This is a genomic window from Leclercia sp. Colony189 (assembly GCF_009740165.1).
Taxonomy (GTDB): Bacteria; Pseudomonadota; Gammaproteobacteria; order Enterobacterales; family Enterobacteriaceae; genus Enterobacter.
The window spans coordinates 1,206,368-1,263,435 of record NZ_CP046557.1 but is presented as its reverse complement, the minus strand read 5'-3'; the positions used below and the strand labels follow the sequence as shown (position 1 = coordinate 1,263,435).

The following is a 57,068-nucleotide window of genomic DNA, read 5'->3' as shown; positions in this document are numbered from 1 at the left end:
CATGACCTCTTTTCGCCACCACAAACAGCACTGCTGCGCCAGCCGCCGCTATCGCACTGACCGGGATCCCCAGCGGCTCCAGAACAAAGAAACCGACAAGCAGCAATAACAGGACAATCCAGCCCGCCCTGAAGGTTGCCGGATCCTTGATCGCACTGACAGGCGTCTTCAGCAGCGAAACGTCATACGTTGCCGGAATATCCCTGCGGAAGAAGAGATGCAGCATGACCAGCGTGGCCGCAATCGCTGCCGCATCCACGGGGATCATAACGGAGGCGTACTGCGTAAAGCCCAGACCGAAGAAGTCCGCCGAGACGATATTAACCAGGTTAGACACAATGAGTGGCAGGCTGGCCGTATCTGCAATAAATCCTGCGGCCATGACAAAGGCCAGTGTCGTGCCCTGGCTGAACCCCAGTGCGAGCAGCATCGCAATCACAATCGGCGTCAGGATCAGCGCGGCGCCGTCATTGGCAAACAACGCAGCAACAGCAGCACCGAGCAAGACTATCCAGGTGAAAAGCAGGCGGCCACGTCCGTTACCCCAGCGGGAGACGTGCAGTGCGGCCCATTCAAAGAAGCCGGACTCATCGAGCAGCAGGCTGATGATGATGACCGCAATAAATGCCGCTGTCGCGTTCCAGACGATATTCCAGACAACGGGAATATCAGCGATATGGATGACACCGGTTCCCAGCGCCAGCACAGCCCCGATACTCGCGCTCCAGCCAATACTCAGGCCTCTGGGTTGCCAGATCACCAGTACCAGCGTCAGTAAAAACAGACTCCCTGCCAAAAGCATCTCAGACTCCGTTATATATGATTATGTAAATGTGTTTTCCTTTCTCAGCAGGTGGTGCAGGCTGATTTATCCAGCCATTCACGCACATCCTCCCGCATACACTGCCAGGTCGTCGTGATTGTCTCTGCTGCCCATGCCGGTATGTGGGGTGACAGACGATAGTGGATCCATTTGCCTTCCCGACGGTCAAGTACCAGCCCGGCCTCGCGCAGAATAGCCATATGTCGCGATATTTTGGGCTGCGATTCGGAGGTGACCGCACAGATATCGCAGACGCACAGTTCTCCGGACTCCCGGAGAAGCATCACGATGGCGAGCCGGGTTTCATCCGACAGGATTTTGAAAAGCTGAACAGGTTGTAGCATTTTTCACTCCGTTCCCATTAGAATACACATATGTTAAATCATATGTATTTATTTTGAAATCACCTGTTCTCTCCGGTGGAGAAAAATGGAACAATTTCCTGCCCTGAATACTGAATACTGAATACTGAATGCTTTGATCAACACATTGCCGAACGCCTGCACCTGCAGGAGCCGCCACGGATTCTGATCCTGTATGGCTCAGTAAGGGAGCGCTCCTACAGCCGTTTTGCCGCGGAGGAAGCCGGTCGCCTGCTGACGGCGATGGGCGCGGATGTGAAACTCTTTAACCCCTCCGATTTACCCCTGCCGGATGATGCGCCGGACACGCACCCTAAAGTTACCGAGCTGCGCGGTCTTGTCAGATGGTGTGACGGGATGGTGTGGAGTTCACCGGAGCGGCATGGCGCAATGAGCGCAGTTATGAAGGCACAAGTCGACTGGATACCCTTAAGTGAAGGCGCAGTGCGTCCTTCACAGGGTAAAACGCTTGCGGTAATGCAGGTTTGCGGCGGTTCGCAGTCCTTCAATGCCGTGAATCAGATGCGCATTCTGGGTCGCTGGATGCGGATGTTTACGATCCCCAACCAGTCCTCCGTAGCCAAGGCATGGCAAGAGTTCGACGAAAACGGCCGAATGAAACCTTCGTCATGGTATGACCGCATCGTCGATGTAGCCGAGGAGCTGTTTAAAATCACACTGCTGCTTAAGGGACAAACCGGTTATCTTGCGGATCGTTACAGCGAGCGAAAAGAGAGCCATCAGGAGCTTTCATCCCGTGTCAATCAGGACAAAATATAACGTCTGTTCTTCGTGAATCCATACTGCATGAGCTTAACAACGTCCGCTTCTGGCACAAAGCGGACATTTCAACAATAGTCCGCCACCTACCCCTGCATATCAAACCCAGCCTTTTGAAAATCCCTATACACCTCCGGATTACTAAACGTCGGGAACTTCGCTTTTTGGGCCGCCAGTTTCACCGCCTCACAATACTCTTTGTTGCCCTTGCTGGTTGATACCTTTAAAGCCGTACCATCCTGCGCAAATTCCATATGCAGTCGGCATTTTTTGCCCTTCCAGCGTTGTGGCTCAGCAATTTTATCTTCTATCGCCGCCCTAATCCCCCGCGCCTGCGCGCCCCACGCATCCTGATCGTCCCAGCGGCCAGAACTGCAACTCCCCATCGCGGTGGTTTTGTGGCATCCAGAAGGCTGTAACGGCGCACAACCCGCCGCAAGGCTGACCACAACGGCAAGCGTAAACATCTTCCCTACTCTTTCATGCGATCTCACGCCTTAAACTCCTGTGCTCATATATCCGTTAAAATTAATTTCGGTTTACCACTTTACGAAAATCAGAACTAATAAAAAACACAGGCACAGGTCCGGTAAGGCGTAAGCCGCCACTGGATATTTCATAGAGGTACACGCAGTCAGCAACCCGGTTTTAATATTGTGCTCGCACTTGCCGGGCGGCGGCTGACGCCTTGCACGGCCTACAAAACCCACGCTATCAATAAACGTAGGCCCGGTAAGGCGCTAGCCGCCACCGGGCATTTCCAGAGAGGTACCTTCGTGATTACGCGCTACAACTCCTCAAACCCCAGCACCCCATCCCGGTCCAGAAGACTTTCATAAACCTTCTCAACCGCCGCCTTCACCTTCTCCGTCATCGGATAATAAAACCCCACAATATCCGGTTGAATCCCCAAAAACACCACCTCCCCCACATCCCCCTTCAGCTGATCCACCAGGTAGTTGAGCGGCATATTGTGGGTGGTCATCATAAACATCTCGGCGATGTCGTCCGGATCGATACGGCGGATCTCACCGGGGTTTAACCCCATATCCGTCGCATCGACAATCAGCAGGCGCGCCGGGCGCAGCTCGCGGATCGCAACCACGTCGTTTTCCGGGGCGCTGCCGCCATCAAACACCACCCAGTCGCCGCGCGGGGCTTCCCGGCACATCTCAGCCAGCAGCGGACCGGCGCCGTCGTCGCCCATCATGCTGTTGCCGACGCAGAGTAATACATCAGTCACGTTGCCTCCTCACCATCAGGTAGATGGCGTTCTCCTGGTGAATGGCGTGGAGCATCACGAGCAGTGCCTCGCTCCACTCCTGCTGCTGCGCCGTCTGCCGCGCTATCGCGGCGTCAAAGGCGCTGGCGAGCATCACAATATGGTTACTGTCGATGACAATCTCCCCGTAGCGCGGCACGCCCTCCATTTTGCGCCGCGCCTCGCTCCCCGCCTCCAGGGTGCCGATCCACGCCAGGTAGTCCTCCCACGGACAGGTGAGCGCCGCCTCCAGGCAGTCGATCACCCCCAGGTGGTGGCCGATGGCCAGCCCGTAGTAGATCACCTGCTGGGCATCAGCAGGCGTGTTGTCATTCTGGTCAATGAACTTGCGGCTGAGCTGGCTGAATACCACCGTCTCACTCATCACACACGCTCCTGCCCGACCACCTCAAGGAGGTTACCCACGATCTCGTTCAGGCGCGGATCGTTCTCGTTTGCCAGCCAGCGGGCCACGCTCTCGTCGCCCTCGATCAGATGGCGCATAAAGTCGTCGGCGATCTGGCGGCCATAGCGGTAGCCCGCCAGGCGGCGGGCGGCGCGGTCGATGCGTACCCGCAGGGGCTGGACCATCTCCGGATGCAGCAGTTCGGCGGGCTGGTTGTCCTGGCTGCCTGGCTCGCGGGCGTGGATTTTTTGCTCCAGCAGCCCCAGCGCCATGGCAAAGCCGTAGAGCGTGGCAGCAGGCGACGGCGGGCAGCCGGGAATGTAGACATCCACCGGCACGATTTTGTCGGTGCCGCCCCAGACGCAGTACAGGTCGTGGAAGATGCCGCCGGAGTTGCCGCAGGCGCCGTAGGAGATGCAGATCTTCGGATCGGGGGCAGACTCCCACGCCCGCAGCGCCGGGGAGCGCATGGCGCGGGTCACCGCCCCGGTGAACAGCAGAATGTCGGCGTGGCGCGGAGACGGCACCACCTTGATGCCGAAGCGCTCGGTGTCGAAGATGGGCGACAGGGTGGCGAAGATCTCAATCTCGCAGCCGTTGCAGCCGCCGCAGTCCACGCGGTAGACGTAGGCGGAGCGTTTGATTTTTTTCAGCAGCGAGGCCTTCATGCTGGCGATGGACTCGTCCACCGTGACCGGGACCGGGATCCCCTGCTCGTTACGTGGCCCTAACAGTTCGCTCATCGTGTCGCTTCCTCCATTTCCCGGGTCAGCTGGATCTTGTCCGCCGGGGTCAGCCCCTGCAGGCGCTTGCAGTCCGGGCAGGTCTCAAAACTCTCGCGATGCGATTCGGCGCGCTGGTCGCCGTTGTGGCGCAGCAGGGCGATCGCGTAATCAATCTCTTTCTGCACCGCATAGGGGCGCTTGCAGACCCGGCAGTGGCAGATGTCAAAGCGCGACTGTTGCAGGAAATCCGCTTTGCTCCACACCGCCAGCTCATACTCCTGGGAGAGTTTAATGGCGGTGGTCGGGCAGACCTCCTCGCAACGGCCGCAGAAGATGCAGCGCCCCAGGTTGAACTGCCAGGCCAGCTGGCCGAACTGCAGATCCGTCTCCACCGTCAGGGCATTCGACGGGCAGGCGTTCACGCAGGCCGCGCAGCCGATACACTGCTGAGGATCGTGCTCCGGCTTGCCGCGCATATTTTTGTCGACCGCAATCGGCGCCAGGGGATAGGACTCCGTCACCGTGCCGGTTTTGATCACTTTTTTGATAAAGGTAAACATGGCAAGTCCTTATTTCAGCGGCGAATTTTTGCGTTCAATGCTGTAGCGCTCCAGCTCTTTGTACGGCACCACCTGGCTTTTCTTCTTGCGCACATCCACCACCGTCATGCGGTCGGTGCAGGAGTAGCAAGGATCGAGGCTGCCGATAATCAGCGGCGCGTCGGAGACGGTGTTGCCGCGCAGCATGTAGCGCAGGGTCGGCCAGTTGGCGTAGGTGGCCGCCCGGCAGCGCCAGCGCCAGAGCTTCTGGTTGTCGCCGGTCATGCTCCAGTGGATATCATCCCCGCGCGGCGCTTCGCTGAAGCCCAGCGCAAAGCGGTTCGGGATGTAGGTGAAGCCCTCCACCATCAGCGCGCCGCCCGGCAGGTTATCCAGGCCGTAATCGATCATATTCAGGGCAGTGAAGACCTCGTTTATACGCACCTTCAGGCGGGAGATGACGTCGCAGCCCTGCTCGCTGTGCACTTCCATCGGCAGCAGGCCGTAACCGACAAACGGGTGATCGGCGCGGGTGTCGCGGGCGTGGCCGCTGGCGCGCACCATCGGGCCGACGTTGCTGAAGTCGCGGGCGATCTGCGGGTCGAGGCGGCCAATGCCCACGGTGCGCTGTTCGATGTTCGGCGTGCTGAGCAGAATATCCACCAGATCCTGCACCTCACGGCGCATCTGCTGGGCCAGTTGGCGGGTGGCGATCATGTCCTCTTTCAGCAGATCGCGACGGATACCGCCGATCAGGTTCAGGCCGTAGGTTTTACGCGCCCCGGTGAGGATCTCCGCCATCTTCATGGAGGTCTCGCGCACGCGGAAGAACTGCATAAAGCTGGAGTCAAAACCGACGAAGTGGCAGGCCAGGCCGAGGTTGAGCAGGTGCGAGTGCAGACGCTCCACCTCTAGCAGAATGGCGCGGATCATCTGGGCGCGTTCCGGCACCACGATCCCCATCGCGTTCTCCACCGAGGTGGTGTAGGCGGTGCTGTGGGCAAAGCCGCAGATACCGCAGACGCGATCTGACAGGAAGGTCACTTCGTTGTAGCCCATCCGGGTTTCGGCCAGCTTCTCCATGCCGCGGTGGACGTAGAACAGGCGGTAGTCGGCGTCGATGATGTTCTCGCCGTCAACGAACAGGCGGAAGTGGCCCGGCTCGTCGGAGGTGACGTGCAGCGGGCCAATCGGCACCACGTTATTTTTCTTGTCGCCGAGCTCGTTAATGAACGCGTAGGTCTCTTTGTCGGTGGTCGGGGCCGGACGCTGGCGGTAATCCATGCTGTCTTTACGCAGCGGATAGAGTTCGTCCGGCCAGTCGTCCGGCAGCACCAGGCGGCGCTCGTCTGGCAGCCCGACCGGGATCAGGCCGTACATGTCGCGCACTTCGCGCTCGCCCCAGACGGCGGCAGGTACGCGCGGGGTGACGGACGGAAATTCCGGTTTATCGGCATCCACCTCCACGCGCACGGTGAGCCAGCAGCGGGTGCCCTGCTCCATCGACAGCACGTAGTAGACGGCATAGCTGCCGCAGAGCTGGCGCTCATCGTTGCCAAAGAGCACCGACAGCCAGCCGCCCTGTTTGTAATAGAGGAACTCGACCACTTCCGGCAGGTAGTTAATTTTCACCGTGACGGTGATTTGATCTTTGGTCTGCCAGGCTTCATCCAGCACCACGCCAGGAAAGGCCTGATGCAGTGCGGCGAGATAGTGTTGACCAATTTTTTCTTCAGACATGGGTATTCTCTACAGTCACGCCGCCATCAAGGAGACGAAAGCTAAAAATGCCAGACCAAAACCGGCCCAGGTAATTCGTGAGGTGGCGTTAAAGCGCAGGCGCGCCATGCTGTTCTCAAACAGGGCGATCACCAGTACGCCCACGACCAGCTTGACCACGGCGATGACGACGGCCAACGCCAGGCCGCCTGCGGAGAAGTGGCTCATCTGGCCCCAGGGGATAAACACCCCGACGAACATCTGCAACACCACCAGCTGTTTCAGGCTGATGCCCCACTTGAGCAGGGCAAAGCCCGCGCCGCTGTACTCCGACAATGGCCCTTCCTGCAGCTCCTGCTCCGCTTCGGCAAGGTCAAACGGCAGCTTGCCCATCTCGATAAAGGTGGCGAAGGCGCAGGCGCACAGAGCAAGGAATAGCGTCACGGTGTGCGCCGCCGGCCAGTGGTAGATGGTGGCGGTTACCGCGCTGATGTGGGTGGTGCCTGCCACCTGAGCGGCAACCCACAGGCCGAGCAGCAGGATGGGCTCCACCAGCACGCCGAGCATCGCTTCGCGGCTGGCGCCAATCCCGGTGAACGGGCTGCCGGTATCGAGCCCGGCAATGGCAAAGAAGAAGCGCGCGATGGCGAAGAGGTAGATCAGGGTGATGAGATCCCCCAGCGTGGGCAGCGGCGAGGCGAGCGTGATCACCGGCAGCGCGCTGGCGATGGCGAACATTACCCCCACCATCACCAACGGCATCAGGCGGAAGACCCAGCCGGAGGCGGCCGGGGCCACGCTCTGGCGGCCCAGCAGCTTGATGAGATCGCGGTACTCCTGGAAGATATCCGGCCCGCGACGGGTATGCAGGCGGGCGCGGGCCACGCGGGTGATGCCCGCCAGCAGCGGCGCTGCGGCAAAGAGCACCAGCGCCTGAATCAGTGCGTAGATCAAAGTCATGTTCAGGCTCCTCGGGAGATAACGACAACCACCAGCACCGCCAGCTCAATCAGGGCGATACGGTGGAACAACACGGCGGTGCAGTCGCATTGCCAGCCGGGGATAAAGCGCACCGGGTTGAGCCATTTGCGCAGCTTCAGCACCGGCGCGAAGGACTCCTTAACCGGCATGGCAAAGCCGTGGGCGGTGATGACCATCGACTGCTCGTGGTCGTAGCCGCACACCCAGGCAAAGCCGCGGGCGCGGTTCGCCAGGCGGTTGCCTTTGAAGAGCACCAGAACGATAAAGGGCAGCAGCAGCCCCGCCAGCAGCAGGAGAGTGATCATCGGCTGGGAGACAGTGTTCACCGCCCCGCCGTTCACCGGGAACAGGCGGCCAATCACCGGCAGAAGCCACGGCGCGGCCACGCCGCCCGCCACGCAGCAGAGCGCCGCCAGCACGGTACTGGCGGTCATCAGCCACGGGGCGCAGCAGGCGTTTTCCGCCTCCGGGGTACGCGGTGCGCCGAGGAAGGTGACGCCGTAGACTTTCGCCATACACATCACCGCCAGCGCGCCGGTGATCGCCAGGCCGGTCGCCAGCAGTGGCCCCAGCAGGCGGGCAACAAAGGCATCGTGGGTGCCGAGGTTAAAGAAGGACTGGTAGATCACCCACTCCCCGGCAAACCCGTTCAGCGGCGGCAGCGCCGCCATCGCCATCAGCCCCACCAGCATCGCAAGGGAGATGAGCGGCATTTTTTTGCCGATGCCGCCCAGCTTCTCGATATCGCGATGGCCGGTGCGATACCACACCGCACCCGCGCCGAGGAAGAGCGTGGTTTTAAACAGGCCGTGGTTCACCAGGTGATAGAGCCCGCCGGTAAAGCCCAGCGCCACCAGCAGCGGGCTTTGCAGCGCGATGCCGCTCACCCCTGCCCCCAGGCCGAGCAGGATAATGCCGATGTTCTCCAGGGTGTGGTACGCCAGCAGGCGCTGGATGTTGTGCTCCATCAGGGCATAGAGTCCGCCGACAAAGGCGGTGATCATGCCCATCACCAGCAGCAGCACCCCGAGCCACAGCGGCGGCAGCGCCCCGCAAAGCGCGACGGTCAGCATGCCGTAGAGGCCCACCTTCATCACCACCGTGGAGAAGAGCGCCGCGGCAGGCGCGCTGGCGTTTGCATGCGCCTGGGGTGCCCAGCCGTGCAGCGGGATCACCCCCGCCAGCAGGCCAAAGCCCGCCAGACCCGGCAGCCAGATGCTGGCTCCCGGCGCCTGGTCAGAGGCCATCGCCCCCATTACCGCAAAGTCCAGGGTGCCGTAGTAGCGCCACGCCTGCCAGCAGGCGAAGGCCAGCAGCAGCGTCCCCAGACGCCCCAGCACAAACCAGAGCTTGCCGGACTGAGCGCAGCCGGTAAGAAACGCGCCGCACAGGGCCATGATCTCCGCCATCACCACCAGCCAGCCGAGGTTATCAACCATGATCGCGGCGACGGCGGCGGCCATCAGCAGGTTGGTCAGCAGGCCGTTACTTTTAGCCTGCGGGTGGCGATGCCAGGCGACGGTAAAGAGGCTGATGAGCAGCGCCGGCAGACCGATGGCGATAAGCCACACCGCCCGGATGCCGCTCATCTGGATGTTGACGTGAAGCCAGGCGATCTCCCCCGGCAGGGAGATGTGCGGCGCGGCCAGCAGCGCAATTCCCCCCGCGGTTACCGCCAGGGCGCTGGCAATCGCCCCGCCAAAGCCGGTGATGGCGCCGCTGAGCGTGCGGTTGGCGCTGAACACCAGCGCCAGCACGGCGCTGACGAGGTACCAGCCCAGCGCCTGGTTAATTAACGAAAAGGCATTCATCAGCGCTCTCCTTGTTGCGACTGGAACAACGACAGATCGCCCAGATCCGTATTGATAGTGAGCTCGCGTTTGCGCTTGCTGGCGCGGGCGATATCCTGGTTATTCACCAGACGCAGGGATTTGGTCGGACAGGTGCGTACGCACGCCGGGCCGTCCGGGTCGAAGTGGCACAGGTCGCACTTCACCGCGATGGCGCGCACGCCCGGCACCCAGTCGAGGAACGGGCTGACGCGGGCCGGGGCCGGGGGCGCCATCGGCGCTTTGCTGGTGTTGCTGTTGGCGGGGATCGCCAGCGGGCGGCTGCCGGCAAACTCGATGGCGCCGAACGGACAGGCGATGCCGCACAGCTTGCAGCTGACGCACAGGCTTTCATTGAGCTGGATAGCGCCGTCAACGCGGGTGATGGCGTTGACCGGGCAGACCTGGGCGCAGGGGGCGTCTTCGCAGTGATGACAGAGCTGCGGCGCGGAGTCTTTACTGTTACGCATCACTTTCAGCCGCGGCTGGCTTTGCAGGCCATGCTGGCGATGGTTTTCTGAACAGGCCGCCTCACAGGTGTGGCAGCCGATACAGAGCGAGGGATCAGCAATTACAAAACGATTCACCTGGTTTCCTCTGGTGATAGTCATTTTTGACGAAAAACGGGCGGAAGTGTCGTTTTCGACACCTGTCGACACCCGGCTCAGACCGCAGCGTGGTGCTGCGCGAGGACGGCGAGGGTCAGGGATTCGCCGCGTTGCGTTGCCTGCCAGATCGCGGCGTAAACCCCGCTGATTTTGTTCAGGAAATGGTTCAGCACCGCCTCACGCTGGTCGACGTTGATCTCGCCATCCAGCATGCCATCGTCCCCGAGACGGGCGTGGCCAATCAGCACGCTTTCGGGGTTATCGCGCTCTTCAACGGTGTAACTGAAGATATGGCCGTTGAACGCCTGCTCCGGCGTGACGCGGATAAGGAAGTGGTCGAACAGCCAGAAGCCGAGCCCGCTGTCGGTGTTGCAGCCCACGGTAAGGTGCAGGCTGGCTTTAGAGAGGGTGATGGCCTGAATCAACGAATTGCCGTAGTGGTTCCAGTGGGATCGCAGCACCCGCTGCTGTCCAGCAATGATGGTGGCCTTCTCACTTAATTCGGAAAGTGTCATGTGACGTACCTGATGCGTAATGTGTAAAGAGTTCGCTCCCTTAAGCACGTTTCGTGCCATTTTTTAATTTGTTGAATTTGAAGGTGAATTATTTTTAAAGCCGAAAAGATCACACAAAATGACATGTCATTTCGTCATCTTTGACCGGGCAGCGTGTCCGCTCTCGCCACCCTGCTGCTAAAAGATGGCATCAATATTGCTTAATCCGGCCAGACTTTACCGGGAACAGCACAATGCACGAAATCACCCTCTGCCAGCAGGCGCTGGAATTGATCGAAAAACAGGCTCACCAGCATCAGGCGAAACGCGTGACGGGCGTCTGGCTGCGCGTCGGCGCCTTCTCCTGTGTGGAGAGCAGCGCCCTGCAGTTTTGCTTTGAGCTGGTGTGCCGCGAGACGGTCGCCGAAGGCTGCGCCCTGCATCTCGAAGAACAGCAGGCGGAATGCTGGTGTCAGGATTGCAAAGCCTACGTCGAGCTGGTGACCCACCGCGTACGCCGCTGCCCGCAGTGCGGCGGGGCGAACCTGAATATCGTCGCTGACGACGGGCTGCATATCACGCGTCTGGAAATTGAACAGGAGTAAACCATGTGTACCACCTGCGGTTGCGATCAGGGCAACCTCTATATTGAAGGCGATGAGCATAATCCGCACTCCGCTTTTCGCAGCGCCCCCTTTGCGCCGGCACACCGTCCGGCGCTGCGCATCACCCGCGTGGACGCTCAGGCTTTTACCCCGACAGAGCCCCTGGCAGGCCAGCTGGATTACGGCCACGGCGAGGCGGGCACCCATGCGCCCGGCCTCAGCCAGCGCAAAATGGTGGAGATCGAGATGGACGTGCTGGGCAAAAATAATGCGCTCGCCCGGCGCAACCGCGCGCTATTCAGCGCCCGCAACCAGCTGGCGCTGAACCTGGTCTCCAGCCCCGGCTCCGGTAAAACCACCCTGCTGACCGAGACCTTAAAACGTTTGCAGCAGCGCGTACCCTGCGCGGTGATCGAGGGCGATCAGCAGACGGTGAACGACGCCGAGCGGATCCGCGCCACCGGCACCCCCGCCATCCAGGTCAACACCGGCAAGGGCTGCCATCTCGACGCGCAGATGATCGCGGATGCGATGACGCGCCTGCCGCTGGAGGATGGCGGCATTATGTTTATTGAGAATGTCGGCAACCTGGTCTGCCCGGCGAGCTTCGATCTTGGCGAACGCCATAAGGTGGCGGTGCTCTCCGTTACCGAAGGCGAGGATAAGCCGCTGAAGTACCCGCACATGTTCGCCGCCGCCTCGCTGATGCTGCTGAACAAGGTCGACCTGCTGCCCTATCTGAATTTTGACGTGGAGAAATGCCTCGCCGCCGCCCGGGAAGTGAACCCGGAGATTGCGATTCTGCTGGTCTCCGCCACCCGCGGCGACGGGATGGACGCCTGGCTCGACTGGCTGGGGGCGCAGCGATGTGCATAGGCATTCCTGGAAAGATCAGCGCCATCCATGATGGCATGCAGGCCAGCGTGGAGGTGTGCGGCGTACTGCGCGATGTGGATCTGACCCTTGTTGGCGATTGCGACGAAAAGGGCCAGAGCCGTCTCGGGCAGTGGGTGCTGGTGCATGTCGGCTTTGCCATGAGCGTGATTAACGAAGAGGAGGCGCTGGATACCCTCGCCGCCCTACAGAACATGTTTGAGGTGGAGCCGGACGTTGGCCCGCTGCTGTTTGGCGAGGAGCCCCGCTGATGCGCTTTGTTGATGAATACCGCGACCCGCAAAAGGTGATGCAGCTGATCGAGGCCCTGAAGGCCCGGGCCGGGCTGCTGGCCTATACCGCTGCCCGTCCGCTGCGCATTATGGAGGTGTGCGGCGGTCACACCCACGCCATCTTTAAGTTCGGACTGGATCAGCTGTTACCCGACAACATCGAGTTTATTCACGGCCCCGGCTGTCCGGTCTGCGTCCTGCCGATGGGGCGGATCGATACCTGCATCGAAATCGCCAGCCATCCGGAGGTGATCTTCTGCACCTTCGGCGATGCGATGCGGGTGCCGGGGCAAAATGGCTCGCTGCTCGACGCCCGCATGCGCGGCGCGGATGTGCGGATCATCTACTCCCCCGCCGACGCGCTCAAGCTGGCCCGGCAGAACCCGGATCGCAAGGTGGTCTTCTTCGGGCTGGGGTTTGAAACCACCATGCCCGCCACCGCCCTGACCCTGCGCCAGGCAAAAGCGCTTAACGTGCAGAACTTCTTCTTTTTCTGCCAGCACATCACGCTGATCCCGGTGCTGAAAAGCCTGCTGGCGCAGCCGGAAAATGGCATCGACGCCTTCCTGGCGCCGGGGCACGTCAGCATGGTGATTGGCATCCATGCCTACGACTTTATCGCCGCCGACCATCAGCGCCCGCTGGCGGTGGCCGGTTTTGAACCGGTGGATCTGCTGCAGGGGGTGCTGATGCTGGTGGAGCAGAAGATTGCCGGCATAAGCCAGGTCGAAAATCAGTATCGCCGTATCGTTCCGGAAGCGGGCAACGCCGTGGCCCAGGCGGCCATCGCCGAGGTGTTCGGCATTGAAGGCGACAGTGAGTGGCGCGGGCTGGGGGTGATTTCGCACTCCGGCGTGCATCTCACCGAAGCCTATCGTCAGTTTGACGCCGAGCGTCACTTCCGCCCCCGGGCGCAACAGATTTGCGACGATCCCGAGGCGCGCTGCGGCGAGGTACTCACCGGGCGCTGTAAACCGGCGCAGTGTCCGCTGTTTGGCGGCAAATGTACGCCGCAAAGCGCCTTTGGCGCGCTGATGGTCTCATCGGAAGGGGCGTGCAGCGCCTGGTATCAGTACCGTTCTCAGGAGTGTGAAAGTTGAAACAGATAACCCTCGCCCACGGCAGCGGCGGACAGGCGATGCAGCAGCTGATCGGCGAGCTTTTCATGCGCGCCTTCGCCAACCCACTGCTGGACGAACAGGAAGACCAGGCCCGGATCCCGCTGCACGAGCTGACCGCCCACGGCGACCGGCTGGCCTTTTCCACCGACAGCTACGTGATTGACCCGCTCTTCTTCCCCGGGGGCGATATCGGCAAGCTGGCCATCTGCGGCACCGCCAACGATGTCGCCGTGAGCGGGGCGATCCCGCGCTGGCTCTCCTGCGGCTTTATCCTCGAAGAGGGGCTGGAGATGGCGACCCTTGAGCGCATCGTCACCAGCATGGCCGCCACCGCGGCGGCGGCGGGCATTGCCATCGTCACCGGCGATACCAAGGTGGTACCGCGCGGCGCGGCAGATAAAGTGTTTATTAATACCGCCGGTATCGGTTCGGTGCCCGAGGGGGTAAACTGGGGTATGCGCCAGATTGAGGCCGGGGATGTGCTGCTGGTGAGCGGCACGCTCGGCGATCACGGCGCCACCATCCTTAACCTGCGCGAAGGGTTAGGTCTGGAGGGCGATCTGCAGAGCGACTGCGCGGTACTGACGCCGCTGATCCAGGCCCTGCGTGGCGAGCCCGGCATCAAAGCCCTGCGCGACGCCACCCGCGGCGGCGTGAACGCCGTGGCCCATGAGTTTGCCGCCAGCAGTGGCTGCGGGATTGAAATAGAAGAAGCCAGCCTGCCGGTGAAACCTGCCGTGCGCGGCGCGTGCGAACTGCTGGGGCTTGACCCGCTCAACTTCGCCAACGAAGGCAAGCTGGCTATCGTGGTGGAACGCCAGGCGGCCGAACGGGTGCTGGCCCGGCTGCGGGCGCATCCTTTGGGCGTGAACGCCGCTATTATTGGTGAGGTGGTTGAGCACAAAGGGGTACGACTTACCGGACTATACGGCGTAAAACGGTCGCTGAATTTGCCCCACAGCGAGCCACTGCCGCGAATTTGCTGATCCGGGCGGCGCATTCGTCTCTTATTTTTCTGGATACTCTGGATAAAACGCATGTCGTATACACCCACCAACGATCCTGTCGATCACGGATTGTTCGACATTACCCGTACTCTGCTGCAACAGACCGATCTTTGCGCCCTGGCGCAGGCGCTGACCCAGCATGTCCGGCAGATAAACCTCGCCGATAGCGTTCATATTCTGCTCTGGCAGTCGGAATCGCGCCGGGTCTGTCTCTACAGCACCGACGAACAGGGCTGTGATATCCGCTACGAAGATGAGCCCCTGCTGGCGAGCGGCCCTTTTCGCCGCATGCTTTCCCGCCCGGACGTGCTGCACTGCACGGCGGCGACCTTTAACGAGACCTGGCCGCAGCTTGCCGCCCTCGATCGTTATCCCTCATTTGCCCACTACTGCCTGACGCCCATCGCCGCCGATGGCCGCATCTTCGGCGGCTGCGAGTTTTTGCGCACCCAGGAGAAACCCTGGAGCGACAGCGATTTTTCCCGCCTGCAAACCCTCACCCAGGCGGCCGGGCTGGCCGTGGAGCAGATCCAGGCGCGGCTGCACAACAGCGACAACTACGACCTGCTCTGGCGGGAGCGTAACGATTTTCGCCTGCTGGTGGCGATCACCAACGCCGTGCTGTCGAAGCTCGACCTTGATGAGCTGGTGTCGGAGGTGGCGCAGGAGATCCAGCGCAACTTCGGCATCGACTCCATCAGCATGGTGCTGCGCAGCGATCGCAAAGGGAAGCTTCTCGTCTACTCCACCCACTATCTCGATAAAGAGGCGCCCCTGCACGACCAGAGCGAAGTGGATGAAAAGGGCACCCTGTCCGAAAAAGTGATGCGCAACAGGCAGATGCTGATGCTTAACCTGCATCACCGGGATCAGCACGCCCCCTATGAACGCATGCTGTTTGATATGTGGGGCGAGCAGGATCAGACCCTCTGCCTGTTCCCGCTGATGTTCCGCGACCGGGTGCTGGGCACCCTGAAGCTGGCGCAGTGCAACGCCCAGGTGTTTACCCCGTCCAATCTGAAGCTGCTGAACCAGATTGCCGAACGTGTCGCCATCGCCGTGGATAACGCCCTCTCCTACCGGGAAATCAGCCATCTCAAGGAGCGGTTGATCGACGAAAACCTCGCCCTGACCGAGCAGATCAACAACGTTGCCACCGATTTTGGCGAAATCATTGGCCGCAGCAGCGCCATGATGACGGTGATGAAGCAGGTGGAGATGGTCGCCCGGAGCAACAGCACCGTGCTGATCCTCGGCGAGACCGGCACCGGTAAGGAGCTGATTGCCCGCGCCATTCACAACCAGAGCGGGCGCAGCGACCGGCGGATGGTGAAGATGAACTGCGCGGCGATGCCTGCCGGGCTACTGGAGAGCGATCTCTTTGGCCACGAACGCGGGGCCTTTACCGGCGCCAGCGCCCAGCGCATTGGCCGCTTTGAGCTGGCGGACAAAAGCACCCTGTTCCTGGATGAAGTGGGCGATATGCCCATTGAGCTCCAGCCCAAGCTGCTGCGCGTGCTCCAGGAGCAGGAGTTTGAGCGCCTCGGCAGCAACCGCATCATCCACACCGACGTGCGGCTGATTGCCGCCACCAACCGCGATCTGACGCAGATGGTGGCCGACCGCGAATTCCGCAGCGATCTCTACTATCGTCTTAACGTCTTCCCGATCTTCCTGCCGCCGCTGCGTGAACGCCCGGAAGATATTCCCCTGCTGGTGAAATCCTTCACCTTTAAGATTGCCCACCGGCTGGGGCGCAATATCGACAGCATTCCGGCGGAGACCCTGCGCCAGCTCAGCAGGATGGAGTGGCCGGGCAACGTGCGCGAGCTGGAAAACGTGATTGAGCGTGCCGTTTTGCTCACCCGCGGCAACGTCCTGCAGCTTTCGATGCCGGATATCGATTTTCATCGCGCCAGCAGTGCCGCGCCGGAGACCGTGGTGAGCGAAATTCGCGAAGGCGAGGAGGAGTATCAGCACATTGTGCGGGTGCTGAAAGAGACCAACGGCGTGATCGCCGGACCGCGAGGCGCGGCCCAGCGTCTGGGGCTGAAACGCACTACCCTGCTGTCGCGCATGAAGCGCCTGGGGATCGACAAAAACGCCCTCTTCTGAGCAACCGGGCCGCAAACAGGTTAAGATAGCGCTCCTTTTGTCCACCGCGAGAAGAACATGCAGACCACCCACGCCACATTTCTTCTCGCAGGAGAGACCATTCACCGCGTCACCTTCGATCCCGCCACCTTCACCGAGGCCGATCTGCTCTGGCTGCCGCACCATCACCAGCTCTCTGACGCCGGACGCAAACGCAAAGCCGATCATCTGGCCGGGCGCATCGCCGCCTTTCATGCCCTCAACCGGCAGGTCATTCCCGGCATCGGCAGCAGCGGGGAACCGCTGTGGCCTGCCGGGGTGCGGGGTAGCCTCTCCCACAGCGGCACGCAAGCGGTAGCGATTTGTCGCGATAATGGCCTGGTAGGAATCGATTGCGAAGCGATTATTGCGGAAAACGAAGCGCGTGAGATTCAGGATGGGGTGCTTGATCCTGCGGAAGCCCAGGTGCTGGCCGACTGCGGTCTTCCCTTCGCGCTCGCCTTCACCCTGGCCTTTAGCGCCAAAGAGAGCCTGTTCAAAGCGCTCTTCCCTCAGGTACAGGCGTGGATGGGGTTTGAGTGCGCGCGCGTCACCTCCCTGACCGCCGACGCGCTGACCTTAATGCTGACCCGCCCGCTTTCTCCCTTCACACAAAATCAGGTATTTACCGCGCACTGGCTCCATAAAGACGCGACGGTCGTGACGCTGATCTGTGATGAATAATTGCTCAGGATCGTGATCCTTTTCTCCTTTTAAACAAATTAGCTGCCTGAACCGTAGACAGTTTTATCAGGCAGTCTTATCGTTACATTGAATAATAAATCATTATTGAATAAATATTCAATGTGGAGAAAAAGAATGAACACGACCTTTGTAAAATCCGCTTTACTGGCCTCAATGATCGCCGCTTCCGGTTCCCTGTTTGCCGCCGATAACGGACTCATTGCGATTATTACCCCCTCACACGACAACCCGTTTTTCAAGGCTGAAGCCGACGGCGCGGCGGCGAAGGCAAAGGAGCTGGGCTACACCACCCTTGTCGCCTCGCACGACGATGACGTGAACAAACAAAACCAGCTGATTGAGACCGCCATCGCCCGTAAGGCGAAAGCGATCATTCTGGATAACGCCGGGGCGGATGCCACCGTTGGTCCGCTGGAGAAGGCCAAAGCGGCAGGCGTCCCTGCCTTCCTGATCGATCGTGAAATCAACAAAACCGGCGTGGCGGTAGCGCAGATTGTCTCGAACAACTATCAGGGGGCGCAGCTCGGTGCGGAGAAATTCGTCAAGCTGCTGGACGGCAAAGGGAAATACGTTGAGCTGCTGGGCCGTCCGTCGGACACCAACGCCCACGTGCGCTCCCAGGGCTATCACGATGTGATCGACGACTACCCGGAGATGAAGATGGTGGCGCAGCAGACCGCCAACTGGAGCCAGACCGAAGCCTTCACCCGTATGGAAGCCATCCTGCAGACCAACCCCGATATCGTGGGCGTGATCTCCGGTAACGACACCATGGCGCTGGGCGCCGAAGCCGCCCTGAAGGCCGCCGGGAAGAACAACGTGATTGTGGTCGGCTTTGACGGCAGCGACTACACCCGCGACTCGATCCTGAAGAACGGCAACATCAAAGCCACGGTGCTGCAGCCAGGCTGGCAGCAGGCGCAGATGGCCGTTGAGCAGGCCGACTACTACCTGAAAAACGGCAAAGCGCAAAAAGATGAGAAGCAGCTGATGGACTGCGTGCTCATCGACGAATCCAACGCCAGCAAGCTGAACCTGTTTAACCTCAGCAAATAAGCGGAGGCAGTATGCGATTAACACAATGGGGCGCCGCGCTGACAGGCGCAGCCGCCCTGTTGCTGACGGCCTGCACCGTGGTGGATCTGGATGAGAACGGCAAGCCGATCATGCCTGCCGATCCCAACGCCAAAGCGAGCTTTGACAACCAGACCCCACAGCAGATCGCGCAACAAACCTGGCAGCCGCGGATCCTCGACGCCGCGAAAAATCATGCCCTGGACGCCAGCGCCCTCTCCACCCAGCTGAACACGCCCGCAGCCACACCGCAGAGCGTCTTCGTGCGCCTTACCGGCAAGGTGGAGCGCGTGGATGCCAGCAACGCGCGTGAGCAGAAGCTGGTGATGTCGGTGAACGGCCAGCCGGTGGAGATCCAGAGCGGGCCGGTGATGCGCGGCAACGCCATCCGCGACGCCGCCGGATTCCGCTTCGATGAATTTACCAACCAGGTTCAGTATGCCCAGCTCTCCCGCGCCCTCAACCGCGAGGCGGCGAAGCATCTGCCGAAAATCGACGACAGCTGGAGCGGCAAAAATGCCACCGTGCTGTTCGCCACCACCCTGACGGGCGGCAAGGCGAATGAGGCGGCAGCGCTGGAACTGAAACAGGAGACGCCGTGATGAGCGATACCCCGGCAGACGACATTATCCTCAGCACCCGCGGCATCTCGATGCTCTTTCCCGGCACCGTGGCGCTGGATAAGGTCGATTACCGCGTCTGGCGCGGCAAAGTGAACGTGATTATCGGCGAGAACGGCGCCGGGAAATCGACGCTGATGAAGATCCTCGCTGGCGTCCAGCAGCCCAGCCTCGGCGAGATGTGGCTCAACGGCAAACAGGTCTCGTTCGCCAGTACCCGGGATGCCGCCGCCCACGGCATTGGCATGGTACACCAGGAGCTGAACCTGTTTGAGAACCTCAACGTGGCGGAGAACGTCTTCCTTGGCCGCGAGCTGCAAAAAGGGGTAACGCCGATCAACGAGGCAGAACAGGAGGCCCGCACCGCGGAGCTGCTGAAACGCCTCGATCAGCCTATCTCCCCGCGCGAACTGGTGGGCAACCTGAAGGTGGGACAGCAGCAGCTGATCGAGATCGCCAAGGCGCTGGCCGAGGATGCCGACATCCTGATCCTCGACGAGCCCACCTCGGCGCTGAGTAAAACCGAGGTGGAGATCCTGTTTCGGGTGATCCGCGAGCTGACCCGTCAGGGGGTCTCCATCATCTATATCTCCCACCGCCTGGAAGAGCTGATGGCGATAGGCGATGTGATCACCATTCTGCGCGACGGCAAATTCCAGGCCGAAGCGAAGGTGCAGGATATCGACGTGCCGTGGATTGTGCGCGAGATGCTCGGCAGCGACCCGGTGAGTAACTTCCTTGAGCCGGGCCGCACCTTCGGCGCGCCGGTGCTGGAGGCGGAGCACATCACCTGCGTCAACGCAGCCGGGAATACGGTGGTCAACGACGTCAGCTTCCAGGTCAAAGCCGGGGAGATCGTCGGCATCTACGGCCTGATGGGGGCCGGACGCACGGAGCTTTTTGAGTGCATGCTCGGCACCGAGCGCAACTATCTGGGCAAGCTGTGGCTCGACAGTAAACCGGTGCCCCAGCGCTTAACCACCGCCGAGCGTATCCGCATGGGGATGAGCCTGGTGCCGGAAGACCGCAAACGCACCGGCATTTTCCCCGGCTCGTCGGTGGCCAGCAACCTGACCATCGCCAGCCTCTGGCGTCGGTTGCAGCGCGGCTTTGCCATCGCGCAAAAGGCGGAGCAGCAGGTCGTCGCCAGCACCATCGGCAACCTGTCGATTAAGGTCTCCACCCCGGAAGTAGAGATCCAGGCGCTCAGCGGCGGCAACCAGCAAAAGGTGGTGATTGGCCGCTCGCTGCTGACCAACCCGAAGGTGCTCTTCCTTGATGAGCCGACCCGCGGCATCGACGTGGGGGCCAAAGCGGACGTATTCCGCATGATGGTGCAGCTCTCTGAGGAGGGGATCGCGGTGGTCTTCTCCACCTCGGATTTGAAAGAGATTATGGCGGTATCTGACCGCATTCTGGTGATGTCCGGCGGCAAACTGACCGCCGATATTGTTCGCGATCGGGCCGAAGAGTCGGCACTGGTAACCGCAAGTGCTCAGGGGTTCTAAGATGAAAACGACACAGTCTGTCGCGCTGGCGCCGCATAAAGGGGCCGCGCTTTCCCGGGAAAATGTTCTGCTGCTGTTGCTGAAAATGCGCACCTTCATTGCGCTGTTTTTGATTGTCGGCTTCTTCACCATGACCGTGCCGGGCTTTCTCTCCACCGGCAGCCTGGTGATCATGATTAAACATATCGCCATCAACGCCTTCCTGGCGCTGGGGATCACCTTTGTGATCATCACCGCCGGGATCGACCTCTCCATCGGCGCTACCCTGGGGCTGTGCGGGATGATCGCCGGGTGGATGATCACCAAAGGGATTGTGCTGCCGATGTTTGGCATCGCCATCTTCCCGAGCGTGTGGGTGATTGTGCCCGTGGTGCTGCTGATCGGCGCACTGATAGGGGCGGTGAACGGCTGGATCATCACCCGCTATAACGTCGCGCCCTTTATCTGCACGCTGGGTACCATGTACGTGCTGCGCGGCGCGTCGATGCTGACCTCCGACGGCCAGACCTTCCCGGGGCTCTCCGGTAACCCGCAGCTGGGGAATACCGGCTTTGATGAGATTGGCGCAGGCACGTTCCTCGGCATTCCGTGGGCCATCTGGATGATGATCGTGCTGGCGCTGGTCATCGCCTACATCGCCCGCCGCCTGCCCTTTGGCCGCCACGTCTACGCCATCGGCGATAACGAACGCGCGGCAGAACTCTCCGGGGTGCGGGTCAAGCAGGTGAAAGTGCTGGTCTATACCCTGTCGGGGTTCTGCGCTGCCATCGCCGGGATTGTGGTTTCCGCCCAGCTGTTAGCCAGCCATCCGGCCAACGGCACCGCCTTTGAGATGAACGCCATCGCCGCGGTGGTGCTGGGCGGCACCTCGCTTGCTGGCGGCCGCGGCACCATTCTCGGCACCCTGATCGGCGCCTTCGTCATCGGCTTTTTGGCCGACGGCCTGGTGATGATGGGGGTGAGCGAGTTCTGGCAGATGGTGATCAAAGGGATTGTGATTATCGTGGCGGTGATTATCGACCAGATGCAAAACCGGATGCAGCAGAAAGCGGCGGTGGTGGCGCAGAAGGCGGTGATGGAAGGAAAGTAGCGACATTGTGCGGGGTTTATGCCGGGTGGCGCTACGCTTACCCGGCCTACAACGGCACAACATGTAGGCCCGTGCAAGGCGAAGCCGCCGCCGGGCAAAATGCACTGCTTACGATGTCTTCAATAAACTCCGCGCCGTCGGGTAATCGGTGATTAACACGTCGATATACTTCCCTTCCAGCGCCCCGCGAATGGCGTTACGTTTCTCTTCCCCACCCGCCAGGGCGATTACCTGTGGGCAGGCGCGGATCTGCGCCAGCTCCATACCAATCACCGGATCTTCTTCGGCACTCAGCACCGGCTCGCCTTTCGCATCGTAGTAATGCAGGCAGATATCCCCTACCGCCCCGCGTTCGGCCAGCAGTTTGAGCATCTCTTCGTTGTAGTAGTTGCCGGAGTTCTTCAGCAGCTGCGACGGCTCCAGCTCGCCGATGCCGACAATCGCCACATCCACTTCGGCAAATTTGCTCACCACCGCCGCCACGTCCGGGCTGCTCACCAGCCGGGCGCGCTCCTCTACCGAGTGCTCAATACTTTGCGACGGCAACAGCCACGCCGGGCAGCCAAGGTGCGCCGCCAGCTGCTGGGTAAGAATGGTCGCCTGCACGTTGCCGTTGGGACCCACGCCGCCCAGGAGCTGGATCACCCCCGCGGCGCGGATATTCTGCGGGTGCATCTCATCCACCATGCAGCGGATGGTGCTGCTCCAGGAGGAGATCCCCACCAGGTCTTCCGGACGCAGGCGGGTTTCGACATAGTGCGCCGCCGCGCTGCCGATGGCGTGCTTGATCTGGGCACTGGACGGGCTCTCGCCCACGTCCACCACGATGGCCTGGCGGATGCCGTACTGCTCCTCCAGCGCCTTTTCCAGCGAGACAAAAATATTGGTAGGCTGAACGACGGTAATTTTGACCAGCCCCTCTTTCTGGCAACGCGTCAGCGCCCGCGACACGAAGGATTGTGAGAGGTGCAGCAGCGAGGCAATCTCGGACTGCTTTTTATTCTCGCTGTAGTAAAGTGTGGCGATCTTCACCAGCAATCGCTGTTCATCCTGTTTCGACATAACGTTCCCCTTAATCGGCTGTCGTTATTTTTATTCATCACTGAATATTTAACAAGCAAGCGCCCGCCCGATCCGCCGGGCAAATGTGATCCTTTTCTCCTTTCTTCGAAATTTGCCCGCTCAAACCGTAGACAAACCTCCTGACTGGGCATATCTTACATTACATGAATAATAAATCAGCATTGAATATATATTCAAAGCGGTTATAAATCCCTGCTCTGACAGAGAGAACAGGGGAATAACTTACCCGGCTGGAATAATTATTCACAACAGATTATAAATTCAGGAGGTATGTTATGAATCCGTTTTCGCTCTCCATCGCGGAGCTCGAAACCCGGGCGCGCTCGATTCGTCGCCGGATCATCGTGCTGAATGCCGAAAGCCCGGCGGGAGGCCACACCGGGGCCGATCTGTCGCAGGTCGAACTGCTCACCGCCCTCTACTTCCGCATTCTGAACTGCTCCCCTGCGCTTCAGGATAGCGATGAACGCGATATCTATATCCAGTCGAAGGGCCACGCGGTGGGCGGCTATTACTGCGTGCTGGCCGAGGCCGGGTTTATCCCCGTTGAGTGGCTCGCCACCTATCAGCATGCCGACTCTCACCTGCCGGGCCATCCGGTGAAACATAAAACGCCAGGCATTGAGCTGAATACCGGCGCGCTGGGGCATGGTCTGCCAGTGGCGGTCGGGATCGCCCTGGCGGCAAAACGCAACAACAGCGCGCGCCGGGTGTTTGTGGTGACCGGCGACGGAGAGCTGGCGGAAGGCAGCAACTGGGAGGCCGCGCTGGTCGCCGCCCATTATCAGCTGGATAACCTGTTTATTATCAACGACAAAAACAACCTCCAGCTGGCGGGCTCCACAAAAGAGATCCTCAATACCGATCCGCTGGATGAGAAATGGAAAGCGTTCGGCCTGGAGGTGACCACCTGCAACGGTAACGACATGGCGGACGTGGTCGCCACGCTGGAAGGGCTGAAACCCAACGGCAAACCCCATGTGGTGATCGCCCACACCACCAAGGGCGCGGGAATTTCATTTATTCAGGGACGGCCTGAATGGCACCACCGGGTGCCGAAAGGGGAAGAGATTGAACTGGCGCTGGAGGAACTGAAAGATGAGTAATAGCGAACACCTCGCCACGGTGATGGTGAATGCCTTTATTGACGCCGTTGAACGCGGCGTGGACCTGGTGCCGGTGGTGGCGGACTCCACCTCCACGGCGAAAATTGCCCCCTTTATGCAACGTTTTCCGGGCCGCCTGGTCAACGTCGGCATCGCTGAGCAGACGCTGGTGGGCGCCGCTGCCGGTCTGGCAATCGGCGGCAAGATCGCCGTCACCTGCAACGCCGCGCCATTTTTGATCTCGCGGGCTAACGAGCAGATCAAAGTCGACATTTGCTACAACAACACCAACGTCAAGCTGTTCGGCCTGAACGCGGGGGCCAGCTACGGCCCGCTCGCCAGCACCCACCACAGCATCGACGATATCGCCATCATGCGCGGCTTCGGCAATATCGAAATTTACGCCCCGTCGAGCCCGAACGAGTGCCGCCAGATCATCGATTACGCCCTCGATCATGTGGGCCCGGTCTATATCCGTCTCGACGGGAAAAACCTGCCGGAACTGCATGACGACAGCTACCGTTTTACGCCGGGCAAGATTGACGTCCTGCGCAGCGGCCACGACGTGGCGCTGGTGGCGATGGGCTCGACGGTACATGAAATTGTGGAAGCTGCTGCACAACTCGCGAAAGAAGGTATTGACGCCACTGTTATCAGCATTCCATCTATTCGTCCCTGTGATACCCAACAGCTACTGACCGCCCTCGCCCCGTGCAGGGCGGTGGTAAGCGTCGAGGAGCATAACGTCAACGGCGGCGTCGGCAGCCTGGTGGCGGAAGTGCTGGCCGAAGCGGGATGCGCCGTGCCGCTGAAACGGCTGGGGATCCCGGATGGACAATACGCGATTGCTGCCGACAGAGCGTCAACGCGGGCACGCCACGAGATTGATGTCGCTGGGGTGGTGAAGCACGCCCGGGAAATGCTGACGCGACAGGTTTGCTGAAAATAACAACAACATCTTACTGGAGAGAAAAGCAATGTCCCGAATTCCTCAACAACTGACAATGGGCGTGGTCATCGGCAACCGGGGATTCTTCCCGAGCTATCTGGTAGCGGAAGCGCGCGAGCAGGCGATCGCCCTCTTTGGCCGTCTGGGTATCAACACCATTATGCTCGATCCCAGCCAGACCGAACTCGGCGGCGTGGAGACCCGTCAGGATGCGAAAGCCTGCGCCGAACTGTTTCGCGCCCACCGCGACAGCATTCACGGCGTGGTGGTGCTGCTGCCTAACTTTGGCGATGAAAAAGCCATCGCCGAGACCCTGCGTCTTTCCGGCCTGAACGTGCCGGTGCTGGTCCAGGCCGAGGAGGACAACCTCGATAAAATGGGGCTGGCAACCCGCCGCGACAGCTTCTGCGGCAAAATCTCCCTGTGCAACAACCTGCGTCAGTACGGCATTCCTTTTACCCTTACCACCCAGCACGTCTGCGCCCTCAACGGTGAGGTGTTTGCGCAGGATCTGCAGCGTTTCGAACAGGTCTGCCGCGTGGTGAGCAGCATGCGCGGCGTGCGCGTGGGGGCAATCGGTGCCCGTCCGGCGGGCTTTAACACCGTGCGCTACAGCGAAAAATTGCTCGAACGCCTCGGCATCGCCGTGGAGACGCTCGACCTGTCAGAAGTCTTTACCCGGATCAAAACCCTGCGCGACGATGACATCCGCGTGGATGAAAAACGGCGGATCCTGATCGATAACGCCGACGCCAGCCGTATTCCGGCCGACAAGCTGGTGACCATGGCGAAGCTGTTTGTGGTGATCAGCGAGTGGGTGGTTGCCAACGACATCGACACTACCGCCATCCAGTGCTGGACCTCGCTGCAGGAGAACCTCGGCATCAACGTCTGCTCGATCATGAGCGTGATGTCCGGGCAATTGATGCCGAGCGCCTGCGAGGTGGACGTGATGGGCGCCCTCTCCATGTACGCCCTGGCCAGCAGCAATATGAACCCGGCCTCCATTGCCGACTGGAACAATAACTTCGGCGACGAGCGCGACAAGTGCGTGCTGTTCCACTGCGGTAACTTCGCCGCCGAAAGCCTTGAATCCCCGCATATGGGCACCGCCGACATCATCGGCACCACGGTCGGGAAAGAGAACACCTGCGGCGCGGTGCATGGTCGTCTGAAAAGCGGGCCGCTGACCTACTTCCGCCTGAGCACCGACGATCTGACCGGGGAAATTAAAGCCTACGTGGGCCAGGGCCAGTCGGTGGACGATCCGCTCGACACGGTGGGCTGCCGGGCGGTGATCCAGGTGCCGCATCTGGAGAACCTGCTGAACTGGATCTGCCGCAACGGTTTTGAGCATCATGTGGCGATGAACCACTCCGCCAGCGCGGAGATCCTGCATGAAGCCTTTACCCGCTACCTTGGCGTCTCAACTTACCTTCATCGTTAAGGCTGGAGGCCGCTATGTCGGTGAACAAGGACATTATCATCGCCCTCGACGAGGGCACCACCAATGCCAAAGCGGTGGCGCTGGATGCCAGCGGGCATGTGGTGGCGAGCTTCTCCCGGGCGCTGGCGATCCAGACCCCCCACGAAGGCTGGGTTGAACAATCCGCCAACCTGCTGGTGGAGGCCTCTCTGGAGGTGGTGGCCCGCGCATTGGCCACCGTCGGGGTAGAGAGAGTGGCGGCGCTGGCGATCAGCAATCAGCGTGAAACTGTGGTGGGCTGGGAGCGGGCAACGGGCAAACCCATTGCCCCGGCGCTGAGCTGGCAATGTTCCCGCACCGCGGCCTTTTGCCACCAGCTGCGCGAGCAGGGCCACGGCCCGGAGATTAGAGCGGTCACGGGCCTGCCCATCGCGCCGCTGTTTTCTGCCTCCAAAATGCGCTGGCTGCTGGATAACATCCCCGACGGCGCAGCGCGTGCCGCCCGGGGTGAGATCTGCCTCGGCACCGTTGACAGCTGGCTGCTGTGGAACCTGACCCAGGGGCAGGCGTTTAGCTGCGATTACGCCAACGCTGCCCGCACCCAGCTGATGAGCCTGCATACCGCCGACTGGGACCCGCAGATGCTGGCGCTGTTTGGCATCCCCCGCGCGGCCCTGCCGGAGATTAAACCCTCCAGCGGTCTGTTTGGTTACACCCGCGGCTGCCCCTCCATTCCGGACGGCCTGCCGGTGATGGCGATGATCGGCGACTCCCACGCCGCGCTCTTTGCCCACGGTCTGGGGGCGGAAGGCTGCGTGAAGGCGACCTACGGCACCGGCTCGTCGGTGATGGCGCCGGTGGCCTCCGCCCGCAGCGAGGTGAGCGCCCTGGCCACCACCGTGGCCTGGCACGACGGCGAGACGCTGGTCTACGGGCTGGAGGGGAATATCCCCCACACCGGCGACGCGGTGGCGTGGATGGCGGACAGCACCGGGCTAAGCGAGCTGTCGCAGGCGGAGCTTATCCATGAGCTCAACACCCTCCCCCGCTCGGTGGACTCCACGCTCGGCGTCTATTTTGTGCCGGCGCTGACCGGCCTTGGCGCCCCGTGGTGGGATGAGAATGCCCGCGGCATGATCCACGGCCTGAGCCGCGGCGTGAAGCGGGCGCACCTGATCCGCGCGGCGCTGGAGTCGATCGCCTATCAGATTGCCGACGTGGTGCAGGCGATGCGCGCCCATCCGGGCTTCACCCTGAACGCGCTGATGGTGGACGGCGGGCCGACAAAAAACGACTGGCTGATGCAGTACCAGGCGGACCTGCTCGGCTGCCCGGTGATGCGCAGCGACGTGGCGGAACTTTCAGCGATGGGGGCGGCACTGCTGGCGCGTAAGGCGCTGTTTAACCTGACCACCGCCCAGCTGCGCCAGTATCTGCCGGAGCATGTCACCTTTACGCCAGACATGGCGCGTCACGCCCGGCTACAGACCCGCTGGCAGGCCTGGCAGGAGACGGTTGCCCGGGTGCGGCGGTAAAAATGCCCCGTCTGGTGATACGCCAGACGGGGCACGGTTTTTCGTTACTCGCTTCGCACGTCAGCAAGAATTTTCGCCATCCACACGCGGTCTATTGCCCCCGTATCATAATGGGCGAGGGTAAAAACCTGGGCCTGGTTCATCATTAGCGCCAGTTCGGGGGTGATATTGAAACTTGCCGCCACTTCATGGCGCTCAAGTCCAGGCCGACGCTTACGACGTTCAACACGAAAGCGCAGCTGGTTATATTTTGCCCAGCAGATTAGCGCCAGATCGATAAGACAGGCCACCAGCAGGTAGATACTCAACGTACTGAGCGTGGTGTAGAACGGCCTGGTCCCCATAAACGGATCATGTTCAATCGCGCTTATCAGACCACTGTAAATCAGCCAGCTAAACCCCAGCCAGGCAACGATCGTTAACAGCAAATCCAGCGCGCGTGGAAACAGCCGTTGTTCAGTAAAAATTAATGGTTGGATCATGGTTTTAATCTCCCAATACCGCGATCGGGACTCACCCAACGCGCTCTGCTGCGTTTACGGCGCAGCATCACTTTCGGGAAAGCCACAAGCGTAGTGAACAGGCTCAACATCCAGTACACCACCGGAAACCAGATAACCCAGAACAGTGACGCCGCAATACCTTTCTCGTAGCGTCGTTCAATAAACAGACTGACCGCGAACTGTAACAGACAGACCACGCCCAGCATCAGGCCAGTAAAAGCCGGTGGGAAAAGGTGCTGAACATATAAAGAATCGGGCATCGGAATAAGCAGCCCGATGAGAAACAGCAGGATGCTGACGGCATAGGCAAAGGCCCATGCGGTTGACATACAAAACTCAAGAAACAGAGGCCACATGCGCCGGTACTCCCAGCTCCACAAGCGACGCATATTGACAATAAACACCTCCGCGCCCCCCTGCGCCCAACGCAGACGCTGCTTCCAGAGCCCCTTCAGCGTCTCGGGCATCAAAATCCAACACAGCGCCCGAGGTTCGAAGAAAATTGACCAATGGCGCAGCTGTAACTTCCAGCTGATATCAATATCTTCCGTGATCATATCCGGACTCCAGTACCCCACCTCTGCCAGGGCGCGACGGCGAAAAGCGGCAATGACGCCGGAAACGGTAAAGACCTGACCATAGACGCGTTGGGTACGCTTGATGAGGCCGATGATAGATGAAAATTCCCCCACCTGGACTCGCCCAATCAGCGTTGAACGGGTACGGATACGCGGGTTACCGGTCACGGCCCCCACGCGAGGGTGATTGAGCAGCGGTGCGACCATATACACCGCCGCATCTCTGTCCAGCAGCGCATCCCCATCAATACACACCAGAAAGTCACTGCGCGCCGCCGCGGCACCTGCCTGCAGGGCGACCGCTTTGCCCTGATTTTCCGCCAGATGAATCACCCGCAGCCGCGAATATTTACTCGCTAACTGGTCCAGCACGGTCGCGGTGTTGTCTATAGAACCGTCATTGATAGCAATCACTTCTATATTTTCATAACGCTGCGCCAGCGCCGCTTCAATAGTCTCGCGTGCATTCAGCCCTTCGTTAAAGCAGGGCACAAGAATGGAAATCAGCGGATTGCCTGCGAGTGTAGGGGGCGGTGTGCCCGGCCCCCACGGCCAGTGGCGCTCGCGGTGAAGCCAGAAATAAAGCCCACCGCTTATCCAGAGGGCCGACATAAACAGCGGCCAGAAAAAGACGAAATTAAGGATCACTTCACCGGTAAAAATCACCGCCACGCCGAGCGGAAAACTGAACATCAGGCAAAGGATCAGGAAGGCGATGAGGCGATCGGTCATTTTTGCGGATACCAGTAAGAGGAAAAAGCAGAACGGATCTCTGCCATCCGGGGTTGATCGTTAATGAAATCGTCCGGGTAGTAGCCATAGTTTCCGGCACCGCTCATCTTGAGCTGTCGCATCCACCCGTTAAGCATTTCACCGCTAATAGCGTCCTGCCCTGCCCCCTTACGCCAGTCCCGCGCCTGAAGTTCAAAGACCGTTTTATCCAGCGCGCCAGGGAAACGGGCGACCTGCCCGACGAGTCTGTCCAGCCAGGCATTGGCCTCGTTGACCGGGACATTTTCCATCAGCGGCATCGCCATCGGCGCTGTCCAGTCGTAGGTGCTGAGAAAATCATTCAGATTCTGCGCAAACCAGGTTTCGCTCTGCGGATCCAGTACCGGCATGGCGTAAATGTTGCGGGCAGTTTTGATCTGCGGGCCGCGCACGGCACGCACGGTTTGCGTGAGCTGTCGGGTAAAATCAATCAGGGCGCGACTTTTAAAGCGCGTCCAGCGCGCCAGCAGTTGCGGATTGGCGCGTATCTCCGCGAGGTTATCCGGGAAGCCTGCTGCACGATAGGCTTTGAGCGCATCCGGGGAGGCATCCTCAAAGTCGGTTAAAAAAGCGTCATCATGGAACAGGATGCCGTTGAAGTTGGCATGGCGCGCCAGGTCTTCGTAGATGTCGTTGATTCTCTGCCGGGCAACCGCATTCCAGGGTGATAAGCGCAAATAATGCTGGTTATCTGGCGCAATGCGTCCGTTGTCTGGCGACCATGCCGCCACGCGAGGCACCGAGGGGTCTAACCCAAACGCCAGTACCGGCATCCATGCGTAAACCTTCACCCCGGCACGGGTCTGTAACTGCCAGGAGACGAAGTTAAACAGATCCGCCCGCATCGGTAGCCAGCGACTGCGAAAATAGAGCGCATTGACGTTGCCGTCCCCTTTCGGATCGGCATAGGCCTGTAAGAAGACATGGGTGATCTTCATATCGAAAACACGCTGGATGAGCAGATCGATATTTTTACGCTGTTGAGCCTGGTTTTTGTCGTAGACATAGTCGAGATCGACATGCATAACCCGCATGTTTTCAGGTTCTCTGACCTGAGCTATCTGGCTGGCGAAGCTACGCAGCGAAGGGTTGTTGGAAATCAGCACCCGGGGAACGTCTTCCAGCCTGGCGGCATTCGCCAGCCCCTGGTTTAGGGTGAAAGCCATCTGGTAGCCCTGCTGATGCGCAAGCTTCAGCGTTGTTCCGCTCGCCGCACCGTAGGGCCAGACCCAGGCGCGCGGCGCTTTCCCGGTGACCTCTTTGATTTTGCCCGTAATACGCGCCAGGTCGGCATTTATACGCTTTTCAAACTGCGCATCCGTTTCGTACTGCCCGCGGGTTTTATCGTAGAAACGGTTAGCGACTGCGGGCTCCTGACTGCCTTGCGGATTGGCCTGATGACCGTAATGGGATGCCCAGGTGTGCGCACCCACTTCCACGAGCCCCGACTCGCTCGCCTCGCGTACCATCTTCCAGGTGGCAAATTTTTCCCGCGGCGTCTTGAGTCCGCCAAAATCCACCAGCGAATGTTCCGGTGCATCCACCCAACTGCCGACTGGCGCCCACAAAGCAGGCCATCTGAACAACCGAAGCAGCGGCAGAACGCGTGTCGAGAAGCTACTGTATCCATCATCAAAGGTCAGCATCACCGCCTTTTCCGGCAAGGTGCTTTTTCCTGCATGGGCATCCAGCACCTGCTGCACGCTAATCGGGTGGTAGCCGTTATCATGCAGCCAGGCAAACTGATCGTTCAGGGCGCTGGTGCGCACGGAGAGATAGCGCTGATCGGCGGCGCCGTCCTCCACGTCGTGCCAGGCCAGCACAAGAAAGCTGTTTTTGGGCCAGGGCTGGTCCGCATAGAGCGCCGGCCGTTCGGCGGGAGGAAGATAACGTGGTGCCGCGGCCAGTGCACACATGCTCATCATCATCCACCCGACGATTACCCTCGCGGCGAGAAGCCATCGTTTCATCATGAAGCGCCCTTAAAACCTGACATTCAGATCAAATGCGAGGGCAATATTGCGCTCCCGCTTCCCGTCGTAAGGACGCTTATCCCAGGTCAGTTTCACCCCGGCATCCACTACGTTATTCCATTGAATACGTTGCCCGTAACCAAACTGATTGATGGCCCCAGCGCTGTACCCTTTTTGCCAGTAACTGCCCGCCCCCGCTTCAAACTGCTGCTTCCAGACCGTGTCGTAATGGCGGTACAGCACCTGTTCGGCGCGCAGCCCTGCCACCGCCGAAAGATCGCGTTTGGGGTTGTAATAAGGCACATCTTCTTTGCTGTTGTGGCTGCCGCCGATGCCAGGAATAAAATCCAGCGTAAAACGTGGCGAGGTCCAGAGGCGTTCTTTACCGCTGATGCCATACTCCAGGCGATCGTTGCCGTCGGTGAAATGGGCACCGAAAAGGGAAAGTTGATATTCCCGTCGTTCGTTCTGATACCAGCGTAACCACAGATCGCCACCGTTGGCGTTTACCCCATTGCGCAGGGCACGCAGCGGCGTGTTACGGGATAACCGCTCCGCCGAGCCGCCGACCCGCCAGCTGTCGCTGAAATCGTACCAGCCGGAGAGGCGTCCGCCGATTTTCTGATCGGTGTTATCGTTGCGCCCGGAGATCTCCATTTCGGCCCAGCTATTCCTTGACGTCCATTCCGCGCCCGCCAGCAGGTCCCGGCTTATTCCCTTCCCCTCCTCAAACTCGCCGCGGGCAAAGTTGTAGCCGGTAAACAGTCGCCAGTTCTGGTTAACAGGCGGGCTATACAGCGCAGCGTTGAGGGTAAAATCATCTTTGCCGCTGACCGGGTTGTCGGATGAGATGCCCTGAGATCCGGCTATCCGCAGTTCCGCTTTGTTATGCACCGCCATCAGTCGTTCGAGCTGCAACGTGGCGGCATCATCCGGGCTGCGGGTGACCACATCTTTTGTGAGTTCCTCAGCCTGCTGCCACTCCTGTAGCTCCATGGCCGTCCATGCCTGTTGCCTTTCCAGCGCCAGGTTGCTGGGTTCAATGACTTCGGCAAGCTTAAGTTCGCGCTCTGCGGCACGCGGTAATCCTCTTGCCAGCAGCACTGAGGCATAGGCAATACGCAGTGCCTGGTTCCCCGATCCTGTGCGCGCCAACCGCTCCGCATGCTTCTCGGCTGCGGGCAAATCATTAACGGCCACCAGATATTCGGTTTGTAAGGTTCTGGCCAGCAGCCAGTTGTCATTGGGCTGCGGCGTAGGAGAGCCATAGATCTTTCGCAGGTAAGGGCTCTCTTTGCTGTAGTCATCCAGCTGCTGCTTCGCTTCGTCGAAATGGTTGTTATCGAGACGGGCATAGAGCAGTTCCTGCTGATCGTCCATGGTCAGCGGCGTGGATGCCAGGGTCGAGCCACGCGGAAAATAGATGCTTTCAAGCAGCGACTCGGCTTTGTCCGGCTGCTTCTGCGCAAGATAGGCAGAAGCGACCCATCTTCTGGCGTAGTCAGGAACAGGCGCTCCGTTCGCCTCAAGCGATTCAAATTCGGCGATCGCTTCCGCCATGCGTTTACGAATAACCAGCGCCCCCAGCCGGTCAATTCTGGCGCGGCGCACATCCGCTTGCGCCTCGGGAAGGTGTTCCCATGCGGCAATCAGCGCGTCATAGCGAGCCAGGGCTTTATCTGCCACCAGAAATCGTTCATCTTCATTGCGGGTGGGCGTGAACGCAGCGCGGACCGTTTGCGCCGCCGCATCCAGTTCAAGTTGACGTTTAATGGCATCAGGCTGCGGAAAGCGCTCTGAAAGGGTCAGCGCAGGGCCGGCAATGCGGCTGGCCGACATCGCAGCCAACAGCGTGGGCACCACGTTTTTGTTGCGGTCTGAATCGGTATCGAGGTGGCTGGCCGCCAGTACAGAATCCCAGTTTTTCCCCTGAGCATGATAAACATAAGCCAGCAGGGCCTCTCTCTCTGGCCCCGGCTCCTCGTCTGCCCAGCGCCGGGCTTCGGTGACGGCCTGCTCGTTGCGATGGGCATCTGCGAGCGTCATTATCCAGCCGGTGCGGGCGTCGCTATTGCCGGGTTCATCTTGCAGAACGCTTTCCCAGACGGCCAGCGAGGCATTCCACTGCTTTTGGTTACGCAGCGCGCGGGCGGCAGCGACCTGCCCTCTGGCAGGGATGGCCATGTGTTGGCGATAACGCTCCCATACCGCCAGCGTCTCCGCATCATTATTAGCCCATGAGGAAACCTGAAGCCAGTCAGCAATCTCTCCCGCTGTTAACTGCGTCTCCTTTTCCCGAACGGCCAGGTATTGCAATAAAGGCTGGCGGTCACCATCCCGCGCCTGAATAATAAGCTCGTCGTAGGTCGACATCTCAGCGTATACCCATGTCGGGAATAACATGCTCACCATTAATAAATATCGTCCCGAACGCAAGGGATTAATAACGCAAGAGGGGCAGGAAACTCTGAGCATAGCTATCCCTTTATCTCTGTTTTAACATGAGCCTTTCATTTTTTCATGGCTAAAAGATGACGAAAATGCAATAGCTAAACAAGAAACTAAAAAGCACCGGAAAATTTAAAATCTCATACTTTCTTCGTATTTATCATTATTCAATAAAAGACTATTTGCTTTAAAAAAAGGACCTGAACGCCGCTCAAAAAAGTTAGCAGCCACGCTGAAGTTTTACCAATCCATAAAATAAAAAACACGCCGAAGCGTGCTTTTCATCTTAATTTCACCCTTTCGTATCAGACTTCTTCTGCACACTCAGTAAAATGGCCTGGTAAACGTCTGTTAAAAATTCTTATCCAGCGATAGCAGGACATTCCTCTGTCGATAATCATAGAAATCGATATTGCTGTCGACCTGCTTCCAGGTGAAATTCAGTTTCGGCATCACCCCAAAGAAATAGAGGTCGCGATGCCAGAGCGAGAGATTATAGATCTGTTCGTTATCTTTCCGTCGCGTCGAGAAGATATCACTGTCGGCCTGGTAATTGCGTCTGGCAATGGCCGTGGTGGCGGCAAAAGAGAGTTGCCAGGGCATATCCACCTGCACCCCGCTGCGTAAACCTACCCGATGGTTAGATTCACTGCGAGTGAAGGTCTGCTGATCGAGCAGATCGAAGCCGGCAAACCCTGACACCCGGTTACTGAAGGCATGGGACAGGGTTGTGGAGGAGTAACGATTTTGCCCGTGCAGGAATCGATAATCTTCATTATCATAATCCAGTTTCTGATATTCCAGCGCCTGACTCACCTGCCAGGTGGGCGTAAGTAAATAACTGTATTCGGCGCGGACGCCAGGGCCAGAAGAATAGGCCTCGGTGCCATACCATCTTTTTTCATAGAAAGGTAACAGGGCGAATTGTTGTCGGAAATTACGCCATTGATAGCCAGCATAAGCGCGGGTGGTAATATCATCAAAATCATGGTTATTCCAGTAACTCTTACCGTTTACCGTACCAATAAATCGCAAGCCATGCTGATCGTAGAGTTGAACATCTTTTTGTAATGCGCCATTGAACCAGAAACCTTCCCCGCGCTGAGGGAAACTCTCTTTATTACGAATAAAAAGACGATCGCCAACCCGAATGGTTTTACCCGATGACGCATTATTCACATTGCTGTCATTCAGATAGCTCACGCTGAAGGAACCCGTTAATGCGCTGCCTTGCTGAATGCGCTCAAGATATTGCGCAATGACCTGCTGAATATTCTCAGGCGGATTGCTTTGTAATACCCGACGAAACTGATAATCAGCCGCGTCAAACTGACGATTTTCAAACATGGCCCGCGCTAAATCCAGACGCACCGCAGCAAAGTCAGGATGCCTGCTCAGAATAGCGCGATAGTGTTCGATCGCCTCTGCATAATGCCCCTGACTGCGCGCCAGACCGGCTTTTGCAAAATGAATCAGGGTTGAATCCGGATTGGGTGAGGCCGCATAGACAGGTAAAATGGCACGAACCATCGGCCACTTCTCTTCACGAATGGCCTGATCGAGCATCGCCATTGCCAGCTCTGGCTGTTCCGCCAGTTGCGCATTGGTAACATGCAGCGTCTTATCGCCAGGCCCGGTGCGTTTGTCCGGCGTGGTCAGTCGTTCAAAGTGGGGAGCTGCAGGAATTGAGTCGGTTTCCGGCGGCGCAGCAAACGCAACGCTGAGCGGGCAGAGCAAACTCAGTGCGCCAGTACGCAAAATATTCATAGAAAGGCTTACCATCTGAAGGTCCGGTCAGCCTGGCTGACCGGAAAACGTTTTATTGACGTGTCGCGCCAAAGGATGCGTTTTTAGTCGTGTCTGCAAACTGCGCCAGACCGCCTAACTCTTCAGCTGTTGGACCATTGAAATGTCCGGTGAAGGTCCCCGCCTGCCCGCCGGATTGCGCATTACCGGTGAATCCACCGTTGGCAATGTTGCCCTGCATCGCAATTTCGCTACCAAAGGTATCATTGCCGGCAATAGTGCCGTTGATGGTTTTCGCGGCGAAATCAATGTTAAAGCTGGCATCGCTCAGGATATTTTCACGCATACCGTGACCTACATAGGTCGCAGTGCCCTGGGTTGGCACGTTAGCCGCGAGCGTGGCATCTCCGGTGTAGAAGACCTCATGCTGACCTTTTTCATACTGTGTCCAGGTACCGAATGTGGTGTAACTCATCCGGCCACAGCACCATGACGTTGAGGAGACCGGGGAACGGTCGTCACGGGTGAGCCGCTGGGTTTGCACCAGGCCCGCAGAGATCCCGGTGCCGCGCATAACATATTCACGGCCCTCAGGGGTGGTGTAGGTCCAACCAGAAAGGGTACCGCCGGTGGTCAGGCTGACCGGTGCCGTGGCAGGGGTTTCCGGGGTGGTACCCGTATTGCCGTTATCCGTTTGCACAGGCGCAGTGGTTACCGGAGGCGTGCTGTCGCCACCACCACCCCCGCCGCCGCTACCACCACCACATGCAGTCAACACAAAAGCGGTCAGTAATAAACCAGGTTTTAAAATCCCCATACGCTAAACGTCCTTGGTTGTGAATAAATTCGCAGGATTTGTAACATAATTTTTGCGAATGAATTTACGCCAAAACATTTAGCATCTCTAATGATTAGTCCTTATCGCCGTTCATTCTAAGATTAATCTTAACAACCACTTACACAATGTCTCGCCTGGGGCTCTGTTAATCGGCGTTAATTTAACTTAAGGGGATGAATTAGCGTTTCTTCACGCACGCTTCATTATGTGCCCTTATTCATCCTCTCTTCTGCCTATTACAAATAATGCAACTCAGGTTTTTACGTTTTTTAATGGAACAATCCTGAACGTCTTTTAAACCCGATATCAGAGGAATCAGTCTGCTCTGTTACGGCCATGCAAAAGAGGGCGATGCGTTCAGCGGTGCTGATATAGCCCTAAGACTGAAGAGTTCTATAGGTTGCATTGCAGGTGGAAAGCCTGAAAAAGTCGCGATTACCGCCTGCATCAGAAAATTTATAATGGTCCGCTTTGTGCCAATAGCGGAAGTTGGTGCTTGTCAGCCAGTTTAAAAAGTGACTGACGAAGCCGTGGCGACTCAATATTCCGGCATGGACATTCTTCAGGCTATAGCCATACAGGATCAATCACCACCTCCCAGGAGGTGGTTTCAGGGGGGCTATTGTCACCTTCCGCTTACTACTTAGCAATTCCATTTGCGTTTCAGCGTTTGTGCTTTTCCAGCCAGGCATCCACGTCCTGAGCAAGCGGGATGGCATCAATTGCGCCAAATTTGGTGCAGGTCAGCGCACCGCAGATGTTGGCCCAGCGCACGGCCTCCAGGCACTGCTGCCAATTGTTTAACGTACAGCCGGATTGTACAATTTGCGCTAACAGTGCGCCGATAAACGCATCGCCTGCGCCGGTCGAATCGATTGCATCCACCGGCACCGAGGGGATCAGTTCCTGCATCCCGTCGCGATGGCTGACCCACGTTCCTCGCCGACCGCAGGTGACGGCGACGTAGCTGACTCCCGCGTCGTGTAACCGACGGCATCCTTCGGTGCTGGTCTTCGCGCCGGTAATGAAGCTCAGTTCCTCTTCACTGACTTTGACGATATCTGCCTGCAGGAACCACGATGTGCAACGGGCGATAAATTCTTGTGGATCCTGTCCCCACAAGCCGTCGCGATAGTTGGGATCAAATGCGATCAACAGCCCACGCTGTTTTGCTTCATGCAACAGGCGCTGATAGGTGACGTACAGCTCGCCGTCCAGCAGTCCCGTGGCGGCACCAAAATGAACGATGCCGACATCCTCCAGAAAATCAGCGGGAATATCCTGCCAGCAAAGCTCGCCATCGGCGCCACGGCAGAAGGTGAAATCACGCTCACCGTTGTCCTGCAAACCGACAAAGGCCAGCGTGGTGGGCGTCGCGCAGCGCGTCACGCCCGCGCACTCGATGCCCTCGGCTTCCAGCGTATGAAGCAGAAATTCGCCGAAAGGATCGTGCCCGACCTTCGCCGCAAGCCTGGCGCGGCCACCGCTGCGAGTGATGGCTGCCGCCACGTTGGCCGGAGCGCCTCCGGCTTTTTTCAGGAAGCGCGCCCCCTGTTTCAGGCCCAGCCCAATGTCGGTGCAGACAAAATCAATTAACAGTTCGCCAATGCAGGCGATGTGATGACCACGCATTAGCGCTGTCCCTCCACCGCTCCGCCGGGCGTGGGCGTCGCTCTGAAAGCGTTTACGGACTTATCGAGAATCACCTGGTCGTCGGTACCGGAATCCAGCACCGTATTTTGCTGCGAGGCCGATTCCACCTGCACAGCGGTTACGATTAACGTTTCAAGATCCTGGGTCGACAACAGCGCGCTGACCTGGGTGGAAAAACAGGCGCTGGCGTCAGCCGTTACCTGTCCATCAGACGGTTCGGTGGTCGCCACAATATGGTTATTCGAAATCGTATTCCCTTTGCCGGAAACAATCCTGATAATCACTGGGGTTGCGCCAGGCGGCGTAATATATTTTGTGTCAATGGTCTCAGAAATATGGTTGGCAACGAGGGTGTTATTATCGCCGCTGATATAGATCAAACCATATAAATCATCCAGATCATTATTGTAGGCCTGCATTGGCGGCCAGGGCTCACGCTCGCGGAATAAGTGGTTGGATGACACTAGGTTCTCCGCGCTGCCGTTATCCAGAATCAACATGCCCGGGTAAAACGCATGGAACCGATTGCTGCTGATCGAGGAACGTACCACATTCGAGAAATGAACGATACTTTTTCCGCGTGGGAAAATATTATTGGCGGTAATTAACAGGCCACCGAAGTTTTCAGCGCAGATTGAATAACCCCGGTAGCCTGCGCCGATCAGGTTATCGGTTATTTTGGACGCCTGGCCGGACCCGCGTAACTCAATACAGTTACCGCATTCAGCGATAAAGTTGTTATGGATAGCCAGGGCATCCGCATTATAAATCGTTACGCCGTGCTCAAGGTAGACCAGCCCCATCCGGCTGATGCGGAATGAGTCTTGCGCGCTGGCAATGTAAATCCCCGTCTTACCGTTGAGGTAGGTGTTCTCCGGGTCATCGCTGCCAGAACCATCGTCGACAAAGTGCAAACCGTCAATGCAGAAGTCGGCAAACTCGACCGAACTGATGCGCGGGTCGCCGCTGCGTGCGATATAGAATGCCGCTCCGGCGGATTCTGGCGCGCCTACTTCTGGTGACATATCGACCAGAATACGACTGCCTCCCGGCCACAATTCGTGCCAGTTCGGCCAGTCACTCTCTGGCGTATTAAAGCGAATACTGGATGACGTAAAGCCGTGGCCGGAGCCCGTAATTTTCAGATAGCTAATATCAATGACCACTTGAGTGAGAAGATGATAATCGCCAGGCGGAATATAAATAACCGCTCCGGGTTTACCCCCTTCATTCACATCGGTACTGGTTTGTCGGCTTTTAATATCAGCGATAATGTTGTTAATGACATCACCAATGTCATTATATGGATTACCTGTGCCCCACTCCGTGACATCGTAATAATTATTACTCGACATGTGTTTAATCCTTCTGTGGCATTAAATTTAAAAAAGGTGTTACTTTTTATAAGCAGCACGATAGTGGGTGATCATTGCCGGGGCGCCGGTGAGCTTTATTTGGGTCAGTGCGCTGCATGAATAATAACGTCGCGTACCGCAGACGCTACCGTCGTTAGCAAAGACTTCGACGATCCCGGTATCGAAGCTCAGTGTGACATCTTGCACGCTCGCCAATGGCACATGGTAACGCCCGTCATCCTGACCTTTTTCCCGCAGCGTCAGCACCTTGTCGTCGTAATCCAGAACAATTTGCTGACCACTGTCGCCACTCAGCGTCAGACAAAAATCGGCTGACGGGCGAAACGCGATGACGCAGGCCTTACTGCCCTCCACGCTCGACCAAAGCACACTCTCAGCCACGTTCTCCTCGCTGTTCACCAGCGACGCTGGCGGTAAGATGGGGGTCATGCAGAGCTGTTGCTGGGCGTTGAGGTGGAAGCGGCGCGGTAAAGACATTTCACCACACCAGGCGGAGTCGACGCTTTTTGGCGTGCCCCAGTTGTATAGCCAGGCAAAACCGGTGCGCGAATCGTCCTCACCCCAGGTTTGCAGGGCGTAAAAATCGGTACCGAAATCGAGCATCTGCAGCGGCTGTGCCGACGGAGTGAAGTTACCGTTGCGGAAATCCCCGGTTTGCGCGAACAGCAGGTTATGGCGGCCGGTGACGGGCTCGGTATAACCCACAACGCCAATGATCAATACCCACACGCCGTCGAGGCAGAAAAAGTCTGGGCATTCGACGCAGCGGCCGCCGTTTTCACGAAAGTATTTGGGGGCCGTGTACAACACATGATGGAATGTCCAGCGCTCGCTGTCTTCGGAGTGAAACAGCAGCATTGCCGGGTCGCCGTGGACGGCGGCGCCGAGGATCATGTAGAAGGTCGCATCCGCCTCCTCATACCAAACTTTTGGATCGCGAAAATCACAGTCCACGCCGGGCGGCAGCTCGGTTAAGACCGTTTTCACTGATTCGGGCTTATCGTAACCCGGCAGTGGCACCGCCATTTTCTGAATCTCACGATAGCCGCGATAGAGATCGTAAGCGGGCAGCCGTTCGGTATACCAGAAGCGGGTTTGCCCCTGCGCATCGGTAAACGCGCTGCCGGAAAAGGCCCCCCCCGTTGCGCCCAGTGCCACCAGATTTTGCTCAGGTTGTAAAAAGACCGGATAGTGTCGCCAGTGATAAAGGTCTTTGCTCACCGCGTGATTCCAGTGCATCGGGCCCCATTCGGTGCTGTGCGGGTGGTACTGGTAAAACAGATGCCACTCGTCGCCTTGGCGATGCAGGCCATTCGGATCGTTCATCCAGCCGGTGCGCGGAGAGAAATGCAGCGCCGGGCGTAATGGATCCTGCAAATAGACGTTGGCAACGTCCTGCGCACTCAATAATCGAAGTGTATTGCCTTCGGTGGCGATAAAACTGACGCCGTGTTCGGGCAGCGTATCCGGGTGCCAGGTGTAGCACAGTGAGATGTCGCTATGCTCCGCCAGCCAGTCCAGACAGGCGATACCGTCATGCCACGCGGTCCAGCTAAAATAGTGGTAGTAGCGTGGGGCGGTGGTGATTTTAAATGCCAACTCATTTCTAATGCGGACGGAAAACAGCGGTTGGTTGACTGGCTTCGTTTCTCTTAGCCATACATCAATCCGCTGGCCTTGCTTAACGTTAAACGACAGGGACATCTTTATACTCCTGAGTCTGGTCAGCGCCAGTTTGCAGCTCGCGCTTGGCGAGGTCGACTTTGATGGTTTCGAGCAAGGCATTGTTCAGTTTGAAGTAGCGCACTATCCAGGCGCTGATGAAATAGCTCACCATCGGTAATAATGAGAACATGATGATAATGCCTTGCAGGGTCTGTTCATTTTGTTGCGGCTTATTGGCGATATAGCCGGTATAAGCCAGGATCCAGGCAACGATCGCCCCGGCGACCGCTAATCCCATTTTCAGCATGAACAGGTTTCCCGCAAAAGAAATACCGGTCAGGCGTTTGCCTAATTTCCAGTCGCCATAATCATCGACGTCCGACATCATCGCCCATAAAATAGGGCCGGACTGAATCAGATGCAGAATATTAATCACGATAAACAGAGCCAACAGCGGTGTCAGCGAATGCGGATCGACAAACCACAGGGCGAAAGAAAGAATACCAAGAATGATATTAATAATGCGGAATAGCTTAATTTTATCAAAGCGGTCGGTCAGTGGTTTAGCAATAACACTGCCCAACATATTACAGCCCACACCGAGCGCCATAAAGAAGGTGATAAATCCAACCGAGGCTTGCATCACGTAGGTGGCATAATAGATGGTTACAGCTCCGCGAATAAAGGCCGGAAAAACGTTCAGGAAGGTAATTGTAATCATCAACAACCATTGGTCGTTTTTAATAATATCTTTCAGATCCTTCCGCAAGCTGTCATTGGCTTTAATCGACACCACCCGCTCTTTAATACTTGAGAAGCAGAACAGGAACATTAAGGTCGCCGCACCGCCCATGATCATCATCGTCATCTGGAAACCGAATGCCCGGTTGCCTCGACCCAGCCAGTCGGTTAACGGCAGAATAGAGGAGGAGACGATAAGTGTCGCGAGGCCATTGAGGAAGAAGCGCCACGACAGGCAGCCCAAACGTTCTTTCTGGTTGAGCGTAATGACGCCTGCAACTGAGCAATAAGGGATATTGATGGCGGTATAAATCAGGGACATCACCAGATAAGTAACCCAGGCATAAATAATTTTTCCATTCATGCTCAGGTCAGGCGTGGTGAACATCAATACCGCGCCGAGGCCAAACGGCACGGCCATCCACAGCAGCCAGGGGCGGAACTTACCCCAGCGCGTCCGGGTGCGGTCGCAAATTGCGCCCATCACCGGATCGCTGAAGGCGTCAAAAATGCGGATCACCAGAAACAGGGTGCCCACGATCCCGGCATCGAGACCATACACATCGGTATAAAACCAGGTCAGATAGAGTGCCAGTACGCTCCAGATCATGCAGGAGCCGGCGTCACCCATACCGTAGCCGACTTTTTCTTTCAGGCTTAATCTTTCATAAGCACTGTGTTTTTCTGCGGCGATAGCAGACATAAATATCCCTCAATATTGTTCTGTCATAAATACAAAGCAGGGTGTATCACAATCCATGCAGTCGTAAAAAAAGGGAGTATTCACTCTCTTTCAAATTTTATGTCATTCAAAAATGCAACGCTTACAGCACAGTAATATTAAGATTGATACTGCTCTCTCGTATAATCAGGCGAGAAACGATCTCATACATTTCAATACTCTCCTGCTTATTTTTATTACTGACCATTTGGAACGCCAGATGTGCAATTTCGCTGATCGGTTGTGCGACGCTGGTGATTTTCTTGGTTTGCGCCAATAGCGTATTATCGAAGCTCACAATGGCAATATCCTTTGGAACGGAGAGGCCCTTATTGTTTAACCCGTCAATAATATAATTGGCGGCGACGTCGTTATAGACCATCAGGCCGGTGCATACCGTTTCCCGGCTGGCTAATTTTTCGATAATCTCATCGAGAATACTGATATGCCCCGATATTTTTTCACCTTCACCTTTCGCTATCCAGAATTGATTCTGCGGGTCAATGTTTAATCCCTGACCGGAGATTTTTTTACTCCAGGCGAACACTTTGCGATTGTCCACGCCCTCTTGTGCAATAAAACCCAACGCGGTGTGCCCGGTCTGGATAAAATGCTCGGCAATGCTTTCCGCACCTTTACTCTGATTAATGGAAACCGAGTTAAAAAAGCGGGAAACCTGCGTGACCACCGCTACCGGGATCTGGGTCGCCGCCAGCCACTCCGCCAGTTCCGCCTCCGCTTCCGTGGGCACCCACAATAGACTGTCAATGCCCATCCCGATCAACGTGTGAATGATCTGTTTATCCTGCTGCGGTTGGTTCTGGTGCGTTTTGACGATCACCGTCTTGCCGATGTAGCGGGCTTCTTCCTCAAAGGTGGCCAGCAGTTCGCAAAAGTGCGGATTGACAAGGTTCGGTAGCACAACGGCTATCAGGCCGGAGCGTTTGCCGCTCAACTGAAACGCACTTTTGCTCGGCACGTAGCACAGAAAATCCATCGCATCACGTACTGCCTGACGCGTTTCAGGCACCACGCTCGGATGGTTGTTCAGCACTCGCGAAACCGTAGCCGTCGATACACCTGCTTTTTTTGCGACATCTTTGATGGAAGCCATGTATTGAAATGCACCCTCTAAACCGTGGAGTCACTATAAAGTGTGATAGAGGTCAAAAATGTAAGCCAGTTCACATGTTGTTGCGTTACATGAAACCCGGTTCATGCTCTCACTTTCACCGGTGCCAGGACGCAAAAAGGCCAGTCACTTGCATGACTGACCTTTAACATTCAGGGTCAAGAGCGGACATTACTAACGTGCTATCTGCATCAACCAGTTGGGAGCAGGACCCTGCTTCATTATCCTACGTCAACCTATGAACTTTTGAGGGACTGACCTACTCCCCGTTGATTCATACAGAATACTGTTGGCAATGTCAGCTGTTCGCTCATAGCGGACGTGACATCAGATTATTTGGCATAACGCCTTATTAAGCGCCGCATTAAAGGACTGAAGGCATTCATGAATTATCCCCCAAAACCTCAACAAACCGTCCGAAAATAGAGACTTGCCTTAAGATGGATGCTACAACTCTGTTCAAATAAAAATGCCCCGCCTGGCGATACGCCAGACGGGGCAAAAAAACGGGTGCCTGTACCAAACCGACAACCGGATAAGCGGGGATTGCTCCCCGCATACCGCTACTTCTTCGTTTCGTAAGCGAGAACAGCTTTCACTTCCACATCACGCTCCTTAAAGCTCAGCTCGCATAACGTTTCGCGAACCAGAAACGTGACGCCCAGCACCAGGATCGCCCAAAAGGCGTACTTGTTAAGCATGTCATTGCCTCCTTGCTAAGAAGAGGCTACCATCCAAATTGTCTGGGTTTGGAGTGGTAGCCCCGGTTGATGGAAACATCTCCGGGGCTTTTGCTTTCTGCATCTCCAGACCTGCCTGAGCTCAGAAAGCATCAGGCACCCGCTGCAATACTACGCTCGTACCGGTGAAAAAACCGCCTTTCTACTGGTTATTTAGCCAGTTAAATTACTTTTTCAGAAAACGTTTAGATGCTGGCATGAAGTGGGTTACATCGACGTCATCACCGGGCAGAGTGCAATCATGCCAGAAGCGTAGAAACCTCATTCTGTACAACCTTTTTCGTTTGACGAACCTGTACGCTGAGGCGTGCTTCAGTTACCAGGGTTAAGCTGATAGTGCTGGCGATGAAGCATCAGGGCTTCTGCGATGATGTCCTGTTTGCTTTTACGCGTTTCGTAAGCGGTGGCCTGCACGTATTCACAAAGCTCATCATCGATACGTGCGCTCAGCATGGTTAACCGGGCATTTTTACTTTCACCTCGCGGTCTGCGCTTTGATGGATAACTTCTGATTTTGTCCACACTCCCTCCGTCTTAAGCATGCAGTTATTTCATGTCCTGAAATATGAAAGTCTGCTTAAAACATGTCAATATTCAAAATCTGAGACATATCTTGTTGAAGATGTGTTAAATCAGAAAGACTTATCGATAGATTATTTTCAAATGAAAGAAAATGATATGTCTTACAATAGACAGGCAGCGCATAACATTATGTTTGCGATTAGACTTCATGAAGAAGACTTCAATGATTGTCAAAGTGGTCATCTTTACCGGGATTGCGCAAATGTCAGGCGCACCAGAGCGTTATGTGCCTGACGAGAGTGATACTCAGAGAGAATGACCCGATACCCTATGCGTTTGAGCTGTACTCTTCAGATAACCCCGTCAAACTCAACCAGAGCAAAAGACTAGTTAAAGACTATTTTATCTAGTAACAACTTTTTAAAAACCGTCACTAAATAACATTATTAAGACAATCAAATAAGTCACTAAAGTTTGACTTTAGTCAAATGAGTCAAGGCTCATAAAGTGCGGTAACCGGACGATATCATGCCCACCAAAGAGGTGGGCTGACCTGTTTAACGGTGGTGATGATGGTTGTTGCGCGCCTTACGATCGTGCTCGCGTTCCCGCACCGGTTTCTGCCCTGCCCTCAGGCGGTAACATCCGATCTGTTCTCCTGGCGCACGCCCGCAAACAGCCAGCGCCAGAAAAAGACCTTCACACCCGAACCCAGGAACATCGCCAGCCAGAGCCATGGGCTGTATTTGAGGCTGGTATGGATGACCTCCACCAGGTCAACGTGCAGATGATCGGCGATGGCATACTCAACAATTACCCGCGCGATCAGCATGGTTACCATCATGATCGTAATCGCGACTGGTTTCCCGATATGTGGCAGGTGGCCGGACGCCCAGCGCCACAGGAAAGTGGTACTCAGGATAAATACTGTCAGCAACTGCAAGCCAATATCGAGGCCATATTCGTGAGCCTGTCTGGAGATATTCAGCACGCCAGCAATGATGACAATAGCCAGAAGAATTTTTTTAATTATGCCCATTTCAAATTTCTCTTTTCAATTAAGTAAAGGATTTAATAATTAATTCACATCACCATGAATCATGACGGCTTTCGACAAAGAAACGCCTGGCCTCACCGCGCGGCACAAGGTTGCGCCAGCCGAAAAGGCTGCGCTCCACGAACGTTTTACAGACAGGTTGGTTATTTCCGCTGAGTGCTATCATCCGCGCAATTAATACCAACGGGGTGATAATAAGGCGTATTAATTCGGGCTGCTAAAGATAATAAATGTATACTTTTAATTGCGGAGTAATCTGAATAAATAATATTGTTAATGGCAAAAGAAAATAAACGGTGCAGGGGCCCCTTTTCAGAGGGGCGCCTGCGGTAGACTCACTGTTATGCCGTTTCGGGGCGAGCGTGAAACGCCTCAAGGCGTTTGATCTGCCGTCCATCGTTATCAAAATTATCTGCGGCCAGCCAGCCACGCAGAGCCGCGTCCCGCTCCGGCCATTCGCTATCGATGATGGAGAGCATATCGCTGTCGCGGTTACGGCCTTTACGCACCAGCTTCTGGCGCAACCGCCCTTCCCAGGTAAAGCCCAGCCGCTCTGCGGCCCGGCGCGAGGGGATGTTCATCGAATCGCACTTCCACTCCAGACGGCGATAGCCTCGCTCAAAACCATATTTCAGCAGCAGCCAGATCGCCTCTGTGCCGAGCGGGCTGTTTTTCATTTTGCGCGACCAGGTGACATGCCCTATCTCCACCGAACCCAGCTGTTGCTCAATGGCCATATAACAGACCAGCCCGACGGCGCGCTCGCTCTGGCGATCGATCACTGCAAAAGGCACCAGCGCCTTATCCTGCACTTTGCCCTGCACCCAGCTGGCGGTCTCTTCCACGCTGGCAGGTTGATTGCTGGCAAGCCAGGTCCAGTCGCTGTCGTCGCCCAGCGCGTAGGCCTCGAACAGATCGCTCGCATGCTGGTGCGCATTCAGCGGCTCAAGGCGGCAAAAACGCCCTTCCAGCACCCCACGCTCCAGTACACTGGCCCCTTGCCAGCCGGGAACAGGATCGTTAACCATCTGTCCCCAGATATTCATCTCCGGCACGCTGCTACCCCCTTCTTTGTTAACGGTTTGTTATTTCACAATACAGGATTGTCTGCATAACAGTACTGCCGGGCGCGTTAATCGCGTAAATAATTCTTTATACTGGCGATGTATCAGGAGAGAAGGTCGATGAGAGGACGGCGCTGCGCTTGCACGTGCCTGCGTTTCGCGCCGCTTTGGTTTGCAGGCCGGGTAAGGCGCAGCCGCTACCCGGCAGGATGCAGATTACTTCAGGTTCTTGAGCATTTTCACCGTGGCGTCCAGGTCAATCTCATCTTCGGAGAAGATAAAGGTTTTGCCCTGGAAGGTGGTGATAGCCAGTTTTCTTACCGTGCGCATTTCGCCCGCTTTGGCCGTTGATTTCGGCGCGATATTGCCCATCAGGCTCTTCACCGACAGCACGCCGTTCTCTTTATCAATCCGGGTTTCGGCGGGCTCTTCTTCGCTGTAGACCAGGTAAGATTTGATGGAGGTGATCTTATGACGCTCGCCATCGAGGTAAATATATTTGCTCTCGGGGATCACCTTCACCGCATACGCCGACAACCCCTTGTTGTTGGTGGTCGGTTCAAACGTTACCGCGGCATCTTTCTTAATCAGATCGGGATTGGCGACCTTAATCACATGAAAATAGCGGTTATCGCCGTTTTCATCTTTGATAAATCCAAAGCCCTTATCTGCAAACCAGGTTGTGATTGTTCCGTTCATCGCCATTGCCGTTACCGCCTAATTAATCGTTACTAACTCAGTTTTTGCCGCGCGCAGTGTAAAGCACAACGCCTGCGCAGACTATGTCTTTCATGCAGGAACTACTCATTGCCCCACTGGTTCAGAAAATTGGCGATATCGTCAATGCGCTGGGTGTTGATGCCGGCTTCCACCGCCATCTCGGTCTGCGCCGCTTCGCTGATCTCTTCGTTATTCATTAAACGAGTGATCAGCAACTGGAAATAGAGCGCCAGCGAATCACGCTCTGACTCGTTGACCGGTTCGGCGGCTTCCGTCGTGTACTCATCCACGATGTCATAGTATTTAATCGGTACGTCGTTGCTCATGCGTTATCCTCAGGGTGTCAGTTGTTGCGAGGATTTTAGCATCCTCACAATATTTTTTCCGCGGGCGCCACAATAGACTTGCTCATGTTGACTCCGGTAATGCCAAAACCGCTGGTCTCGTAAAGATGCCGGGCACGGGCATTATCCCCTGCCACACGCAGTCTGATCTCTTTAAAGCCCCTTTCGCGCAGATGCGCTTCAAAAACGCGAAGAGTCTGTTTACCCAGCCCCTCCCCCTGACAAGAGGTGAAAATATGAAAATCGTAGATAAACACTGAACGCATCATCGTATCGGGTTTGTACCAGAGATAACCGACAGGCCTGTTGGTCTGATCTATCGGCGCAACAAGAGAGAGTAAAACGTGTCCATGCGTATTCACGCCTTCAGGAAGCATTTCAGCAATTTCCTGCCTCGCTCTGGCAAGAGAATCGTGTTGAGAGAGTCCGTAGTTTGAGGCGATCTCCCCGGCATAATCATCAATAAATAGTCCAGATAAGCAGGATACTCATCCTCTGTCAGGGGTCGAAATGAGACCATTGCTTGCTCCTTAATGTTAATAATCAGGCCAATATTAATAGCGATAACGACTCTGGAGCGTCAAGGTAGACTGGGCCTGTTCCATAGGGAAAGGGAGAACTTCACCCATTGTCTATACTCAACTCATCACAGACAACGGAGTGCGCCATGCCCTTACCTGATTTTAAATCCTCTGAACCCTACACCCTCGGCATTGAGCTTGAACTCCAGGTCGTCAACCCGCCGGGCTACGATCTGAGCCAGGACTCATCCGCTCTGATCGCCGCCGTGAAAGATGACATCAAAAGCGGTGAAGTGAAGCACGATATCACCGAAAGCATGCTGGAGATCGCCACCGGCGTCTGCCAGAACATCGACCAGGCGGCGGCGCAATTCTCCGCCATGCAGCAGAGTATCCTGCGCGCGGCGGCGGAGCACCATATCCAGATCTGCGGCGGCGGCACGCATCCGTTTCAGAAATGGCAGCGTCAGGAGGTATGCGAAGACGAGCGTTATAACGCCACCCTGGAGCGCTTTGGCTATCTGATTTTGCAGGCCACGGTCTTCGGCCAGCACGTTCATGTGGGCTGTCGCACTGGCGATGACGCCATCTACCTGCTGCACGGCCTGTCGCGCTTCGTGCCACACTTTATCGCCCTGGCGGCAAGCTCGCCCTATATGCAGGGCACCGACACCAAATTCTCCTCTTCGCGCCTCAATATCTTCTCCGGCTTTCCGGATAACGGCCTGATGCCGTGGGTCAACAGCTGGCAGGAGTTCGAAGGGCTGTTCCGCCGCCTGAGCCATACCAGCATGATCGACAGCATTAAAGATCTGCACTGGGACATTCGCCCCAGCCCCCATTTTGGCACCGTAGAGGTACGGGTGATGGACACGCCGCTGACCCTCGCCCATGCCATCAATATCGCCGGGCTGATCCAGGCCACCTCCCACTGGCTGCTCACCACCCGGCCTTACAAGCATCAGGAGCGGGATTTTCTGCTCTACCGCTTTAACCGTTTTCAGGCCTGCCGCTACGGGCTGGAGGGGATCCTGACGGACGTCCATACCGGGGAGCAGAAAACCATTGCAGAAGATCTCGCCTGGCTGCTGGAGCGCGTCGCGCCTTCTGCCGCAAAGCTCGGGGCGTCGAGTGCGATTGAAGAGATTGCCCAGAGCCTGAAACAGGATAAGAGCGAGGCGCAGCGCATGCGGGACTTTATCGCCGACGGCGGCTCGCTCATTTCTCTGGTGCAAAAACATGCCGAGCTGTGGGCGACGAGTCCGTAATCGCTCTCTTTCCCCCTCTCCCAAAGGAGAGGGGCAAACGTTATGCCGCCTTACGGAACCTGCGGGTGAGTCGCTTCTCGATTTCGACAATGAAGAACATTGCGCCCGCGGTCACCAGGGTTACACCCCAGTAGCGCAGCGGCAGCGCTTCGGTGCCGAACAGCATCTGCATAAACGGCAGGTAGATAATCGCCAGCTGCAGCAGCAACAGCACGCCCGTCACCAGCCAGATGCCTTTGTTCGCCAGCAAACCGCGGTTCAGGGAGAAGCCTTCGGTGTTGCGGCAGTTAATCATGTAGACCCACTGGGCACAGACCAGCATCTGCAGCAGCACGGTGCGGATGAACTCCGCGCTGTGGCCGCGCGGAGCCAGCCAGGCTTCCAGCGCAAAGGCGGCGACGGCAATCAGGGTGCCGACGAAGGCCACGCGCCAGACGGCATAACCATCCATCACGTGCTGCCCGGTCTGACGCGGCGGGCGACGCATGATGTTGCGCTCGGCGGCCTCAAATGCCAACCCGAAGGAGAGCGTGGCGGAGGTCGCCATGTTCATCCACAAAATCAGCACCGGCGTCAGGGGAATGATGTTCCCCGCCAGCAGGGCAATCACAATCAGCAGCCCCTGCGCGAGGTTGGTCGGCATGATAAACAGAATGGTCTTCTTCAGGTTGTCGTAGACGCGACGCCCCTCTTTCACCGCGCTGGCGATGGTGGCGAAGTTGTCGTCCGTCAGGACCATATCCGCCGCCTCTTTGGTCACTTCCGTGCCCTTAATGCCCATCGCGATGCCCACGTCCGCCTGGCGCAGCGCCGGGGCATCGTTTACGCCGTCGCCGGTCATGCCGACGATTTCACCTTTCTCCTGCAAGGCTTTCACCAGACGCAGCTTATGCTCCGGGCTGGTGCGGGCGAAGATATCGTACTCCACCGCCGCTTGTGCCAGCTCGCTATCATCCATCTGTTCCAGCCGGGAGCCGGTCACCGCCTGGCCGCTGTTGGCGATCCCCAGCATCTGGCCGATGCTCATGGCCGTCTGCGGGTGATCCCCGGTGATCATCTTGACGCGGATCCCCGCCTGCTGGCAGGCATGAATGGCGTCGATCGCTTCCGGACGCGGCGGATCCATCATCCCGGCGATACCAAGGAAGATCAGGCCGTGGCTGAGGTCGTCGTGGGTTAAGGTCTGCTCACCGTTCGCCGGTTTGTACGCCGCCGCCACCATACGCAACCCCTGGCGCGCATAACGCTCCATCTCGGCTTCCCAGTAGCTGCGGTTAAAGGCTTCGGCACCGTTACGGGTCTGCTGCCGGGCGCAGAGAGCGAAAATAACGTCCGGCGCGCCGGTGATGAGGATCTGCTCCTCATCCCCTATCCGATAGTGGGTGCTCATGTACTTATACTGGGAGTCGAACGGGATCTTGTTAATCAGCGTGGTGGTGACCGGCGCCAGCTGCGCTTTTGCCACCAGCACCTTCAGCGCGCCTTCGGTCGGCCCGCCGGTGATACGCCACAGGTCGCGCTCGTCCTGAATCATCTGGCTGTCGTTACACAGGTCGATGGTACGCAGATAGTGCTCCAGCACCGTACCGGGCTGGATCTTCACCGGCTCGTCGCTGCCCTCCAGAGAGATGTTGCCTTCCGGGGCATAGCTGTCGCCCTCAACGCGGTAGCAGCTGTCGGCAGTGATGATCGCCTTAACGGTCATCTCGTTCATGGTCAGGGTGCCGGTTTTATCCGAGCAGACCACGGTCATCGCTCCTAACGTTTCGACTGTGGGCAGTTTACGGATGATGGCGCGCTTGCGGGCCATCGCCTGCACGCCCAGCGACAGGATAATCGAGATAATGGCAGGCAGACCTTCCGGCACCGCCGCCACGGCCAGGCTAATCAAAGAGAGCAGCAGCTCGCCGATCGGCATGTCGCGCAGCAGCAGGCTAAAGACGAACAGCGCGGCCATCATCGCCATGATGATCCCGAAGATGGCCTTGCCGAGTTTGTCCATCTGCACCAGCAGCGGGGTGCGATGCTTTTCAATCCCGGCCATCATCTGGTTAATGTGGCCCAGTTCGGTCTCCTGGCCGGTGGCAATGACCACCCCAACGCCGCCGCCTGCGCTCACCGTGGTACCGGAGAAGACCAGGTTGGTGCGGTCGCCGAGCGGTAATTCCCCGTTCAGCGGCTGGGTGTGTTTATCCACCACCGTCGATTCGCCGGTGAGAATAGCCTCTTCAACGCGTAAATTATGTGCCTCAATTAAACGCATATCGGCCGGAATACGATCCCCGGCACGCAGGAAAATAATATCCCCGGGAACTATTTCAGTTGTGGGTATTGTTTCATGATCGCCGTCACGAATAACACGGGCATCGCTGGCGAGCATATTCCGGATGCTGTTCAGTGATTTTTCGGCGTTACTTTCCTGAATATGACCAATCAACGCGTTAATGACCGCCACACCCAGAATAACCAGGGTATCGATCCAGTGGCCCATTATTGCCGTTAATAGTGCAGCGGCCAGCAATACATAAATCAGCACATCGTTAAAATGGGCCAGAAAACGCAGCCAGGCCGGTCTGGCTTTTTTCTCCGGCAGCGCGTTGGGACCATGTTTGTCCAGCCGCGCCTGTGCTTGTGCGCGGCTCAGACCCGCCGCGGTGCTCTGCTGCGCGGCAAGCGTCTGCTCTACGGTCTGCTGATAGGCCATGTCTGGCGTGGTAGGAGGCGGCGTCTGGGTGTGGTGCATTTTGGTCATATTTCAGCTCCTTCAGTTTGCGGTGAGCAAAAGCCTGAATTCCATCTCTGCTTTTATAAATCTGTCGACAATATTGAGTTGTCAGGAAAATTAATTTATCGCACTATTATTGTTGTCGGCGGCATTAAACCGGTAACGTCTCATTTCACCAGAGCGATTTTTACAAATTATTTCTAAACCGAAACTAAACGAGAGGGAACCATGTTTGGGATTTATCGAGGACGACGTCTGGCGTTATATATTTTCGTTGCCATTGTTATTGCGACGTTAATTGGAATGAGCACCTATACCTTTGTAAAAGTCTTTGCCGGAGGGTGACAATAATTGACATTAATGCAGGTTAATTGAATAGAGATCTTTCTGGCGGGGGAAATAACAGCGAATTAGCGGACAATTATTTATCGCGCCTGCGTCTGACGGTTGATATTGCTTTACGAAGCCCTATCCGTGACAATGTTATTTTTAACTGACGATTAACATAATCATGAGACACCCGTTAGAATCGCTGTTAACGGCAGGCGGCATTTTGTTGATGGCCTTTCTCTCCGTTCTGTTACTGCCTGCGCCGTCGCTGGGGCTGGTGGTGGCGCAAAAGCTGATGACCCTCTTCCATCTGATGGATCTGAATCAGCTTTACACCATCATCTTTTGCCTGTGGTTTTTACTGCTCGGCGCCATTGAATTCTTTATTCTGCGGTTCATCTGGCGCCGCTGGTTTGCGCATTAAGCCTGCCGTTAATGCGCGCGACTGTGGTTATCCTTGCGATACGCCCCAGGCGGCTGGTTAAAGGTGCGGGTAAAGACGCGGGTAAAGGTCTGCTGGGAGTCAAAGCCGTAACGCAGGCAGATATCGTAGACCTTTTCATCCGATTCACGCAGATCCCGCGCCGCCAGCCGCAGCTTACGTTCCCGAATATAGCGCCCCAGACTCTCGCCTTTGTACTGCATAAACAGCCGCTGCAAGTGCCACTTGGAGTAGCCCGCATGTCGGGCGATATCCTCGATACGCAACGGCTGATGAAGGTTGTCGTCGATCCACTCGACAATGGTGTCGATAACCTGAGCGGAAATAGTCATGCTGCTCTCCCCCTCTGCTTTTCGATTTAACATTATTCCCACCACGCACGAAATTGTTGCGTGGCATCATCTACCCTGACCGGCTCACCGAGCTCCGGGGTCAGCAGGCGATATTTTTTATCCTTGCTGGCCTGCGTAAGCTGGATCAGTGGGTCGTTCCAGGTGTGTTTTGCCAGCACAAAGCGCCCGGAGTGGCCCGGTACGACCGCGTTGGCATTAAGATCCGCCGCCGCCTGCGCCGTTTCGGCAGGCTGCATGTGGATGTACTTCCAGTCCTGGTCATACTGGCCGTTCTCCATGATCGCCAGATCGACGGCGCCGAAGCGCTCGCCAATGGCGCTAAAGTGCGGGCCATAGCCAGAATCACCGCTGTAGAACACTTTCGTCTCTGGGGTGACAAACATAAAGCTGCCCCACAGCGTCTGGTTGCGCTTGAGCCCGCGCCCGGAGAAGTGGCGCGCCGGCAGGACATGTACGGTGAGATCGTCGCTGATCCGCACCGACTGCTCCCAGTCCCTCTCCTCAATGATCGAGGGCTCCATGCCCCAGTAGCGCAGGTGCGATCCCACCCCGAGCGGCGTGACCACGCGCTTCACTTTGGGCAACAAAGCTTTGATGGTGGCGTAGTCGAGATGATCGTAGTGATCGTGCGAGATAATCAGCAGATCGATATCGGGCATCTCTTCGGCACGCCACGGGTACTCCCCGGCAAAGGCTTTATTGAGAAAAGAGAAAGGTGCGGCATAGTTGCTGAATACCGGATCGATCAGAATGCGTTTGCCTGCCAGCTGTAGATACCACGAGGAGTGGCCGAGCCAGACCAGCGTCTCTTGATCCAGGGGCAGCTGCGCCAGATCGGTTTTCACCAGCGGCAGCGGCTGGGCCGGACGCGCGTTCTCACGCTTCGTCACCAGAAAATCCCACCACGCCGCCAGCATGTTCTTATTGCCGGTAAAGCCGGGCGTCGGCAAGGTGTTATGGAACTGGCCGTCGCGATATTGCGGCGAGGCGGCAAACTCATTCAGCTGCGCGCCCTGTGGCGGCTGGCCGAACCCGGCATTGAGTACAAACGGCAAACTCGCCGCGGATGCAATCATCATCACTACCACCACGCTAACAATAAAACGCTTTTTCATATCCCGACCCGAATTCGCGCCCCATCCGATGGCCTGCGCGGGCAAAACTTGATTATGAGTGAGTAAGCACTCATTATAGAAGTGATGTGAAAGTCGTCAAGACGTTTTAAGATCTTTGACATTCCACGTTGCAGCCCCACAAAGGGCATGATTCAATCGGGGTTTTTGCACATTACCTGGAGGAAATGCAGTGGCTCGTCCGAAAAGTGAAGATAAAAAACTGGCGTTGCTGGACGCGGCAACCAGCGCGTTTGCCCAGTCCGGCATTGCGGCTTCTACCGCGTTAATCGCCCGCAGTGCGGGCGTGGCAGAAGGCACCCTGTTTCGCTATTTCGCTACCAAAGACGACCTGCTTAACGCCCTCTACCTGCACCTGAAGCAGGATCTGTGCCAGACTATGCTGGCGAATATGGATCGCGCCCTGACCCAGCCAAAAGAGCATACCCGCAATATCTGGAACAGCTACGTTGACTGGGGGATCCGCAATCCGGTGGCCCACGGCGCCATCCGCCAGCTTGGGGTGAGCGAGAAGATCAACGCCGAAACCGAGCAGGCGGTACACGAGATGTTCCCGGAGCTGCACGAGCTGTGCCGTCGCCATATCCGCCCGGTATTTATGTCGGAAGAGTTCCGGCTGTTTGGCGACGCGCTCTTTTTATCCCTGGCGGAGACCACCATGTCCTTCGCTACTCGCGAACCGGCCCGCGCAGCCGAATTTAAGGCATTGGGTTTTGAAGCGATGTGGCGGGCGCTGGCCGAAGAGGATAGCGATGGACAGTAAAACCCTCGCCGCCTGCGCAAAACAGGTGGCCCTGGAGCTGCCCTTTACCGAACAGTGCTGGCCGTTCGGCCCGGACTACGATGTGTTTAAGGTCGGCGGCAAGATTTTTATGCTGATTGGCGTCGCACACGGGCGCCTGCATGTCAGCCTGAAGTCTGACCCGCAAAAATCGCTGCTCAACCAGCAGATCTACCGGGGCATTGAGCCTGGCTACCATCTGAATAAAAAGCACTGGATCTCGGTTTACGCGGCGGAGGATATCACCCCTGAGCTGATCGCCGATCTGGTCAATGATTCGTGGCATCTGGTGGTGGATAAGCTGCCAAAAAAAGAGCAAAAACGTCTGCGTCCGGGCCCTTAAGCGCTCGGAATGCCCTTACCTTTGTTCCTTTCCCTTTGTATCATTTTCCCTTTTGCATTAAACCCCAGGAGTCGTTATGGATATCATCTCTGTTGCCTTAAAGCGTCACTCAACGAAGGCCTTTGATCCGAGTAAAAAACTGACTGCCGACCAGGCAGAAAAAATGAAAACCCTGCTGCAGTACAGCCCGTCGAGTACCAACTCGCAGCCGTGGCACTTTATCGTCGCCAGCACCGAAGAAGGCAAAGCGCGCGTGGCGAAATCCGCAGCCGGTGGCTTTGTCTTCAACGAACGCAAAATGCTGGATGCCTCTCACGTGGTGGTGTTCTGCGCCAAAACCGCGATGGACGATGCCTGGCTGAACCGCGTGGTGGATCAGGAAGAGGCCGATGGCCGTTTCGCCACCCCGGAAGCGAAAGCCGCTAACCACAAGGGCCGCACCTTCTTCGCCGATATGCACCGTGTCGATCTGAAAGATGACCACCAGTGGATGGCAAAACAGGTTTACCTGAACGTCGGCAACTTCCTGCTGGGCGTGGCCGCAATGGGTCTGGACGCGGTGCCAATTGAAGGTTTCGACGCCGCCATCCTCGACGAAGAGTTTGGTCTGAAAGAGAAAGGCTTCACCAGCCTGGTGGTCGTGCCGGTCGGGCATCACAGCGTGGAAGATTTCAACGCCACGCTGCCGAAATCGCGTCTGCCGCTGAGCACGATTGTGACTGAGTGCTAATGACTACTGGCACGCTGGGTTCCGGCGTGCCTGTTTTCAATAGAGCGTAATCTGCGGATGCTTAACGCCGCACACCAACGCATAACGCGTTAAGGTATCCAGACTCGCCCGGGTAATATTGGCTTCCATTCGGGAGACGGTTGGCGCGCTGACCCCCATGCGCTCCGCCACCTGAGCACGCGTCAGTCCCGCCTG

At 57.3% G+C, this 57,068-nt stretch carries 55 protein-coding genes and 1 pseudogene (2 of these 56 running past the window's edge); 21 read left to right on the top strand and 35 right to left on the bottom strand.

Annotation, left to right across the window (positions count from 1 at the left end; translation table 11 throughout):
- Positions 1-802, bottom strand: the 5' portion of a protein-coding gene (locus GNG29_RS05940; RefSeq protein ID WP_156654059.1) for an arsenic transporter. 488 nt of this gene lie to the left of the window's left edge; only the first 802 of its 1,290 coding nucleotides appear in the window; it begins with the start codon at positions 800-802; the stop codon falls past the left edge of the window.
- A gap of 44 nt (positions 803-846) precedes the next feature.
- The gene (locus GNG29_RS05935; protein WP_103178606.1) at positions 847-1,167 is read right to left on the bottom strand and encodes a transcriptional regulator; all 321 of its coding nucleotides are present in this window, start codon (positions 1,165-1,167) and stop codon (positions 847-849) included.
- A gap of 114 nt (positions 1,168-1,281) precedes the next feature.
- Here GNG29_RS05935 and arsH point away from each other — a divergent pair, with 114 nt between their 5' ends.
- The gene (gene arsH / locus GNG29_RS05930; protein WP_156654058.1) at positions 1,282-1,965 is read left to right on the top strand and encodes an arsenical resistance protein ArsH; all 684 of its coding nucleotides are present in this window, start codon (positions 1,282-1,284) and stop codon (positions 1,963-1,965) included.
- Positions 1,966-2,051: 86 nt separating this feature from the next.
- On the opposite strand, the gene GNG29_RS05925 is transcribed toward arsH, so the two are convergent.
- The 10 genes from GNG29_RS05925 to GNG29_RS05880 form a co-directional block, all read right to left on the bottom strand.
- On the bottom strand, positions 2,052-2,432 hold the full coding sequence (locus GNG29_RS05925) for a cell envelope integrity TolA C-terminal domain-containing protein (RefSeq protein ID WP_103181040.1): 381 nt from the start codon (positions 2,430-2,432) through the stop codon (positions 2,052-2,054).
- 320 nt (positions 2,433-2,752) lie between these two features.
- Positions 2,753-3,208 carry a hydrogenase maturation peptidase HycI gene (gene hycI / locus GNG29_RS05920; RefSeq protein ID WP_103178604.1) on the bottom strand — a complete coding sequence of 152 codons (456 nt, stop codon included), beginning with the start codon at positions 3,206-3,208 and terminating at the stop codon, positions 2,753-2,755.
- On the bottom strand, positions 3,201-3,611 hold the full coding sequence (locus GNG29_RS05915) for a formate hydrogenlyase maturation HycH family protein (protein WP_156654057.1): 411 nt from the start codon (positions 3,609-3,611) through the stop codon (positions 3,201-3,203). The genes hycI and GNG29_RS05915 overlap by 8 nt, the downstream gene beginning before the upstream one ends.
- A complete protein-coding gene (gene nuoB / locus GNG29_RS05910; protein WP_103178602.1) occupies positions 3,611-4,375 on the bottom strand; it encodes an NADH-quinone oxidoreductase subunit B family protein in 765 nt (254 codons plus the stop codon). Before nuoB ends, GNG29_RS05915 begins: the two co-directional genes overlap by 1 nt.
- Entirely contained in the window at positions 4,372-4,917 is a 546-nt protein-coding gene (locus GNG29_RS05905) for a formate hydrogenlyase complex iron-sulfur subunit (RefSeq protein WP_156654056.1), read from the bottom strand. Before GNG29_RS05905 ends, nuoB begins: the two co-directional genes overlap by 4 nt.
- Before the next feature lie 9 nt (positions 4,918-4,926).
- Positions 4,927-6,636: a formate hydrogenlyase subunit HycE gene (gene hycE, locus GNG29_RS05900; protein WP_156654055.1), complete on the bottom strand. Its 1,710-nt coding sequence runs from the start codon at positions 6,634-6,636 to the stop codon at positions 4,927-4,929.
- A gap of 15 nt (positions 6,637-6,651) precedes the next feature.
- Complete coding sequence (locus GNG29_RS05895) at positions 6,652-7,575, bottom strand: respiratory chain complex I subunit 1 family protein (RefSeq protein WP_156654054.1); 924 nt, start codon at positions 7,573-7,575, stop codon at positions 6,652-6,654.
- 2 nt (positions 7,576-7,577) lie between these two features.
- Positions 7,578-9,407, bottom strand: coding sequence for a formate hydrogenlyase subunit 3 (hycC, locus tag GNG29_RS05890; protein WP_156654053.1), 1,830 nt, complete (start codon positions 9,405-9,407; stop codon positions 7,578-7,580).
- Positions 9,407-10,012 (bottom strand): 4Fe-4S dicluster domain-containing protein, encoded by a 606-nt coding sequence (locus GNG29_RS05885; RefSeq protein ID WP_103178597.1) that lies wholly within the window; start codon positions 10,010-10,012, stop codon positions 9,407-9,409. The genes hycC and GNG29_RS05885 overlap by 1 nt, the downstream gene beginning before the upstream one ends.
- A gap of 77 nt (positions 10,013-10,089) precedes the next feature.
- The gene (locus GNG29_RS05880) at positions 10,090-10,548 is read right to left on the bottom strand and encodes a transcriptional regulator (protein ID WP_158251038.1); all 459 of its coding nucleotides are present in this window, start codon (positions 10,546-10,548) and stop codon (positions 10,090-10,092) included.
- A gap of 233 nt (positions 10,549-10,781) precedes the next feature.
- Between GNG29_RS05880 and hypA the strand changes: the two genes are divergently transcribed.
- From hypA to GNG29_RS05825, 11 genes are all read left to right on the top strand, one after another.
- Entirely contained in the window at positions 10,782-11,132 is a 351-nt protein-coding gene (gene hypA, locus GNG29_RS05875) for a hydrogenase maturation nickel metallochaperone HypA (RefSeq protein ID WP_103178595.1), read from the top strand.
- Positions 11,133-11,135: 3 nt separating this feature from the next.
- Positions 11,136-12,008 carry a hydrogenase nickel incorporation protein HypB gene (gene hypB / locus GNG29_RS05870; RefSeq protein WP_156654052.1) on the top strand — a complete coding sequence of 291 codons (873 nt, stop codon included), beginning with the start codon at positions 11,136-11,138 and terminating at the stop codon, positions 12,006-12,008.
- Positions 11,999-12,277 (top strand): HypC/HybG/HupF family hydrogenase formation chaperone, encoded by a 279-nt coding sequence (locus GNG29_RS05865; protein WP_103178593.1) that lies wholly within the window; start codon positions 11,999-12,001, stop codon positions 12,275-12,277. The genes hypB and GNG29_RS05865 overlap by 10 nt, the downstream gene beginning before the upstream one ends.
- On the top strand, positions 12,277-13,398 hold the full coding sequence (gene hypD, locus GNG29_RS05860; RefSeq protein ID WP_156654051.1) for a hydrogenase formation protein HypD: 1,122 nt from the start codon (positions 12,277-12,279) through the stop codon (positions 13,396-13,398). The genes GNG29_RS05865 and hypD overlap by 1 nt, the downstream gene beginning before the upstream one ends.
- A complete protein-coding gene (hypE, locus tag GNG29_RS05855) occupies positions 13,395-14,405 on the top strand; it encodes a hydrogenase expression/formation protein HypE (RefSeq protein WP_103178591.1) in 1,011 nt (336 codons plus the stop codon). The genes hypD and hypE overlap by 4 nt, the downstream gene beginning before the upstream one ends.
- 51 nt (positions 14,406-14,456) lie before the next feature.
- Complete coding sequence (gene flhA / locus GNG29_RS05850; RefSeq protein WP_156654050.1) at positions 14,457-16,541, top strand: formate hydrogenlyase transcriptional activator FlhA; 2,085 nt, start codon at positions 14,457-14,459, stop codon at positions 16,539-16,541.
- Positions 16,542-16,598: 57 nt separating this feature from the next.
- On the top strand, positions 16,599-17,243 hold the full coding sequence (gene entD, locus GNG29_RS05845; RefSeq protein WP_156654049.1) for an enterobactin synthase subunit EntD: 645 nt from the start codon (positions 16,599-16,601) through the stop codon (positions 17,241-17,243).
- 135 nt (positions 17,244-17,378) lie between these two features.
- Positions 17,379-18,320 (top strand): D-ribose ABC transporter substrate-binding protein, encoded by a 942-nt coding sequence (locus GNG29_RS05840; protein WP_156654048.1) that lies wholly within the window; start codon positions 17,379-17,381, stop codon positions 18,318-18,320.
- Between the two features lie 11 nt (positions 18,321-18,331).
- On the top strand, positions 18,332-18,940 hold the full coding sequence (locus GNG29_RS05835) for a DUF2291 family protein (protein ID WP_156654047.1): 609 nt from the start codon (positions 18,332-18,334) through the stop codon (positions 18,938-18,940).
- The gene (locus tag GNG29_RS05830; protein ID WP_180210766.1) at positions 18,940-20,466 is read left to right on the top strand and encodes a sugar ABC transporter ATP-binding protein; all 1,527 of its coding nucleotides are present in this window, start codon (positions 18,940-18,942) and stop codon (positions 20,464-20,466) included. The genes GNG29_RS05835 and GNG29_RS05830 overlap by 1 nt, the downstream gene beginning before the upstream one ends.
- Before the next feature lies 1 nt (position 20,467).
- Entirely contained in the window at positions 20,468-21,556 is a 1,089-nt protein-coding gene (locus tag GNG29_RS05825) for an ABC transporter permease (RefSeq protein WP_103824133.1), read from the top strand.
- Between the two features lie 108 nt (positions 21,557-21,664).
- Here the strand turns inward: GNG29_RS05825 and GNG29_RS05820 are convergent, their stop codons facing one another.
- Positions 21,665-22,618, bottom strand: coding sequence for a sugar-binding transcriptional regulator (locus tag GNG29_RS05820; protein WP_103178585.1), 954 nt, complete (start codon positions 22,616-22,618; stop codon positions 21,665-21,667).
- Between the two features lie 296 nt (positions 22,619-22,914).
- Between GNG29_RS05820 and GNG29_RS05815 the strand changes: the two genes are divergently transcribed.
- From GNG29_RS05815 to GNG29_RS05800, 4 genes are read left to right on the top strand one after another with little or no spacing between them, the layout of a single operon-like run.
- Positions 22,915-23,745 (top strand): transketolase, encoded by an 831-nt coding sequence (locus GNG29_RS05815; protein WP_156654046.1) that lies wholly within the window; start codon positions 22,915-22,917, stop codon positions 23,743-23,745.
- Positions 23,738-24,688 (top strand): transketolase family protein, encoded by a 951-nt coding sequence (locus GNG29_RS05810; protein ID WP_156654045.1) that lies wholly within the window; start codon positions 23,738-23,740, stop codon positions 24,686-24,688. The genes GNG29_RS05815 and GNG29_RS05810 overlap by 8 nt, the downstream gene beginning before the upstream one ends.
- A 34-nt stretch (positions 24,689-24,722) precedes the next feature.
- Positions 24,723-26,141: an L-fucose/L-arabinose isomerase family protein gene (locus GNG29_RS05805; protein WP_103178582.1), complete on the top strand. Its 1,419-nt coding sequence runs from the start codon at positions 24,723-24,725 to the stop codon at positions 26,139-26,141.
- Positions 26,142-26,155: 14 nt separating this feature from the next.
- Entirely contained in the window at positions 26,156-27,655 is a 1,500-nt protein-coding gene (locus GNG29_RS05800; RefSeq protein WP_156654044.1) for an FGGY family carbohydrate kinase, read from the top strand.
- 44 nt (positions 27,656-27,699) lie between these two features.
- Here GNG29_RS05800 and pgaD read toward each other — a convergent pair whose 3' ends face one another.
- The 18 genes and pseudogenes from pgaD to GNG29_RS05715 form a co-directional block, all read right to left on the bottom strand.
- Complete coding sequence (gene pgaD / locus GNG29_RS05795; protein WP_103178580.1) at positions 27,700-28,137, bottom strand: poly-beta-1,6-N-acetyl-D-glucosamine biosynthesis protein PgaD; 438 nt, start codon at positions 28,135-28,137, stop codon at positions 27,700-27,702.
- Positions 28,134-29,468 (bottom strand): poly-beta-1,6-N-acetyl-D-glucosamine synthase, encoded by a 1,335-nt coding sequence (gene pgaC / locus GNG29_RS05790; RefSeq protein ID WP_156654043.1) that lies wholly within the window; start codon positions 29,466-29,468, stop codon positions 28,134-28,136. The genes pgaD and pgaC overlap by 4 nt, the downstream gene beginning before the upstream one ends.
- Entirely contained in the window at positions 29,465-31,480 is a 2,016-nt protein-coding gene (gene pgaB / locus GNG29_RS05785) for a poly-beta-1,6-N-acetyl-D-glucosamine N-deacetylase PgaB (protein ID WP_103178578.1), read from the bottom strand. Before pgaB ends, pgaC begins: the two co-directional genes overlap by 4 nt.
- A 9-nt stretch (positions 31,481-31,489) precedes the next feature.
- Positions 31,490-33,892, bottom strand: coding sequence for a poly-beta-1,6 N-acetyl-D-glucosamine export porin PgaA (pgaA, locus tag GNG29_RS05780; RefSeq protein ID WP_231736590.1), 2,403 nt, complete (start codon positions 33,890-33,892; stop codon positions 31,490-31,492).
- Between the two features lie 387 nt (positions 33,893-34,279).
- A complete protein-coding gene (locus tag GNG29_RS05775; RefSeq protein ID WP_197431832.1) occupies positions 34,280-35,695 on the bottom strand; it encodes a surface lipoprotein assembly modifier in 1,416 nt (471 codons plus the stop codon).
- A gap of 52 nt (positions 35,696-35,747) precedes the next feature.
- Positions 35,748-36,491, bottom strand: a complete 744-nt coding sequence (locus tag GNG29_RS05770; protein ID WP_103178575.1) for a Slam-dependent surface lipoprotein — start codon at positions 36,489-36,491, stop codon at positions 35,748-35,750.
- Between the two features lie 684 nt (positions 36,492-37,175).
- A complete protein-coding gene (locus GNG29_RS05765; protein WP_156654041.1) occupies positions 37,176-38,144 on the bottom strand; it encodes a carbohydrate kinase in 969 nt (322 codons plus the stop codon).
- Positions 38,144-39,520, bottom strand: coding sequence for a right-handed parallel beta-helix repeat-containing protein (locus GNG29_RS05760; RefSeq protein ID WP_156654040.1), 1,377 nt, complete (start codon positions 39,518-39,520; stop codon positions 38,144-38,146). Before GNG29_RS05760 ends, GNG29_RS05765 begins: the two co-directional genes overlap by 1 nt.
- A gap of 39 nt (positions 39,521-39,559) precedes the next feature.
- A complete protein-coding gene (locus GNG29_RS05755) occupies positions 39,560-41,140 on the bottom strand; it encodes a glycoside hydrolase family 32 protein (RefSeq protein ID WP_231736587.1) in 1,581 nt (526 codons plus the stop codon).
- Between the two features lie 88 nt (positions 41,141-41,228).
- Entirely contained in the window at positions 41,229-42,650 is a 1,422-nt protein-coding gene (locus tag GNG29_RS05750; protein ID WP_156654038.1) for a glycoside-pentoside-hexuronide (GPH):cation symporter, read from the bottom strand.
- A 121-nt stretch (positions 42,651-42,771) separates the two neighbouring features.
- Entirely contained in the window at positions 42,772-43,782 is a 1,011-nt protein-coding gene (locus GNG29_RS05745) for a LacI family DNA-binding transcriptional regulator (protein ID WP_156654037.1), read from the bottom strand.
- Between the two features lie 581 nt (positions 43,783-44,363).
- Positions 44,364-44,501: a Hok/Gef family protein gene (locus GNG29_RS05740; protein ID WP_156654036.1), complete on the bottom strand. Its 138-nt coding sequence runs from the start codon at positions 44,499-44,501 to the stop codon at positions 44,364-44,366.
- A gap of 351 nt (positions 44,502-44,852) precedes the next feature.
- Positions 44,853-44,993 (bottom strand): hypothetical protein, encoded by a 141-nt coding sequence (locus tag GNG29_RS23145; RefSeq protein ID WP_180210385.1) that lies wholly within the window; start codon positions 44,991-44,993, stop codon positions 44,853-44,855.
- A 700-nt stretch (positions 44,994-45,693) separates the two neighbouring features.
- Positions 45,694-46,101 carry a hypothetical protein gene (locus GNG29_RS05735; RefSeq protein WP_156654035.1) on the bottom strand — a complete coding sequence of 136 codons (408 nt, stop codon included), beginning with the start codon at positions 46,099-46,101 and terminating at the stop codon, positions 45,694-45,696.
- 359 nt (positions 46,102-46,460) lie between these two features.
- Positions 46,461-47,174 (bottom strand): GNAT family N-acetyltransferase, encoded by a 714-nt coding sequence (locus GNG29_RS05730; RefSeq protein WP_103178571.1) that lies wholly within the window; start codon positions 47,172-47,174, stop codon positions 46,461-46,463.
- A gap of 225 nt (positions 47,175-47,399) precedes the next feature.
- A complete protein-coding gene (locus tag GNG29_RS05725) occupies positions 47,400-47,888 on the bottom strand; it encodes a cold-shock protein (protein WP_103178570.1) in 489 nt (162 codons plus the stop codon).
- Between the two features lie 95 nt (positions 47,889-47,983).
- Positions 47,984-48,229, bottom strand: a complete 246-nt coding sequence (locus GNG29_RS05720; protein WP_103178569.1) for a YmjA family protein — start codon at positions 48,227-48,229, stop codon at positions 47,984-47,986.
- A gap of 44 nt (positions 48,230-48,273) precedes the next feature.
- Positions 48,274-48,767, bottom strand: a pseudogene (locus GNG29_RS05715) (GNAT family N-acetyltransferase).
- A 147-nt stretch (positions 48,768-48,914) separates the two neighbouring features.
- Between GNG29_RS05715 and GNG29_RS05710 the strand changes: the two are divergent.
- Positions 48,915-50,036: a YbdK family carboxylate-amine ligase gene (locus GNG29_RS05710; protein ID WP_156654034.1), complete on the top strand. Its 1,122-nt coding sequence runs from the start codon at positions 48,915-48,917 to the stop codon at positions 50,034-50,036.
- 40 nt (positions 50,037-50,076) lie between these two features.
- Here GNG29_RS05710 and GNG29_RS05705 read toward each other — a convergent pair whose 3' ends face one another.
- Positions 50,077-52,779, bottom strand: a complete 2,703-nt coding sequence (locus tag GNG29_RS05705) for a cation-transporting P-type ATPase (protein WP_409201134.1) — start codon at positions 52,777-52,779, stop codon at positions 50,077-50,079.
- 493 nt (positions 52,780-53,272) lie between these two features.
- Between GNG29_RS05705 and GNG29_RS05700 the strand changes: the two genes are divergently transcribed.
- A complete protein-coding gene (locus GNG29_RS05700; protein WP_103178565.1) occupies positions 53,273-53,515 on the top strand; it encodes a DUF1158 domain-containing protein in 243 nt (80 codons plus the stop codon).
- Positions 53,516-53,523: 8 nt separating this feature from the next.
- On the opposite strand, the gene GNG29_RS05695 is transcribed toward GNG29_RS05700, so the two are convergent.
- Both GNG29_RS05695 and GNG29_RS05690 read right to left on the bottom strand, forming a co-directional pair.
- The gene (locus tag GNG29_RS05695) at positions 53,524-53,865 is read right to left on the bottom strand and encodes a RamA family antibiotic efflux transcriptional regulator (RefSeq protein WP_103178564.1); all 342 of its coding nucleotides are present in this window, start codon (positions 53,863-53,865) and stop codon (positions 53,524-53,526) included.
- 32 nt (positions 53,866-53,897) lie between these two features.
- Entirely contained in the window at positions 53,898-55,001 is a 1,104-nt protein-coding gene (locus tag GNG29_RS05690) for an MBL fold metallo-hydrolase (protein ID WP_156654032.1), read from the bottom strand.
- 190 nt (positions 55,002-55,191) lie between these two features.
- On the opposite strand from GNG29_RS05690, the gene GNG29_RS05685 reads away from it, so the two are divergent.
- The 3 genes from GNG29_RS05685 (at position 55,192) to nfsB (ending at position 56,873) form a co-directional block, all read left to right on the top strand.
- The gene (locus GNG29_RS05685; protein WP_156654031.1) at positions 55,192-55,782 is read left to right on the top strand and encodes a TetR/AcrR family transcriptional regulator; all 591 of its coding nucleotides are present in this window, start codon (positions 55,192-55,194) and stop codon (positions 55,780-55,782) included.
- Positions 55,772-56,143: an MmcQ/YjbR family DNA-binding protein gene (locus tag GNG29_RS05680; protein ID WP_103178561.1), complete on the top strand. Its 372-nt coding sequence runs from the start codon at positions 55,772-55,774 to the stop codon at positions 56,141-56,143. The genes GNG29_RS05685 and GNG29_RS05680 overlap by 11 nt, the downstream gene beginning before the upstream one ends.
- Positions 56,144-56,219: 76 nt before the next feature.
- Positions 56,220-56,873 carry an oxygen-insensitive NAD(P)H nitroreductase gene (gene nfsB / locus GNG29_RS05675; RefSeq protein WP_156654030.1) on the top strand — a complete coding sequence of 218 codons (654 nt, stop codon included), beginning with the start codon at positions 56,220-56,222 and terminating at the stop codon, positions 56,871-56,873.
- Positions 56,874-56,909: 36 nt separating this feature from the next.
- Here the strand turns inward: nfsB and GNG29_RS05670 are convergent, their stop codons facing one another.
- Positions 56,910-57,068 carry the 3' portion of a helix-turn-helix transcriptional regulator gene (locus GNG29_RS05670; RefSeq protein ID WP_103178559.1) on the bottom strand. It continues 129 nt past the right edge of the window, so only the last 159 of its 288 coding nucleotides appear in the window; its start codon lies beyond the right edge, outside the window; the stop codon is at positions 56,910-56,912.

What these genes read in the sequence shown, in the direction of transcription:
- GNG29_RS05935 (WP_103178606.1), bottom strand. Translation starts at nt 1,167, where the DNA reads ATGCTACAACCTGTTCAGCTTTTCAAAATCCTGTCGGATGAAACCCGG.
- GNG29_RS05925 (WP_103181040.1), bottom strand. Translation starts at nt 2,432, where the DNA reads ATGTTTACGCTTGCCGTTGTGGTCAGCCTTGCGGCGGGTTGTGCGCCG.
- GNG29_RS05915 (WP_156654057.1), bottom strand. Translation starts at nt 3,611, where the DNA reads ATGAGTGAGACGGTGGTATTCAGCCAGCTCAGCCGCAAGTTCATTGAC.
- nuoB (WP_103178602.1), bottom strand. Translation starts at nt 4,375, where the DNA reads ATGAGCGAACTGTTAGGGCCACGTAACGAGCAGGGGATCCCGGTCCCG.
- GNG29_RS05905 (WP_156654056.1), bottom strand. Translation starts at nt 4,917, where the DNA reads ATGTTTACCTTTATCAAAAAAGTGATCAAAACCGGCACGGTGACGGAG.
- hycE (WP_156654055.1), bottom strand. Translation starts at nt 6,636, where the DNA reads ATGTCTGAAGAAAAAATTGGTCAACACTATCTCGCCGCACTGCATCAG.
- GNG29_RS05895 (WP_156654054.1), bottom strand. Translation starts at nt 7,575, where the DNA reads ATGACTTTGATCTACGCACTGATTCAGGCGCTGGTGCTCTTTGCCGCA.
- hycC (WP_156654053.1), bottom strand. Translation starts at nt 9,407, where the DNA reads ATGAATGCCTTTTCGTTAATTAACCAGGCGCTGGGCTGGTACCTCGTC.
- GNG29_RS05880 (WP_158251038.1), bottom strand. Translation starts at nt 10,548, where the DNA reads ATGACACTTTCCGAATTAAGTGAGAAGGCCACCATCATTGCTGGACAG.
- hypA (WP_103178595.1), top strand. Translation starts at nt 10,782, where the DNA reads ATGCACGAAATCACCCTCTGCCAGCAGGCGCTGGAATTGATCGAAAAA.
- hypB (WP_156654052.1), top strand. Translation starts at nt 11,136, where the DNA reads ATGTGTACCACCTGCGGTTGCGATCAGGGCAACCTCTATATTGAAGGC.
- GNG29_RS05865 (WP_103178593.1), top strand. Translation starts at nt 11,999, where the DNA reads ATGTGCATAGGCATTCCTGGAAAGATCAGCGCCATCCATGATGGCATG.
- hypD (WP_156654051.1), top strand. Translation starts at nt 12,277, where the DNA reads ATGCGCTTTGTTGATGAATACCGCGACCCGCAAAAGGTGATGCAGCTG.
- flhA (WP_156654050.1), top strand. Translation starts at nt 14,457, where the DNA reads ATGTCGTATACACCCACCAACGATCCTGTCGATCACGGATTGTTCGAC.
- entD (WP_156654049.1), top strand. Translation starts at nt 16,599, where the DNA reads ATGCAGACCACCCACGCCACATTTCTTCTCGCAGGAGAGACCATTCAC.
- GNG29_RS05840 (WP_156654048.1), top strand. Translation starts at nt 17,379, where the DNA reads ATGAACACGACCTTTGTAAAATCCGCTTTACTGGCCTCAATGATCGCC.
- GNG29_RS05835 (WP_156654047.1), top strand. Translation starts at nt 18,332, where the DNA reads ATGCGATTAACACAATGGGGCGCCGCGCTGACAGGCGCAGCCGCCCTG.
- GNG29_RS05830 (WP_180210766.1), top strand. Translation starts at nt 18,940, where the DNA reads ATGAGCGATACCCCGGCAGACGACATTATCCTCAGCACCCGCGGCATC.
- GNG29_RS05825 (WP_103824133.1), top strand. Translation starts at nt 20,468, where the DNA reads ATGAAAACGACACAGTCTGTCGCGCTGGCGCCGCATAAAGGGGCCGCG.
- GNG29_RS05820 (WP_103178585.1), bottom strand. Translation starts at nt 22,618, where the DNA reads ATGTCGAAACAGGATGAACAGCGATTGCTGGTGAAGATCGCCACACTT.
- GNG29_RS05815 (WP_156654046.1), top strand. Translation starts at nt 22,915, where the DNA reads ATGAATCCGTTTTCGCTCTCCATCGCGGAGCTCGAAACCCGGGCGCGC.
- GNG29_RS05810 (WP_156654045.1), top strand. Translation starts at nt 23,738, where the DNA reads ATGAGTAATAGCGAACACCTCGCCACGGTGATGGTGAATGCCTTTATT.
- GNG29_RS05805 (WP_103178582.1), top strand. Translation starts at nt 24,723, where the DNA reads ATGTCCCGAATTCCTCAACAACTGACAATGGGCGTGGTCATCGGCAAC.
- GNG29_RS05800 (WP_156654044.1), top strand. Translation starts at nt 26,156, where the DNA reads ATGTCGGTGAACAAGGACATTATCATCGCCCTCGACGAGGGCACCACC.
- pgaD (WP_103178580.1), bottom strand. Translation starts at nt 28,137, where the DNA reads ATGATCCAACCATTAATTTTTACTGAACAACGGCTGTTTCCACGCGCG.
- pgaC (WP_156654043.1), bottom strand. Translation starts at nt 29,468, where the DNA reads ATGACCGATCGCCTCATCGCCTTCCTGATCCTTTGCCTGATGTTCAGT.
- pgaB (WP_103178578.1), bottom strand. Translation starts at nt 31,480, where the DNA reads ATGATGAAACGATGGCTTCTCGCCGCGAGGGTAATCGTCGGGTGGATG.
- pgaA (WP_231736590.1), bottom strand. Translation starts at nt 33,892, where the DNA reads ATGGTGAGCATGTTATTCCCGACATGGGTATACGCTGAGATGTCGACC.
- GNG29_RS05775 (WP_197431832.1), bottom strand. Translation starts at nt 35,695, where the DNA reads ATGAATATTTTGCGTACTGGCGCACTGAGTTTGCTCTGCCCGCTCAGC.
- GNG29_RS05770 (WP_103178575.1), bottom strand. Translation starts at nt 36,491, where the DNA reads ATGGGGATTTTAAAACCTGGTTTATTACTGACCGCTTTTGTGTTGACT.
- GNG29_RS05765 (WP_156654041.1), bottom strand. Translation starts at nt 38,144, where the DNA reads ATGCGTGGTCATCACATCGCCTGCATTGGCGAACTGTTAATTGATTTT.
- GNG29_RS05760 (WP_156654040.1), bottom strand. Translation starts at nt 39,520, where the DNA reads ATGTCGAGTAATAATTATTACGATGTCACGGAGTGGGGCACAGGTAAT.
- GNG29_RS05750 (WP_156654038.1), bottom strand. Translation starts at nt 42,650, where the DNA reads ATGTCTGCTATCGCCGCAGAAAAACACAGTGCTTATGAAAGATTAAGC.
- GNG29_RS05745 (WP_156654037.1), bottom strand. Translation starts at nt 43,782, where the DNA reads ATGGCTTCCATCAAAGATGTCGCAAAAAAAGCAGGTGTATCGACGGCT.
- GNG29_RS05740 (WP_156654036.1), bottom strand. Translation starts at nt 44,501, where the DNA reads ATGCTTAACAAGTACGCCTTTTGGGCGATCCTGGTGCTGGGCGTCACG.
- GNG29_RS23145 (WP_180210385.1), bottom strand. Translation starts at nt 44,993, where the DNA reads ATGCTGAGCGCACGTATCGATGATGAGCTTTGTGAATACGTGCAGGCC.
- GNG29_RS05735 (WP_156654035.1), bottom strand. Translation starts at nt 46,101, where the DNA reads ATGGGCATAATTAAAAAAATTCTTCTGGCTATTGTCATCATTGCTGGC.
- GNG29_RS05725 (WP_103178570.1), bottom strand. Translation starts at nt 47,888, where the DNA reads ATGGCGATGAACGGAACAATCACAACCTGGTTTGCAGATAAGGGCTTT.
- GNG29_RS05720 (WP_103178569.1), bottom strand. Translation starts at nt 48,229, where the DNA reads ATGAGCAACGACGTACCGATTAAATACTATGACATCGTGGATGAGTAC.
- GNG29_RS05710 (WP_156654034.1), top strand. Translation starts at nt 48,915, where the DNA reads ATGCCCTTACCTGATTTTAAATCCTCTGAACCCTACACCCTCGGCATT.
- GNG29_RS05705 (WP_409201134.1), bottom strand. Translation starts at nt 52,779, where the DNA reads ATGCACCACACCCAGACGCCGCCTCCTACCACGCCAGACATGGCCTAT.
- GNG29_RS05700 (WP_103178565.1), top strand. Translation starts at nt 53,273, where the DNA reads ATGAGACACCCGTTAGAATCGCTGTTAACGGCAGGCGGCATTTTGTTG.
- GNG29_RS05695 (WP_103178564.1), bottom strand. Translation starts at nt 53,865, where the DNA reads ATGACTATTTCCGCTCAGGTTATCGACACCATTGTCGAGTGGATCGAC.
- GNG29_RS05690 (WP_156654032.1), bottom strand. Translation starts at nt 55,001, where the DNA reads ATGAAAAAGCGTTTTATTGTTAGCGTGGTGGTAGTGATGATGATTGCA.
- GNG29_RS05680 (WP_103178561.1), top strand. Translation starts at nt 55,772, where the DNA reads ATGGACAGTAAAACCCTCGCCGCCTGCGCAAAACAGGTGGCCCTGGAG.
- nfsB (WP_156654030.1), top strand. Translation starts at nt 56,220, where the DNA reads ATGGATATCATCTCTGTTGCCTTAAAGCGTCACTCAACGAAGGCCTTT.